Origin of the sequence: Chryseobacterium shigense, assembly GCF_900156575.1 — a bacterium.
GTDB lineage: Bacteria > Bacteroidota > Bacteroidia > Flavobacteriales > Weeksellaceae > Chryseobacterium > Chryseobacterium shigense.
In genome coordinates this window covers 57,672-115,342 of record NZ_FTNY01000005.1, presented here as the reverse complement: position 1 = coordinate 115,342, position 57,671 = coordinate 57,672, and the positions used below count along the sequence as shown (strand labels likewise).

Annotated in this window: 53 protein-coding genes and 2 tRNA genes (2 of these 55 cut by a window edge); 26 read left to right on the top strand and 29 right to left on the bottom strand. The window is 38.0% G+C overall.

The genetic code is table 11. The features are described from left to right. The 14 genes from BW964_RS17625 to BW964_RS17560 all read right to left on the bottom strand — a co-directional run. A protein-coding gene (locus tag BW964_RS17625; RefSeq protein ID WP_076509154.1) for a hypothetical protein crosses the window boundary here: on the bottom strand, positions 1 to 1,838 show its 5' portion. Its footprint begins 376 nt before the window's first position; the window shows 1,838 of its 2,214 coding nt (coding positions 1-1,838); the start codon lies at positions 1,836 to 1,838; its stop codon lies beyond the left edge, outside the window. A 1-nt stretch (position 1,839) separates the two neighbouring features. Then, a complete protein-coding gene (gene lptE, locus BW964_RS17620; RefSeq protein WP_076509152.1) occupies positions 1,840 to 2,361 on the bottom strand; it encodes an LPS assembly lipoprotein LptE in 522 nt (173 codons plus the stop codon). Beyond that, positions 2,358 to 3,059, bottom strand: coding sequence for a DUF4013 domain-containing protein (locus tag BW964_RS17615; protein ID WP_076509151.1), 702 nt, complete (start codon positions 3,057 to 3,059; stop codon positions 2,358 to 2,360). The genes lptE and BW964_RS17615 overlap by 4 nt, the downstream gene beginning before the upstream one ends. Before the next feature lie 8 nt (positions 3,060 to 3,067). Next, positions 3,068 to 4,354: a sigma-54 interaction domain-containing protein gene (locus tag BW964_RS17610; RefSeq protein WP_076509149.1), complete on the bottom strand. Its 1,287-nt coding sequence runs from the start codon at positions 4,352 to 4,354 to the stop codon at positions 3,068 to 3,070. A 33-nt stretch (positions 4,355 to 4,387) separates the two neighbouring features. Beyond that, positions 4,388 to 5,185 carry a tetratricopeptide repeat protein gene (locus BW964_RS17605; protein ID WP_076509148.1) on the bottom strand — a complete coding sequence of 266 codons (798 nt, stop codon included), beginning with the start codon at positions 5,183 to 5,185 and terminating at the stop codon, positions 4,388 to 4,390. Continuing rightward, entirely contained in the window at positions 5,157 to 5,669 is a 513-nt protein-coding gene (locus BW964_RS17600) for a hypothetical protein (RefSeq protein WP_076509146.1), read from the bottom strand. Before BW964_RS17600 ends, BW964_RS17605 begins: the two co-directional genes overlap by 29 nt. Positions 5,670 to 5,678: 9 nt before the next feature. Beyond that, positions 5,679 to 7,115 carry a tRNA (N6-isopentenyl adenosine(37)-C2)-methylthiotransferase MiaB gene (gene miaB, locus BW964_RS17595; RefSeq protein WP_076509473.1) on the bottom strand — a complete coding sequence of 479 codons (1,437 nt, stop codon included), beginning with the start codon at positions 7,113 to 7,115 and terminating at the stop codon, positions 5,679 to 5,681. A 189-nt stretch (positions 7,116 to 7,304) separates the two neighbouring features. After that, positions 7,305 to 7,715, bottom strand: a complete 411-nt coding sequence (locus BW964_RS17590) for an energy transducer TonB (protein WP_076509144.1) — start codon at positions 7,713 to 7,715, stop codon at positions 7,305 to 7,307. Between the two features lie 9 nt (positions 7,716 to 7,724). Beyond that, on the bottom strand, positions 7,725 to 8,210 hold the full coding sequence (locus BW964_RS17585) for an energy transducer TonB (RefSeq protein ID WP_076509143.1): 486 nt from the start codon (positions 8,208 to 8,210) through the stop codon (positions 7,725 to 7,727). Positions 8,211 to 8,328: 118 nt separating this feature from the next. Continuing rightward, positions 8,329 to 9,573, bottom strand: a complete 1,245-nt coding sequence (locus BW964_RS17580) for an MFS transporter (RefSeq protein WP_076509141.1) — start codon at positions 9,571 to 9,573, stop codon at positions 8,329 to 8,331. After that, positions 9,573 to 11,306, bottom strand: coding sequence for a thiamine pyrophosphate-dependent enzyme (locus BW964_RS17575; protein ID WP_076509140.1), 1,734 nt, complete (start codon positions 11,304 to 11,306; stop codon positions 9,573 to 9,575). Before BW964_RS17575 ends, BW964_RS17580 begins: the two co-directional genes overlap by 1 nt. Positions 11,307 to 11,702: 396 nt before the next feature. Further along, positions 11,703 to 12,902, bottom strand: coding sequence for a diaminopimelate decarboxylase (gene lysA / locus BW964_RS17570; RefSeq protein WP_185117123.1), 1,200 nt, complete (start codon positions 12,900 to 12,902; stop codon positions 11,703 to 11,705). A 259-nt stretch (positions 12,903 to 13,161) separates the two neighbouring features. Beyond that, on the bottom strand, positions 13,162 to 14,385 hold the full coding sequence (locus BW964_RS17565; protein ID WP_076509137.1) for a 3'-5' exonuclease: 1,224 nt from the start codon (positions 14,383 to 14,385) through the stop codon (positions 13,162 to 13,164). A 391-nt stretch (positions 14,386 to 14,776) separates the two neighbouring features. Continuing rightward, positions 14,777 to 16,303 carry a helicase HerA-like domain-containing protein gene (locus BW964_RS17560; RefSeq protein ID WP_076509135.1) on the bottom strand — a complete coding sequence of 509 codons (1,527 nt, stop codon included), beginning with the start codon at positions 16,301 to 16,303 and terminating at the stop codon, positions 14,777 to 14,779. A 365-nt stretch (positions 16,304 to 16,668) separates the two neighbouring features. Here BW964_RS17560 and BW964_RS17555 point away from each other — a divergent pair, with 365 nt between their 5' ends. The 3 genes from BW964_RS17555 to BW964_RS17545 all read left to right on the top strand — a co-directional run bounded on the left by BW964_RS17555 (position 16,669) and on the right by BW964_RS17545 (position 18,820). Continuing rightward, on the top strand, positions 16,669 to 18,078 hold the full coding sequence (locus BW964_RS17555) for an MBL fold metallo-hydrolase (protein ID WP_076509134.1): 1,410 nt from the start codon (positions 16,669 to 16,671) through the stop codon (positions 18,076 to 18,078). 5 nt (positions 18,079 to 18,083) lie between these two features. Continuing rightward, positions 18,084 to 18,458, top strand: coding sequence for a rhodanese-like domain-containing protein (locus BW964_RS17550; protein WP_076509132.1), 375 nt, complete (start codon positions 18,084 to 18,086; stop codon positions 18,456 to 18,458). 62 nt (positions 18,459 to 18,520) lie between these two features. Next, positions 18,521 to 18,820, top strand: a complete 300-nt coding sequence (locus BW964_RS17545) for a thioredoxin family protein (protein ID WP_034701246.1) — start codon at positions 18,521 to 18,523, stop codon at positions 18,818 to 18,820. A gap of 66 nt (positions 18,821 to 18,886) precedes the next feature. Here the strand turns inward: BW964_RS17545 and BW964_RS17540 are convergent, their stop codons facing one another. Then, positions 18,887 to 19,639, bottom strand: a complete 753-nt coding sequence (locus tag BW964_RS17540) for a nitrilase-related carbon-nitrogen hydrolase (protein WP_076509131.1) — start codon at positions 19,637 to 19,639, stop codon at positions 18,887 to 18,889. 214 nt (positions 19,640 to 19,853) lie between these two features. On the opposite strand from BW964_RS17540, the gene BW964_RS17535 reads away from it, so the two are divergent. From BW964_RS17535 to BW964_RS17505, 7 genes are all read left to right on the top strand, one after another. Then, the gene (locus BW964_RS17535; RefSeq protein ID WP_165789186.1) at positions 19,854 to 20,681 is read left to right on the top strand and encodes a sialate O-acetylesterase; all 828 of its coding nucleotides are present in this window, start codon (positions 19,854 to 19,856) and stop codon (positions 20,679 to 20,681) included. A gap of 102 nt (positions 20,682 to 20,783) precedes the next feature. Further along, positions 20,784 to 21,224, top strand: a complete 441-nt coding sequence (locus tag BW964_RS17530) for a DUF6646 family protein (RefSeq protein ID WP_076509128.1) — start codon at positions 20,784 to 20,786, stop codon at positions 21,222 to 21,224. Between the two features lie 103 nt (positions 21,225 to 21,327). Beyond that, complete coding sequence (rseP, locus tag BW964_RS17525) at positions 21,328 to 22,809, top strand: RIP metalloprotease RseP (RefSeq protein ID WP_076509126.1); 1,482 nt, start codon at positions 21,328 to 21,330, stop codon at positions 22,807 to 22,809. An 81-nt stretch (positions 22,810 to 22,890) separates the two neighbouring features. Next, positions 22,891 to 22,967 (top strand) — tRNA-Asn (locus BW964_RS17520). A gap of 85 nt (positions 22,968 to 23,052) precedes the next feature. Continuing rightward, entirely contained in the window at positions 23,053 to 23,772 is a 720-nt protein-coding gene (locus BW964_RS17515; protein ID WP_076509124.1) for an AAA family ATPase, read from the top strand. Positions 23,773 to 23,909: 137 nt separating this feature from the next. Next, positions 23,910 to 23,986 (top strand) — tRNA-Asn (locus BW964_RS17510). A 646-nt stretch (positions 23,987 to 24,632) separates the two neighbouring features. Next, complete coding sequence (locus tag BW964_RS17505) at positions 24,633 to 27,161, top strand: DUF5686 family protein (RefSeq protein WP_228432040.1); 2,529 nt, start codon at positions 24,633 to 24,635, stop codon at positions 27,159 to 27,161. Between the two features lie 273 nt (positions 27,162 to 27,434). Here BW964_RS17505 and BW964_RS22930 read toward each other — a convergent pair whose 3' ends face one another. From BW964_RS22930 to rplU, 4 genes are all read right to left on the bottom strand, one after another. Then, positions 27,435 to 27,602 (bottom strand): bacteriocin-like protein, encoded by a 168-nt coding sequence (locus BW964_RS22930; protein ID WP_449384815.1) that lies wholly within the window; start codon positions 27,600 to 27,602, stop codon positions 27,435 to 27,437. Between the two features lie 136 nt (positions 27,603 to 27,738). Then, complete coding sequence (locus BW964_RS22590) at positions 27,739 to 27,906, bottom strand: bacteriocin-like protein (RefSeq protein ID WP_165789187.1); 168 nt, start codon at positions 27,904 to 27,906, stop codon at positions 27,739 to 27,741. A gap of 163 nt (positions 27,907 to 28,069) precedes the next feature. Next, positions 28,070 to 28,327: a 50S ribosomal protein L27 gene (gene rpmA, locus BW964_RS17500; RefSeq protein ID WP_034726841.1), complete on the bottom strand. Its 258-nt coding sequence runs from the start codon at positions 28,325 to 28,327 to the stop codon at positions 28,070 to 28,072. 12 nt (positions 28,328 to 28,339) lie between these two features. Then, the gene (gene rplU / locus BW964_RS17495; protein WP_073328790.1) at positions 28,340 to 28,915 is read right to left on the bottom strand and encodes a 50S ribosomal protein L21; all 576 of its coding nucleotides are present in this window, start codon (positions 28,913 to 28,915) and stop codon (positions 28,340 to 28,342) included. A gap of 401 nt (positions 28,916 to 29,316) precedes the next feature. Here rplU and BW964_RS17490 point away from each other — a divergent pair, with 401 nt between their 5' ends. From BW964_RS17490 to BW964_RS17455, 8 genes are all read left to right on the top strand, one after another. Beyond that, a complete protein-coding gene (locus tag BW964_RS17490; RefSeq protein WP_073328787.1) occupies positions 29,317 to 30,204 on the top strand; it encodes a neutral zinc metallopeptidase in 888 nt (295 codons plus the stop codon). Between the two features lie 114 nt (positions 30,205 to 30,318). Continuing rightward, positions 30,319 to 31,407 (top strand): acyltransferase family protein, encoded by a 1,089-nt coding sequence (locus tag BW964_RS17485; RefSeq protein ID WP_076509123.1) that lies wholly within the window; start codon positions 30,319 to 30,321, stop codon positions 31,405 to 31,407. 75 nt (positions 31,408 to 31,482) lie between these two features. Then, entirely contained in the window at positions 31,483 to 32,061 is a 579-nt protein-coding gene (miaE, locus tag BW964_RS17480; RefSeq protein WP_076509121.1) for a MiaE family protein, read from the top strand. Between the two features lie 23 nt (positions 32,062 to 32,084). Next, the gene (locus tag BW964_RS17475) at positions 32,085 to 32,702 is read left to right on the top strand and encodes a DUF502 domain-containing protein (RefSeq protein WP_076509120.1); all 618 of its coding nucleotides are present in this window, start codon (positions 32,085 to 32,087) and stop codon (positions 32,700 to 32,702) included. A 93-nt stretch (positions 32,703 to 32,795) separates the two neighbouring features. Beyond that, complete coding sequence (locus BW964_RS17470; RefSeq protein WP_076509118.1) at positions 32,796 to 34,172, top strand: tryptophanase; 1,377 nt, start codon at positions 32,796 to 32,798, stop codon at positions 34,170 to 34,172. 241 nt (positions 34,173 to 34,413) lie between these two features. Beyond that, positions 34,414 to 35,493, top strand: a complete 1,080-nt coding sequence (locus tag BW964_RS17465) for an FAD-dependent oxidoreductase (protein WP_076509117.1) — start codon at positions 34,414 to 34,416, stop codon at positions 35,491 to 35,493. A gap of 5 nt (positions 35,494 to 35,498) precedes the next feature. Further along, positions 35,499 to 36,656 carry a pyridoxal phosphate-dependent aminotransferase gene (locus BW964_RS17460; protein ID WP_076509115.1) on the top strand — a complete coding sequence of 386 codons (1,158 nt, stop codon included), beginning with the start codon at positions 35,499 to 35,501 and terminating at the stop codon, positions 36,654 to 36,656. Between the two features lie 162 nt (positions 36,657 to 36,818). Continuing rightward, positions 36,819 to 39,254: a TonB-dependent receptor plug domain-containing protein gene (locus BW964_RS17455; RefSeq protein WP_076509114.1), complete on the top strand. Its 2,436-nt coding sequence runs from the start codon at positions 36,819 to 36,821 to the stop codon at positions 39,252 to 39,254. Positions 39,255 to 39,313: 59 nt separating this feature from the next. On the opposite strand, the gene BW964_RS17450 is transcribed toward BW964_RS17455, so the two are convergent. Beyond that, positions 39,314 to 40,531, bottom strand: a complete 1,218-nt coding sequence (locus BW964_RS17450; protein WP_076509112.1) for a PQQ-dependent sugar dehydrogenase — start codon at positions 40,529 to 40,531, stop codon at positions 39,314 to 39,316. 107 nt (positions 40,532 to 40,638) lie between these two features. On the opposite strand from BW964_RS17450, the gene BW964_RS17445 reads away from it, so the two are divergent. From BW964_RS17445 to uvrB, 3 genes are all read left to right on the top strand, one after another. Further along, positions 40,639 to 41,010, top strand: a complete 372-nt coding sequence (locus BW964_RS17445) for a BlaI/MecI/CopY family transcriptional regulator (RefSeq protein ID WP_076509110.1) — start codon at positions 40,639 to 40,641, stop codon at positions 41,008 to 41,010. Position 41,011: 1 nt separating this feature from the next. Continuing rightward, positions 41,012 to 42,445, top strand: a complete 1,434-nt coding sequence (locus BW964_RS17440) for a M56 family metallopeptidase (RefSeq protein WP_076509108.1) — start codon at positions 41,012 to 41,014, stop codon at positions 42,443 to 42,445. Positions 42,446 to 42,600: 155 nt separating this feature from the next. After that, the gene (gene uvrB / locus BW964_RS17435; protein WP_076509107.1) at positions 42,601 to 44,592 is read left to right on the top strand and encodes an excinuclease ABC subunit UvrB; all 1,992 of its coding nucleotides are present in this window, start codon (positions 42,601 to 42,603) and stop codon (positions 44,590 to 44,592) included. A gap of 76 nt (positions 44,593 to 44,668) precedes the next feature. On the opposite strand, the gene BW964_RS17430 is transcribed toward uvrB, so the two are convergent. The 4 genes from BW964_RS17430 to BW964_RS17415 form a co-directional block, all read right to left on the bottom strand. Next, entirely contained in the window at positions 44,669 to 44,896 is a 228-nt protein-coding gene (locus tag BW964_RS17430; RefSeq protein WP_076509105.1) for a DUF3820 family protein, read from the bottom strand. A 2-nt stretch (positions 44,897 to 44,898) separates the two neighbouring features. Beyond that, the gene (locus tag BW964_RS17425) at positions 44,899 to 45,990 is read right to left on the bottom strand and encodes an AI-2E family transporter (RefSeq protein ID WP_076509103.1); all 1,092 of its coding nucleotides are present in this window, start codon (positions 45,988 to 45,990) and stop codon (positions 44,899 to 44,901) included. A 9-nt stretch (positions 45,991 to 45,999) separates the two neighbouring features. Continuing rightward, positions 46,000 to 46,737: a beta-carotene 15,15'-monooxygenase gene (locus tag BW964_RS17420; protein ID WP_076509102.1), complete on the bottom strand. Its 738-nt coding sequence runs from the start codon at positions 46,735 to 46,737 to the stop codon at positions 46,000 to 46,002. Positions 46,738 to 46,809: 72 nt separating this feature from the next. Beyond that, the gene (locus BW964_RS17415) at positions 46,810 to 47,529 is read right to left on the bottom strand and encodes a hypothetical protein (protein WP_076509100.1); all 720 of its coding nucleotides are present in this window, start codon (positions 47,527 to 47,529) and stop codon (positions 46,810 to 46,812) included. Positions 47,530 to 47,576: 47 nt separating this feature from the next. Here BW964_RS17415 and BW964_RS17410 point away from each other — a divergent pair, with 47 nt between their 5' ends. Both BW964_RS17410 and BW964_RS17405 read left to right on the top strand, forming a co-directional pair. After that, a complete protein-coding gene (locus tag BW964_RS17410) occupies positions 47,577 to 48,554 on the top strand; it encodes an aminodeoxychorismate synthase component I (protein WP_076509098.1) in 978 nt (325 codons plus the stop codon). Next, positions 48,538 to 49,164, top strand: coding sequence for an aminotransferase class IV (locus BW964_RS17405; RefSeq protein ID WP_076509096.1), 627 nt, complete (start codon positions 48,538 to 48,540; stop codon positions 49,162 to 49,164). The genes BW964_RS17410 and BW964_RS17405 overlap by 17 nt, the downstream gene beginning before the upstream one ends. Here BW964_RS17405 and menD read toward each other — a convergent pair. Further along, the gene (gene menD / locus BW964_RS17400; RefSeq protein WP_076509095.1) at positions 49,161 to 50,837 is read right to left on the bottom strand and encodes a 2-succinyl-5-enolpyruvyl-6-hydroxy-3-cyclohexene-1-carboxylic-acid synthase; all 1,677 of its coding nucleotides are present in this window, start codon (positions 50,835 to 50,837) and stop codon (positions 49,161 to 49,163) included. The two genes, BW964_RS17405 and menD, sit on opposite strands and share 4 nt — an antisense overlap. 86 nt (positions 50,838 to 50,923) lie before the next feature. Here menD and BW964_RS17395 point away from each other — a divergent pair, with 86 nt between their 5' ends. Next, entirely contained in the window at positions 50,924 to 51,874 is a 951-nt protein-coding gene (locus BW964_RS17395; protein WP_076509093.1) for an isopenicillin N synthase family dioxygenase, read from the top strand. Between the two features lie 268 nt (positions 51,875 to 52,142). On the opposite strand, the gene BW964_RS17390 is transcribed toward BW964_RS17395, so the two are convergent. After that, entirely contained in the window at positions 52,143 to 52,415 is a 273-nt protein-coding gene (locus BW964_RS17390) for a bacteriocin-like protein (RefSeq protein ID WP_076509092.1), read from the bottom strand. Between the two features lie 656 nt (positions 52,416 to 53,071). Between BW964_RS17390 and BW964_RS22585 the strand changes: the two genes are divergently transcribed. Then, positions 53,072 to 53,230, top strand: coding sequence for a bacteriocin-like protein (locus tag BW964_RS22585; protein WP_165789224.1), 159 nt, complete (start codon positions 53,072 to 53,074; stop codon positions 53,228 to 53,230). A gap of 151 nt (positions 53,231 to 53,381) precedes the next feature. On the opposite strand, the gene BW964_RS17385 is transcribed toward BW964_RS22585, so the two are convergent. Both BW964_RS17385 and BW964_RS17380 read right to left on the bottom strand, forming a co-directional pair. Further along, on the bottom strand, positions 53,382 to 54,437 hold the full coding sequence (locus tag BW964_RS17385) for a PA0069 family radical SAM protein (protein ID WP_076509090.1): 1,056 nt from the start codon (positions 54,435 to 54,437) through the stop codon (positions 53,382 to 53,384). 125 nt (positions 54,438 to 54,562) lie between these two features. Next, on the bottom strand, positions 54,563 to 54,757 hold the full coding sequence (locus tag BW964_RS17380) for a hypothetical protein (protein WP_034724644.1): 195 nt from the start codon (positions 54,755 to 54,757) through the stop codon (positions 54,563 to 54,565). 173 nt (positions 54,758 to 54,930) lie between these two features. Here BW964_RS17380 and BW964_RS17375 point away from each other — a divergent pair, with 173 nt between their 5' ends. Beyond that, positions 54,931 to 55,281, top strand: coding sequence for a hypothetical protein (locus BW964_RS17375; protein ID WP_076509089.1), 351 nt, complete (start codon positions 54,931 to 54,933; stop codon positions 55,279 to 55,281). A gap of 37 nt (positions 55,282 to 55,318) precedes the next feature. Here BW964_RS17375 and BW964_RS17370 read toward each other — a convergent pair whose 3' ends face one another. Continuing rightward, positions 55,319 to 57,671, bottom strand: the 3' portion of a protein-coding gene (locus tag BW964_RS17370; RefSeq protein ID WP_076509087.1) for a hypothetical protein. It continues 302 nt past the right edge of the window; only the last 2,353 of its 2,655 coding nucleotides appear in the window; its start codon lies off the right edge, out of view; the stop codon is at positions 55,319 to 55,321.

Here is a 57,671-nt window from a genome sequence, read left to right as displayed (position 1 = left end):
TCATCTGCTGTTTTTGCCGTATTTGGAGCTTTTACTTCCTGAACAGGGTCTTCTATAGTTTTTTCTTTTTCTGCTTTTTGTACTGATAAACTTGAAATATCTGTTCCAAAGAAAGAAACATTCATAACGGGAGCCTCTTCTCCTCTATGCGTTTTTGTTTCTGTACTTTCTTCAGAGCTTTTAACTTCTTCAGCTTCTTCTATTGTAAGTTGTTCAGGCATTTCTTCTACAACTAACTGGCTGCTGTCTCCTAAGGCTGTTTGGATGTCTTTTTGAGGAGCTTCGGGAGCTTGTGCTGCTGTTTCCTCATGATCGTCCTTTGCCGCCGGAACTGCCTGCTGTTTTGGAGTTTCCGTGTTAGATAAATTTTCTTTAGTCTCTTTACTGATCATGGAATCGGGCAGATTAGACTCCAGACTCATGGGTTTCCATGCAGAAACTTCTTGTGAAATGCTTTCCTTTTCGTCAGCCTTTTGCTCTGCTTGTAATGGTTCTTCAAGGGATTCTGACTGAATGGCACTATCTTCTATGGGTTCAGGTACAGATTCTTCAGCTTTAGATTCTTCTTTTTCAGTGGACCAGAAATGGAAATTCTGTGTTTCTGCAAAACTGATCTCGTGATCGGCGGTTTCAGGCTCTTGGCCTTCATCCTTCGGAGTTGAGTGCGCCTCTTTCATCTTCTTCTCCACTTCTTCGATCAGGCGTCTCATTTCTTCCTCATGCTTATTCACATTCGGTTTGGAAACTTCAGAAGCAACTGCTTTGTCATCACTGTTTCCCTGAATTTTAACATCGGGCAGAAACTGATCCAGTCCGTGGAAACTTATTTCAGCATCGGGCTCAGCGGTACTTTCATCTTTAGCAACAATGGCAAGATCCTGATCATTTTCGGCAACTCCGGATTCTTCAACTTTTTCCTGTTGCTTCTCACCTTCTTTAACTTCCGGATCCGGAGTGATGGTTTCAACTTCATGAAAACTTACGTCTTCATCTTTATCGATCTTCTGCTCTTCCGGCTGGCTATCAATATTATTTTCATCAACAATCAGTTCCGGAGTAAATTCTGCTCCAGTTTCACTATTGTTCTTATCATTATTTTCTGTTTCTACTCCATGGAAGCTTACATCTTCATCTTTATTGATTTCCTGCTCTTCCGGCTGGCTATCAATACTATTTTCATCAACAATCAGTTCCGGAGTAAATTCTGCTCCCACTTCTGACTCTTCCTCCTGCTTACTTTTTTTTGTTTCTTCTACCTGAACACCTTCTTCTTGTAGATCTTTTGCAGCAGTTTCCGTTTTTTGAGTTACGATGACCCCTGATTCCAGTGTAGATTCAAGGTCAATGATTTCAGAGTTGGTTTCCTCCAGGAAGTTTTCTTCTCCTTCAAAGAGTATCCGGTTTCTTTCTCCGTTGACATGGATGTGCCTGATTTCCTGAACAGGCGGCATCATGCTGGCAGCCTCTTCATATTTGGTCTGCTCCTTTTCAGAAGGCTGGTCTCTTTTGATCGGGAAAGCTTTGTCTTTATAGGAATATTTTGCCTCTTTTTCAATCGTTTTAGACGTTTTTTTATCTTCTATGACTTCAGGCTTTGGTTCCCGCTGAATCTTTCCGTTGATCAACTGATAAAGAAGCTTCTTGTCCGTGGTATAAGCCGCCGTTGTAGAAAGCTCTTTCTGATAGTTTTCTTTATCATAAAGGTGTACCCCAAACAAGTGAAGTGCCCTGATGTTTTGAACATAAGGAAATGCATGAATTTCTTCTTTCAAAAGACCGAGATCTTCTGACTGAATATTTTTGGGGTTCTTTAATAATTCTAAAACTCTGGGATTCATCTTACCAATTGGCTACAATATCGTTAAATATCTTGTTAATAATTCTGTCTGTCACTAGCTTCACCTGAGAAGCTTCGATCTCACTTTGGGTCAGATTACTGTTAAAAACGGCTTCATCCGTATAGGTTCTGTCAAAGCTGACATCCGGATGTACTTTATTTTCATAGTGTACTTTTACAGAAATAGTCAGCTTACTTTGTGCCTGCTGTACTACTCCACCCGAAGGGTTGGTCGTTGTATTGGAGCTGATCGTAGTTGGTGAATAGCCGTAGTCGGAGATTTCACCTTCTATCAAAATATCAGGATTTGATTTTGTTCCCTTTAAAGTCGTTCTCTGGAGAAATCTGTTTTGGATATCTGTAGAAAACTGTTGGGAAAGAGTGGGATTCACTAATGCTGCATTATTTGGAAATTCATTAATTTGAACAGTCTTTTCGTCCGTTAATGAAGATCCTGTAAATGAGTAACACTGGTGAAACAGCGAAAGCACTACAAACCCAATTATTATTTTTAATTTACTCATACTGTTTTTTGATTTAACGACTCCAACACATCTTTATAAGCGGCATACTTCATGCAGATTCCAAGAGGGATAGTCAAAAGAATTCCTATACCGCATACGATCATTCCAAGCTGGGAGACAATGCCTACCACAATAGAAAATAAAAAGATCTTAAAAAAGTTTTTTCGGGCAATTTTCCATGAAAGCCTGTAAGCTTCTCTTACACTTGTTACTCTGTAAAGCGAGATCAAAGGCTGTACAAAATACATTGATATGGAAAGAGCGATGAACAATATTACGGTTAACATGACCCACAATCCCATTCCGCCTGCAAATAAAGCAGCACTGGCATCTGACACATTTTCTCCATCATGTCCCGCTACTGCCAGAAATGGAAGCAAGGTCAGCTGTATCGGAATCATCACAACGATACATACTGCGAAAATAAGCAGAAACAATTTCAGATACACTACGAAATCCGTAAAGTCGAAAATATCCCCTGCTGAAACCTGCTGTCCTTCATCTACTTTTTTACAGATCTTATAGAAGTTTCCTAATCCAAGAATACCACAAAAAGGGATAAAACTGATGACAAAAAGAAGCAGCGTAGCGACGATAAAGCCACCAATATCTTTTTTGAACAGTTCTGTTCCCTGGGACAGATATTTCCCAATATTAAAATCATATTCTTTTATATTCAGTACTTCTAAATTTTTCATTCCTGTTATTAGTCTTCTAGGTTGTATTGTTTTATTTTTCTGTATAAAGTTCTTTGTGAAATTCCCAACTCGTCTGCGGCTCTGTTCCTGCGTCCTTTATGCTTCTCCAAAGCCTTGATGATCAAGTCCTTTTCATTATTCTGAAGCGATAAAGATTCCGGTCGGTTTTCTTCTACTTCTATATCTTCAATATCTTCGTAGCTGTCATCCGTATTTGAAATAATGGTGGGCGAAGATTGTACTACAGGAGATTTGTCTTCGAAATACAGCAGTGAATTCTGGGCTACGGGCTGAGTTTGTTCCGCTGAATAGATTCTGTTGATCAGATTTTTTTCCTGGTTGCTCAAATCGGCTGTTCCTCTGTTTTTGATCAGTTCTGAAGTTAGTGATTTTAAGTCATTAATATCACTTCTCATATCAAAGAGAATTTTGTACATGATTTCTCTTTCACTTCCGAAATCACTCTGTTTCTGAGTACTCTGATTGTTAACCACCATTGGAAGATGGGTTTCCATAGGAATGTATTCAGCGAGTTTCTCGACGGTTATTTCGCGGTTTCTTTCCACGACCGTCATCTGTTCTACAAGGTTTCTTAATTGTCGGATATTTCCCGGAAAGGAATAATTTTCAATATAATGAACAGCACCTGGCTCCAGCTGCAATTCCGGCATTCTGTATTTCTCTGCGAAGTCTATCGAAAACTTCCTGAATAACAAATGAATATCTCCTTTTCTTTCTCTTAAAGGAGGCATATCAATCTGCACGGTATTTAAACGGTAATATAAATCTTCCCGGAATCTTCCGTCGTGAATAGCCTTCATCATATTGACGTTGGTAGCGGCTACAATTCTTACATTGGTTTTCTGAACCTGCGAGGAACCTACTTTCATAAATTCACCGCTTTCCAGCACTCTCAAAAGACGGACCTGAGTCTGCAAAGGCAGCTCTCCCACCTCATCCAGGAAGATAGTCCCACCATCTGCTACTTCAAAGTATCCTTTTCTGGTAGCGGTAGCTCCTGTAAATGCTCCTTTCTCGTGTCCGAATAATTCTGAGTCTATGGTTCCTTCCGGAATAGCTCCACAATTGACCACGATATAAGGCTGATGTTTTCTTTTGGATTCTGAATGGATGATTTTCGGGATAAATTCTTTCCCAACACCACTTTCCCCGATAACCAGAACGGAAATATCTGTGGGCGCCACCTGGATTGCCTTTTCCAAAGCCCTGTTCAGGACAGGAAAGTTTCCAATGATGCCAAAGCGGTTTTTTATGTTTTGTAACTCGTTACTCATAAGTAAATTTTTGATTATTGATTTAATAATAATCTACAGTTCTTCGATCTGTTTCCTGTAGACTTTGTTAAAATGATGAGTGTAGACATCTTTCATGGTCTTTCCTTCATCATAAGTCATTAATGCTAACTTCTTTAAATCTAAATAATCTTTGTTTCTGACTTTAGAAACTTTACTTTTAAAATATATATTTTCTGCAAAGTTATTTTCCTTGCTCTGTTTTTCAAAATTTTCTAAAGCTTTGTCATATCGGCCAAGTTCAAAGTAGGTGACCCCCAATTGGTAATGGTCATACATTCCTTTGAAATAGCCCTTTGAAGCCAAAAGCCTTTCAATAATCGCGGCAGCTTTTTCTTTTTGTCCTAACGCACTGTAAGACATAGCTTTCACGATATCTAAATGATAATCCCCGTTTAAGGATCTCCCAAGATCGTTGGGGTAGTATCTTTTTAATTCTTCTAAATCCTGAATCGCCCCTTTGTAATCGCGCAGAAACTGGAATTTGCACCAGCCTCTGTAGCCTAAATGCATTTTAGGATCTGCTGCAACGGCTTTGTCTATAAGAATCTTCCAGGTTACAAAGTCTCCGTTTTTAAGATATGGAACTGCTTTCTCCATATAGGAATTGGAGAAATCCGGACAAAATCCGATAGCTTTATCAAAAGCTTCCTGAGATTCCCGGCTGCCTTGTCTCTCTGAAGCCCAGTTGTATAACTCACAAGCTTTTTTGCAGTTCTCCCCCTCTACTGCATTACAGTTAACCTGTGCAATAGTATTGGTATAAACGATAAGCAGCAAAAAGCTAAGGTAATACCTCTGAAACTTTTCCATTCTCAATTTTATAGGTTAAATACTGATAATAGCCTATTTTAAAACCTTTTATCTCTTTGGGAATCCAGCCGTCCAGCGATTGTGTAAACCGCAGCAACCTTTCTCCCAGTTCTTTATTTACAATTGTTTCCTTAAGATCTGCATCCATTTGCCGAACTCTGAACAATCCTGTTTTTCCTTCACAATTTACTAAAAATCTTACGGTAATATAACCGTTTGTTTTACTTTCGGAAGATATTTTTTCTTTTTCGAGTTTTTCTGTAATGGCTATTTTCTCTCCTTTATAGTCGAACTCTTTTAAACCCTGGTAATACTGAAGGGTAAACAGTTTTTCAGAATTACATTTTTTAAATGCAGGATTATCCAACTTTTCATCAAATTCTATATCTCCCACGGTTGCAGGATATTTACTGATGTTCTTTTCTGTCTGACATGATATCAGAATACAGAAAAATAAAGCAAAAAGATAAACTGCTTTAATCAAAATCTTACGTTATTCTGCTGTTCTCCCTAAAAGCGTGCCCTGTGTATTGTCATACACAAATACACTCACAATGTCACCAATTTTCTGGCCTTCCAGTACATCAAATACACAAACCGCATTCTGGGAATTTCTTCCCTTCCACTGATTTTTATTCTTTCTAGAGGTTCCTTCGATCAAAATCTGGTGCGTTCTTCCGACGTAAGTTTCCATCCTTTTTCTGGATAGCTCGCGCTGAAGTTCAATAACCTCATTCAGACGTTTCTGCTTTACTTCAAACGGAATATTATCCTCCATTTTCTTATGCGCCGGTGTTCCGGGTCTTTCCGAATAAGCAAACATATAACCGTAGTCGTATTCCACTTCTTTCATCAGACTTAAGGTATCCTGATGATCTTCTTCCGTTTCATTACAGAAACCGATGATCATATCCTGAGAAAAAGCAATATCAGGAACAATCTCCTTTGCTTTTTTAATTAAATCTAAATATTCTTCACGGGTATGCTGTCTGTTCATCGCCAAAAGCATATTGTTGCTTCCGCTTTGTACAGGCAGGTGAACGTAATTGCAGATGTTGTCATGTTTTGCAATCATTCTGAATACGTCCAGACTCATATCCTGAGGGTTGGACGTTGAGAATCTGATTCTCATTTCCGGAACAGCTTTAGCCACCAAATCAAGCAGGTGAGCAAAATCAACGGCTGTTGCTTTCTGCATTTCAGAAGCTTTGACAAAGTCTTTTTTAGGACCTCCTCCGTACCATAAGTAAGAGTCTACATTTTGTCCTAAAAGGGTAATTTCTTTATATCCGTTATCTAAAAGGTTTTGGCATTCCTGAATGATGGAATGCGGATCGCGGCTTCTTTCGCGGCCTCTGGTAAACGGCACTACACAGAATGTACACATATTATCACAGCCTCTGGTAATGGTTACAAATGCTGTAACGCCATTTCCGCCTAAACGGACCGGGTTGATATCTGCGTAAGTTTCTTCTTTTGAAAGAATGACATTGATGGCATCTCTTCCGTCTTCCGTTTCCTTCAAAAGGTTGGGAAGATCCCTGTAAGCATCGGGGCCTACCACAAGATCTACCAATTGTTCTTCTTCTAAGAATTTGGTCTTTAAACGTTCAGCCATACATCCCAGAACACCAACCGTCATGTTTGGTTTCTGTTTCTTCAGATTTTTGAACTGGGCAAGACGCATTCTTACGGTCTGCTCCGCTTTTTCACGGATCGAACAGGTATTCAAAAGGATAAGATCTGCTTCTTCTACTTTCAGCGTGGTATTGTACCCTTGCTCATTAAGAATAGATGCAACAATTTCAGAATCAGAGAAGTTCATCTGACACCCATAGCTTTCTAAAAAAAGTTTTTTAGAATTCTCGGGTCTTTCAGCGATGGCAAAAGCTTCTCCCTGTTTTGTTTCGTCTATATATTTTTCCTGCACTGTAATCAATTTGATGTTTAGGATTCAAGTTCCAAAAGTTCAATTCATGAATTTTTCACCCCTAAACAGATTAGTCTGCAAAGATACAAAATATTGAGACAGAATGGCAGGGGATTATTCTGGAAGATTCTATGCAACTTCCTGTCCAGATAAACTCATCAGGAATATATCCGATAATAAGAAAAAATACTAATCTTCATCATATCCATGGGTACTGAAATTAACCTTAACAATCATTTTAGAATCTACCGGAGTCGTATCCTTCATAGCAGGTTTCCATTTTCCTTTGATCTTTTTCATTGCATACTTTACGTCATCTACAAACATTTCGCTGTTTCCGATCTTGGGAAGAATATCAAGACGGTTCATTTTCCCATCCAGCGATATATTGATCACAAAAGTTACTTTGCCATTGATCGCATAACTCTGGGTATCCACATAAGCGTAAAGCATCTCCATGAATTGCTTTCTGAAAGCCTGGTCTCCACCGGGAAATTCTGCTTTTTCAGTGTACGTTGTTACTTCAGTCTGTGTGGTTTGTTGGGAAAATCCTTTCATTCCAATGAACAATAAAGGCAGTAATAAAAGGTATTTTTTCATCTGATCAGGTTATAGATCTGTTGTTATTGAAGAGAATTTCATTTTAAGTTTGATCTGTGAAGTCACAGGCTGGCCGTTGCATGAAGCTGGGGTCCAGTTCTTTTTAATCCGTCTTACTACATATTTCATATCGTCAAAAAAGTAAGCGCTGTTAGAAACTTTCGGACTTCCTTCGATATTGGTTACTTTTCCGGTCTTATCTACGGTAAGGGTAAAGGTGAAATCTCCGTTCAGAACATAAAAATCTGAATTCAGATAATCATACATAAATTTCTGCAGAGTATCCTTATAAACAGCTACGCCCCCGTCAAATGCTGCTGGCTTGAAATCATTGCAGTTCTTCACCGCAATCTGCAGAAGAGGTTCTTGGATGTCTATTTTCAGGAGGTTTTTGTTATTCTCCGTGATTGGATTGTCGTCTCTGTCTTCAACATCCTGCTGGGCCAATGCAAAATTCGCCATAAGGAGTGCTATAAATAATGTAAAAGCTTTCATAGAACCGTATTCATTAGTTATTAAAATTACTTTAACAAAGTTAATTATTTAAATTTTGTGTCAAAAAGAAAAACTTCAGGCTTTCACCTGAAGTTGTATGACTTTATTGAAATTTATTTTACGCAGTTAAAGCCTGAGCGTTTGCTTTACTTCCCGTTTCTTTTAATAGCAGTGAAATCAAAACAGCGAGAACAATGCCTGCGATCCAGAATATGATGGAATGTTGAAAATGCATCTCTCCGGAAGAAGCATCCAGGCTTTTCCCGAACCATCTGCTAAACAACGGACTCACCAATGTGGTTACTCCGAAGGTGATAAAATTGATAGCCCCCGTTGCGCTTCCTTTTACATAATCAGGATTGGCTTCTTTAATGATAGAATATGGGATCATGGCAGCTCCGGAGCCTAGCCCGAAAATAAACATACTGATCTTGGCAGGATACAGTTCGGGAAGATAAACCAGTTGGAGAAAACTCAGGATCATTAAGATCGCACCGCCCACCAGAACAGGTTTTCGTCTTCCGATTTTATCGGTAATAAAGCCCAGAACAGGACATCCGAATACCCATCCGAAAGCGACCATTGCACTTGTGATGGCAGCATCGTGAAACAAAAACCCTTTATCTTTCTGAAAAAAAGCAACTCCCCAAGTCATGGCAAATATAGTGGTAGGAGCAAAAAGAAGTCCTGAAATAAGACCACACAACCAGGATTGAGGGTTTTTAAAAACGATTTTATAAGGCTCTAAATATCCTACTTTTTTAATCGTTTCACCAGGTTTTACTTCAGCCAGTTTTTCACCGGGAATTACCAGAAACAGACAGAATGCTGTAATGACCGTAATGATACCTGACCAAAGCCAGAAAGTATCAATATTAATCCCCTGCTCCACCCAGGGTCCTACGACAAACTGTCCCGCAGTTCCTCCCAACATCCCGATACATTGTGTAAATCCAACGGCTGTAGCCAGCGATTTTGAAGAAAATCCTTTACTTGCCAGATACACACAGCCCGGAAATGCAAAAGCACAACCGGCGCCCTGAAGCAGTCTCCCTGCTACACCACCAGAATAGGCTGACGCAAGAAACAGTAAACATCCGATTCCCAGAATTAACGCTCCTGCGAAAAGAGATCTTTTCCCACCGAATTTATCCAAAGCAATTCCGGCAATCAAACTGCATGTAGAATAGGTATAATAGTAGGTTCCAATGAGGCTGACAAGCTTTAATTCTGTTGTACTGAAATTATTGACAAGTTCCGGAATCATTACTGCCGGCGCCGATCGTACTACATAATCCAGAAAATAAAACACTAACCCCAATAACCAGGCAATGACGTAGAATCTTTTTAAGGAAGCATTCATTACAGCAGCCCTTTTATATGTTTATAATTGGTTTTTACCGTGTCCAGCACTTCTTCCATTTTACCGCCCAGCATCAGTTGCGCCATAGATTTAGTCATTCCTAATACCTGATCCAAGTCTACCTTAGGAGGAAGAGCCAGTGCGTTTGGATTGGTAAATATATTAAGAAGATAAGGCCCGTCATAAGCCAGACATTCTTTTATTGCGTTTTCTACGTCTTCGGGTTTGTGAACATTTTTCCCCGGATATCCCATAGCCTGAGCGATCATTGCAAAGTCAGGATTGATCATATCGGTTTCATTATCCGGCATTCCGCCTACTTCCATTTCCAGCTTTACCATTCCAAGGGTTCTGTTATTGAAAACAATCAATTTTACCGGAAGTTTATACTGAAAGATGGTGGCCATATCTCCCAAAAGCATCGACAGTCCTCCGTCTCCACACATGGCAATGACTTCTTTGCCCGGATGAGCCAGTGATGCACCTATAGCCATAGGCATGGCATTGGCCATGGATCCGTGATTGAAAGAGCCCAGCATTTTTCTTTCTCCGGTTCCTGTAATAAACCGGGCACCCCAAACACAGCACATCCCGGTATCTACAGTAAAAATAGCATCTTTTTTAGCGAGCCTATCCAAGGTATGCGCTACATATTCGGGCTGAATAGCATCTTCCTTTCCAAAGTCTTTGACATATTCGAGCTGATTTTCTTTTACTTTTTCATAAAACGCCAGCTGCTCCTGAAGGAAATGAATATCCGTTTTTTCTTCAAGCAGTGGCAGTAATGCTTTAATGGTTTCTTTTACATCTCCTGCAAGTCCGAGCTCCAGTTTCGCTCTTCTTCCCAATCTTTCGGGGCTTTCATCGATCTGGACAATTTTATTTTTTACCGGCATGAATTTTTGATAAGGGAAATCGGTTCCCAGAAGGATTACCAGATCTGCTTCGTGCATTGCATGATAGGCTGATGGAAAACCAAGAAGACCCGTAAGTCCTACTTCATTGGGGTTATTAGGCTGAATAGCCATTTTTCCACGGAAAGAATAACCGACCGGTGCTTTTAAAAACTTTGATAATTCTATGACCTCAGCATTTGCTTCTGCCGCTCCAATTCCACAATAAAGCGTCACTTTTTTACTCTCATTGATGAGATTCGCAAGACTTTTCAATTCCTCATCGGAAGGCCTGATAACAGGGTTGGTCCTGAAAATTTGGGTAGAAGTAGATCCCTCTTCGGCATTCAGTTCCGAAACATCTCCGGGAAGTCCGATGACCGCGACTCCTTTTTTGGAAATAGCATGCTGAATGGCTGTCTGTAGTGTTCTCTGCACCTGCTCCGGCCGCGTAATCATCTGATTGTAATGGCTGCAATCATCAAAGAGTTTTATGGTATTGGTTTCCTGGAAATAATCCATTCCCATTTCATCGCTTGGAATGGTAGAGGCGATAACCAGCATTGGAACGTGAGATTTGTGAGCTTCGTAGACTCCATTGATCAAATGAACGTGTCCCGGGCCGCAGCTTCCTGCGCACACCGCAAACCCGTCAAGTTCAGCTTCGGCCGCTGCTGCATAGGCTCCTACTTCTTCATGTCTCACATGAATCCATTCGATGCTGCTTTTTTTCACGGCAATATTCAGATGGTTGAGACTGTCACCGGTTACTGCATAAATCCTTTTCACATTGGCATCTTCGAGCATTTCAACAATCTGCTCTGCTATGTTTTTAGCCATAATATTATTTTTTGATGTTTATTTTTGTTATAGAATACTGAAAAAAAAAGTGATCGGGGCCTGTATTTAGTATTAAAAAAATCCTTGCCTCTCTCAAATTTAGCTAATAAATAATAATTATTGTGCCAACAGACTATTAAAATTTCAACATATTGAAATAGTAATTATCGAAGAAGAAAGTTTTTAAATCATTAAGATTTTTTAAGTGGTTAAGTTTTATTAAGATAGATAACTCCGGTTATTGGGGGCTTTATGATTGTAAAGCAAAGCTGAATTTCATCCTCTTAAAAACTCAAGAGAAATTCCACTGAAGGTATAATTGATCCCGGTTTCGCCTTTCTGTTAAACAAAACACTCCGCAGATTACTGCGGAGTGTGTATCATTTATATTAGTTCTTAAATTACTTCAATCTGATTTCTTAGCAAGTCTTCAAACTCGTCTCTTTTACGGATTAAGTGTGCTTTTCCCTCCAAGAATAGTACTTCAGCCGGTTTTAATCTTGAGTTAAAATTTGAACTCATTTCAAAACCGTATGCTCCTGCATTATGGAAGACAAGGATATCTCCTTCTCTTACTTCGTTTAATTTTCTATCCCAGGCAAAAGTATCTGTTTCACAGATATTCCCTACCACCGTATAGATTCTTTCCGCTCCTTTAGGATTAGAAAGATTTTCGATCTTATGATAAGAGTCGTAGAACATCGGACGGATCAAGTGGTTGAAGCCTGAATTTACGCCTACAAAAACGGTAGCAGTGGTCTGCTTGATTACATTAGCTTTCACCAAAAGATAACCGCTTTTCCCTACTAAGAATTTCCCTGGTTCAAACCATAATTCGAAATTACGTCCTGTAGATTTTGTGAACTCAGACAATACTTTTTCTACTTTTTTGCCCAGCGTTTTCACATCTGTTTCTTCTTCGCTGTCCTGGTAAGGAATTTTGAAACCACTTCCCATATCCAGATATTTAAGGCTCGGGAAATGCTCGGAAAGCTCCAGCATGATATCCAGCGCCTGCAGGAACACATCAGGATCTTTGATCTCGCTTCCGGTATGCATATGAAGCCCCTCCACATTAAGATTCGTACTTTTCATCACTCTTTCGATATGACGAACCTGATGAATGGAAATCCCGAATTTACTGTCGATATGTCCTGTTGAAATTTTATAGTTTCCTCCTGCAAAAATATGTGGATTAATTCTTACCAGGATCGGATAGGTACTTCCGTATTTATTCCCGAATTGCTCAAGAATAGAAATGTTGTCTATGTTAATATGAACTCCGAAAGTCATTGCTTCCTCTATTTCAGCAAGGTCAACACAATTGGGCGTAAACAATATTTTTTCCTTAGGAAATCCTACTTTTAGCCCTAGTTTAACTTCATTAATAGATACACAATCCAAAGAAGCACCCAAGTTCTTGACATACTTCAGAATGTTGATGTTTGTCAACGCCTTTGCCGCATAGAAAAACTTTGTGTGTTTTAAAAAAGAAGATGTAAGTTTCTCGTATTGAACTTTGATGGATTCAGCATCATAAACATACACCGGGGTGCCAAACTCATTGGCAATCTTTAATAATTCTTTTGAATTCATAATTTCATTTTAACATAAAAAAAGGCAGATTCTTGGATAAAGAGCCTGCCACATTAATTATTTTTATGCAAGACAAGTCTTTTAAATATTCCAAACCTTGGAAAACTTTACAGTTCCCTTTTTTCCGGTTTTAATTTGTTTAAAATTTTGCATTGCTTCTATTTATTTTTTACAAAAATACTATTTATTTTTTATTTTAAGAAAATTCATTTGAAAGCATCTTCTTTTGATAAAAACTTCTAAAGTCTGATTTTCTTGATTATTTCGGTAAGGGTAAGGTCTCAAAATCACCCCGAAGTAATGCCAGCTGCAGATCATTGTGTAAGTCTGTAGACGGCAAAGGGAGATCAATCTTCAGTTTTGAGATCTTGCTCATGGTCTGAATCTGGGTAAACAGGTCATAAAAACCATAAGACATGATCTTTCCATTTTCAATGATCATGAACATTTTTTCACCCAACTTTCGCCCCTGACCAAGCCAGAGTTCATTTCTTTTTCTGAAATCTATTTTTTTAATGAACACATTGATGTCATTAAACTCTTCCTGAAGTCCAATGAACTGAACGGCTTTTGTTCCCTGGGTAAATGATCTGAATTTAAGGATGGGTTTTTCAGTTTTATTCAGTTTATTCTTTTCAACAATATATTTATTGTTTCTAAAATAAAGCCCGAACGGAAATACTTCCTTCTTTTTGATATTTTTAGAATTCAGAATCAGCTTGGCAATAATATCGGTTCCTGTAAGTTCATAATTGATCTGTTCCACTTCCTGCTGAACCTGTTCCCATTTTTTAGACTTGGAATTAAAAACCTTTTTTGAGAATTTATTGATATCCGGAACGTAATCAGATAAAATAATTTTTCCTGCTTCATTCTGAAAGTAAACAAACCCTTTTTCATTCGGTAAATCCTGAGTCAGGATCTTGATTTTATTGATATAGGTTTTCGAATTGGTTTCGTCATGTTGCTTTTGGATGATCTCATTTTCGGTATCTTTTGAAATCAAAAGTTTGAACAATTCCAGCGTGGCTCTTGCATCTCCATCGGCTCTGTGATGATTGGTCAAAGGAATTCCTAAAGATTTCACCAATTTTCCGAGTGAATAACTTACTTCATCCGGAATCATCTTTTTCGCTAAAGGAATGGTATCTAAAGTACTGGTCTGGAACTCGTACCCCAATCTTTTAAAAGACTGGCGAAGCATTCTGTAATCAAAGTCAATATTGTGACCCACCAGTGTGGTATTCTGAGTGATTTCAATGACTCTTTTTGCAATTTCATGAAATTTTGGTGCGGTTTTAACCATTTTGGGCGTTATATTGGTAAGTTTCTGCACAAAAGGGGTAATATCGCTTTCAGGATTGACAAGAGAAATAAACTGGTCAGTAATTTTCTGACCATCATACCTGTAGATGGCTATATCTATAATGCATTCCTTTCTATAACCTGCACCATTACTTTCTATATCTATAATCGAATACATTGAATTTTTAATTATACTGCAATTTTTAAATTAATTTTTATCATTCCCGTCATGATAAGACTGGGACTTAAGATAAGGAAGCTAGTACATAACCCATGCCATAGGTCCATAACAGCTGCCATTTTGCTTGCTGTACGTCTTAACTAATGACCATAGACACATTAAAAAACACGTACCAACTTATAAAAGAAATATTCCGGCAAATGACCGATACAGCCATTTTTATTTACCAATAAAGGCAATGCGGCTAAAATAACAAAAAATATTTCAAAAAAAGTAAAACCCGCATTGATACTGTCCATGACCAGCTTCAAAACAGCCTGCCTTATTTAATAAAAAGCTGATACTCTTTTCATAGCAGTTTATTTTTTCGAGGAATTAATTTTAAAATCTATCTCTTTCTTCCTCCCAGTCCAAACATTCCAAGAAGCGCTTTTGCTCCTTCCCGCATCAAGGTGCTGGTAAAAGTTCGTCCTGCTTTGCTTTGAAGTACCTGTTCAAACATTCCGGGTTCTTCTTTAACCGGTCTTGTTTTTTGGGTGGGTGCAGAGTTTTGAGCGGCCTGTTCCATTCTGCTTGTTAATATTTCATAAGCGGATTCTTTATCTACAGGCTGTTCGTATTTTGCTACAAGTGCTGATTTCCCTGTGAGTTCTGATATTTCAGCGTCACTTAAAATGTCCATTCTGGATTCAGGAGAAATCAGATAGGTATGAACAAGTGGTGTAGGAATTCCTTTTTCATCCAAAGCAGTAATAAATGCTTCTCCAATTCCAAGATTCTGGATCAGGCTGGGTGCATTATAAAACTCTGTGGTCGGGTAGTTTTCAACAGCTTTGTTAATTTCTTTTTTATCTTTTGCGGTAAAACCTCTCAATGCATGCTGAATCTTCAGTCCTAACTGTGAGAGTACATTCTCAGGAACATCACCGGGAATCTGTGTAATAAAATAGATCCCGACACCTTTGGAACGGATCAGTTTAACCATTGTTTCAATCTGCGAAAGCAGTGATTTGGAAGCTTCATCAAAAATTAGGTGAGCTTCATCTATAAACAGGACCAGTTTTGGTTTCCCACTGTCTCCCTCTTCAGGAAAAGTCATATAGATTTCTGCAAAAAGAGAAAGCATAAAAGTGGAGAAGAGTTGTGGTTTGCTTTGTATTTCAGCTACTCTTAAGATATTGACCACTCCTTTTCCATCTCTGGTTTCCAAAAGATCATGCACGTCAAAACTTAATTCTCCAAAGAAGTCAGAGGCTCCTTGTTGTTCAAGAGCCACAATAGATCTAAGTATTGCTCCTAATGAAGCCGAAGCAATAGAACCATAGTTAGCGGCCAGTTCAGCTTTCCCCTGAGCATTGTCTGTCACATACTGCAGAACTTTTTTCAAGTCATTGAGATCGATTAACGGAAGACCTTTATCATCACAGTATTTAAAAACAATAGACATAATGCTCTGCTGGGTATCATTCAGTTCCAGGATCTTGCTTAACAAAACCGGACCGAATTCTGTCACAGTCGCTCTTAACTTCACTCCCTTTCCACCGGAAATGCTCATGAGCTCTACAGGAAATGCCTGCGGATGATAGGGAAGTTGTGTTTTAGCATATCTTTCTTCAATAACCGGATTCATCTGACCAGCTTCGGCAATTCCTGAAAAGTCTCCTTTAATATCCAAAACCAAAGAAGGAATTCCTGCATGAGAAAGCTGCTCTGCAAAGACCTGAAGTGTTTTTGTTTTCCCCGTTCCTGTGGCACCTGCAATAAGACCATGACGGTTGATTGTTTTCAGAGGAATCGTCACGTTGACTTCCGGTACTACTTCACCGTCCAGCATTCCTTTTCCCAGTATAATGTGCTCTCCTTTGGGAGTATATCTTGTGTTCAGTTCTTCAATAAATTGTGTTTTGTCTGCCATCTGATCTTTTTAAACCTATAAATATAAAAGTTTTTGTAAAATATCTGACCATTAAAATCATATTCAAGAATAATCTTAGTGAATACACTTTAAAAATCACCGAAAGCTCTTGCCTTCAAATTCTAAACAATGAGAGAAGGTAACCATGCAATGAATGACCCTACATAATTATTTTCATTTTTAGCACATGATAAAAAACATTGTATTCAATCACTTTTTCACGACCTCCCCTTTCCATTTGAAAACAAAGGATTTTAAGGCTTTCACCCCGCGAATATTGAAAGAAACTATCATCTGAATTTAACATTTCATTTACATTTCATCTAATACTTTGTATCTTTATCTAAAATTTAAAAAAGACCCCAATGAAAATTGAACAAATATATACGGGCTGTCTGGCTCAGGGTGCCTATTATATTGTATCAGAGAATGAAGCAGTCATTATTGATCCTCTTAGAGAAGTAAAACCTTACCAGGATCGTCTTGAAAAAGACAATGTTACTTTAAAATATATTTTTGAGACCCACTTCCATGCTGATTTTGTTTCAGGACATTTGGATCTAAGTCATAAAACAGGAGCTCCTATCGTTTACGGACCTACAGCTCAGCCGGCATTTGAGGCGATCATTGCCGAAGATCACCAGATTTTTGAAATCGGAAACATAAAAATAAAAGTATTGCATACTCCGGGACACACGATGGAGAGCACAACCTATCTGCTCATCGACGAAAATGGTGTTGAAACAGCTATTTTTACAGGAGACACTCTTTTTCTGGGAGACGTTGGAAGACCAGACCTTGCACAAAAAGCCACCAATCTTACTCAGGAAGATCTTGCAGGAATTCTGTATGAAAGTCTTCAGACCAAAATTATGCCCTTAGACGACAGCGTTACAGTTTATCCTGCCCATGGTGCAGGATCAGCGTGTGGAAAAAATATGCAGAAGGAGACCGTAGATACCTTAGGAAATCAAAAGAGAACCAATTACGCGCTGAACCAGCCGGATAAAGAGTCATTTATCAGAGAGGTTCTGGACGGCCTTACTGCTCCACCAAAATATTTCGGAATGAATGTCGCCATGAACAAAGGGGGATACGAAAGCCTGGATGTGGTAATGAACAAAGGCTTAAGTCCGATTGCTGCTGAAGATTTTGAAGCGTTCGCAGAAGACACAGGCGCTTTAATTTTAGATACAAGAAGCCCTGCAGAGTTCCACAAAGGATTTATTCCTAATTCTGTCAATATAGGCTTAAAAGGAGATTTCGCGCCATGGGTAGGAAATATGATCGTAGATGTAAAGCATCCTCTTTTACTGGTCGTTGATGAGGGAACTGAAGAAGAGGTCATTACCAGATTAAGCAGAGTAGGTTTCGACAATGTTTTAGGATATCTTGACGGCAGTTTCAGTGCCTGGAAAGATGCAGGAAAAGAAACTGACGACATCAAAAGAATATCTCCTGCTGAATTCGCTGAACAGTTTACAGAAAGTGCTAAAGTAATCGATGTCAGAAAACTGAGCGAATATTCTGCAGAACACGTTGACAATGCCTTCAACAAGCCATTGGATACCATCAGTGACTGGGTAAAAACCATTGATGACTCTGAACATTTCTTTCTTCATTGTGCAGGTGGATACAGAAGTATGATCGCAGCAAGCATCCTTAATGCACACGGAATCAGAAACTTCACCGAAATAGAAGGCGGATTCAATGGAATTAAGAAGACAGAAAAATTACCAACTACAGATTTTGTATGTCAGTCAAAGACCCTATAATTTTCATGAAAATAAAGATTTTCTGGTTTATTATCGCTACAGCATTGACATTAACTGCCTGTAAAACAACAGATATGGCAACGATGCCACGAGCAGACATCAGAGAAATGGTTAACAGTTCGGATGTCACCCTGGTAGATGTGAGAATTCCCGAGCAGTATGAAGCAGGGACCGCAAAAAATGCTCTTAATATTCCTTTAGCCGAACTACAGAATAATATAAATCTGCTGAAAGGCAAAAAAGTAGTGGTTTTCTGTAACAAAGGAATACAGGCTGATCAGGCAATGGAAATCCTAAAGAAAAACGGCGTAGAGGCTTATGACGGGACCAGCTGGAAAAATGTAAAAGCAATACAGGATGAGAAATCATCCGGAAAGTAAAAATAATTAAGCCATTAAGATTGATTATGGTGAATCTTAATGGTTCTGATAAAACTAAAACTATGTCACAGAAATTTCAGGAAATCATCAATTCGGAGAGACCGGTACTTATTGACTTTTTTGCTACGTGGTGTCAGCCATGCAAAGTACAATCCTCTGTTTTAAACACGGTAAAGGAAAATATAGGTGAAGGAGCCAGAATTATCAAAGTAGATGTAGACCAATATCCGGCATTGGCCGCACAATATGGTGTACGAGGTGTTCCAACATTGGCCGTTTTCAAAAACGGGGAACTTTTATGGAAAGAAAGCGGTGTTCATGATGTGAATACACTCACGGAATTGCTTAAACAGTATTCTTAAAATTAAGGCTGAGGCTAAGATTGAAGCAGAATATCTTCTGGTTTCATTCTTAGCCTCAGCCTTTTCCTATAAATCCATTGTAAACCTATCTCTGTCGTTGAGAAACTGAAAGTGTTTTCTGAAGTCTTTCAATTCATCCATATTCAGTTCCGCAGAGATGATATTTCCTTCTTTTTTAGAAATTTCCGTTCCGTCTGCAAAAAAGCAATGCGAACTCTCCTGATAAAAAAGATTATTTCCGTCTGTCCCAATTCTGTTTAACCCAAAAACGAAAGACAGATTTTCGATCGCTCTGGCTTTTAAAAGATGTTCCCACGCTCCTACTCTCTTCTCAGGCCAGTTGGCGATATACAAAACAGCATCATAATCATCATTATTTCTTGCGAATACCGGAAACCGAAGATCGTAGCATACCTGAAGTAAAATCCGGATTCCTTTATAATTCACAATGACCCTTTTATGTCCCGGACTATACACCTGATCTTCTCCTGAAAAAGAAAACAGATGCCTTTTGTCGTAGAAAAAACTTTCGGAGTCAGGCTGCACAAAATACATTCTGTTATAAAAACGTTCCCCCATTTCTACCGGAGCACTTCCGCAAAAGGCTGCCTTTTTTTCTTTTGACATCTTTTTCAGAAATTCCAGAGATTCTTCATGTCTGTCCGAAACTTCAGCCGCATCCATACAGAATCCTGTAGAAAACATTTCGGGAAGCAGAAAAATATCCGCTTCCAGATCTTTCAACTGATCCTCGATTATTTGAAAATTTTTCTTCTTGTCTTTCCAGACAATATCTAAATTTAATCCTATAATTTTCATATTATTTACATTTCAAATGGCATAAAAATTGATATATATATCACAAATAAGAGATTAATAACCCCTTGTTCCGACCCAAAAAAACATTCAGAACAGGGGATAAAATTCATCTACCAATTAGTTGAATAATCCAAAAGCAAATTACTAAAGAATTTTTACAAATTTATCAGTAAACAAATATATTACACAACAAATGATGATTAAACATAAACCTATGAAAAAATTTATTCCAGTACTTCTGGCATTCTTTTTTGTCCACTGTACAAACACAACAGACAGCATTGAAGAAGAAGTTCATTTATTACATTCAAAAACAGCCGCACCACAGTATGATATTTTTTTAATCGCTGGACAATCCAATACCCATTATGGAATAGGTTACGATCCAATGATAGATACCGTTGACCCTGATATTTTCCAAGTAGGGAGGCGTGGTGCACTCAATAATAAAATTGTTGTCGCCAGTGAAACTTTACACCATTGGACCTCCAATAACAACAAGATAGGTTTCGGATTAACTTTCGCAAAAAAATATAAACAATATTTGCTAAAACCCGATCGTAAAATATTGCTCGTTCCTTGCGGATATGGAGGTACCACCATACAGCAATGGTCTAAGAATACCACCCTGTATAATGATGCAGTAAAGAGAACTTTAACAGCTCTTAATAATAATCCCGGAAGTTCTATAAAAGGTATATTATGGCATCAGGGAGAACATAATGTAAATACCACAAATTATACTACATTACTGGACAAATTTATTGGAGATATACGAAGGGATTTAAATGACCCTAACCTTCCAATTGTATTGGGGGGAATGGTTCCATTCTGGGTGAACAGACATCCTTCAAGAATTGCACAGCAGGAAAAGATCAAAACGACCCCAAACAGAGTTAACAATTCAGCATATGCAGACCCTACATTTCCTTTTGAAATCACTAAGCTGAATAATTCCTATGATCATATACACTTTGATGCAAAAGGCCAAAGAGAGCTGGGATTAAGATATTTTGAAAAATATAATACGCTGGTCCACTAGAAAAATACCATTGATATTCTGTGAATTTTATATTTTCTGAAATATTCGGTTTCATTTTTGATAATAATACCTCTTATTGTTATCATTAAAAATTTAAAGTTTATGAAGAAGTTAATTTTTACATTCATGATTATTTTTTGTGGAGCTACCGCCAATGCGCAGGCTTATACGGGAAAAGGTGATCAGAAAATTCAGCTCGGGCTGAGTGCCTGGGGATATGGAACGGGAGTTACAGGAACTTATGACTATGGACTGAACAAGCTTGTATCTGTTGGAGCAGGGCTTAACGCTTACTTTAGTGATTATAAAGATAACGATAAAGACAACCGCGTTTTTGTATTCGGAAGGGTGAATTTCCACCTTCAGGAAGCACTTGACCTACCTGCTAAATGGGATATTTATCCTGGAGTTGACGTAGGAGTACTGGGCAGAGATTTTGGGATTGGAGCCCACATTGGAGCTCGTTACTTTTTCACAGAGAAAGTGGGGGTTTTTGCAGAAGTAGGCAACAACGGCAGTATAGGCGTTTCATTTAATCTGTAAGATCGGCTTAATATATGACAAAGCTTCTCATTTAGAGGGGCTTTTTTATTTGGCATAGTTTTGATAATTCTTACCTTTGCAAATTAAAATCTAAAAATTATTAATGGAATTAGCAATCAAGATTTTCCAGTTCATACTAAGTATTTCTATTTTAGTAGTTCTTCATGAGCTTGGACACTTTTTACCGGCAAAATGGTTTAAGACCAGAGCTGAGAAATTCTTCCTGTTTTTCGATCCATGGTTTTCGATCTTTTCAATGAAGAAGATCAACGGAAAATGGCAGTATAAATTTATTTCGAAAAACCTTCCGGACACAGAAACTATCGTAGTAGACGGAAAAGAGAAAGAAGTTCCTATCGATATATCAAAACTTCCCGACAATGACTGGAGAAAGCATCCCGAGCAGACAAAATACGGAATCGGATGGCTTCCTTTTGGCGGTTATGTGAAAATTGCAGGAATGATCGACGAAAGCATGGATACCGAGCAGATGAAAAAACCTGCAGAACCATGGGAGTTCAGGTCTAAACCAGCATGGCAGAGACTGATCATTATGCTTGGAGGAGTTACGGTTAACTTTTTCCTTGCCTGGATCATTTTCGGAAGTCTTTCTTACTTCAACGGAGAAACTTCTTTTGATACAACGAAAGTAGAGACCCCGATGCATTATACCAATATTGCAAAAGCAATGGGCTTTGAGGACGGTGATAAAATCTTAAAAGTAGACGGAAAGGTCCAGAACAATCTGGATAAACTGTCTTTGGATATTTTATTAAGTGATCAGGTAACTGTCCTAAGAAATGGTAAGGAGGTCACTTTCAACACGAATGACGACGGAAAAGCACTGGCTTTCAAAGATGAAAATCCAAGAGCATTCCTTACGCCAAGGTCTTTACCTATTATTGATTCCATCGTGAATCCTAAAGCAGCTGAAGCAGGTTTAAAAATAGGAGACCAGGTAGTATCTGTAAATGGTCAGAAAATCAGTTATTATGACGAACTGCAAGGTGTTGTTGTAAAGAATTCAGGAAAAGCAATTAATACGGAAGTATTAAGAGCCGGGACAGTACATCCTTTAACTCTTCAGGTTTCCAAAGAAGGTACACTAGGCATTATGTCTTATAAGCAAATGCAAAAGTTCGCCAGCACACAACATTTCACGTTTGTAGAATCTATCGGAAGAGGATTTACCAGAAGTATTGAAAGTTTGACCTACCAGGTGAAGCAGTTTAAACTGGTATTCAACAAGAAAGTTCAGGGATATAAAAAAGTAGGGGGTCCTTTGGCGATCATCAAAAATATGCCTGTAGAGAAGTCGAAAGACGGATCAGTATCGGTTAACTGGAGTATGTTCTGGAGTTTTACAGCCATGTTCTCTGTATGGTTGGCATTCCTGAACCTTATTCCGATCCCGGGACTTGATGGTGGACACGTTTTATTTACGCTGTGGGAAGTAATTACGGGAAAACCGGTTCCTCAGAAAGTATTGGAAAATGCACAGATGATCGGGGTTATCTTCCTGTTAGGATTGATGTTACTGATCTTCGGAAGCGATATCTTTAAAGCAGTCACCGGCAGTTTATAATTTTTTTGAAATTTTTTCCAAAAAATATTTGTAAGGTATAAATATTCGTCCTATATTTGCACCACTTAAAACAAAGGACATTCCTCCTTAGCTCAGTTGGTTAGAGCATCTGACTGTTAATCAGAGGGTCGCTGGTTCGAGCCCAGCAGGAGGAGCCAAAAAAGACTTACAGAAATGTAGGTCTTTTTTTATTTGCATCCCTTTTGCTGATGAGAATTGACAATCTTTAATCAAATAAGCACAATGCCCTACCTATCCCGGATTTATTTAAAAAATGACCATCCTAAAGATCATCCTTTCAATCTTCCGTTTTTAAGCAAAGGTTTAGACCTGAGATTTAAAAGCAATGTTACTTTTTTCGTTGGTGAAAACGGAATTGGGAAATCTACCTTACTGGAAGCTATTGCTGAAAAGTGTGATTTCAATGTATCGGGAGGCAGCCGGAATCACAACTACAATTTTCACAAGACAGAATCTGAACTCTCCGAATACCTTACCTTATCCTGGAAAACCAAAACAGGTCAGGGATTTTTCATGAGAGCTGAAAGCTTTTTCAACTTTGCCACTTATATTGACGAAGTCGCCAAAGAAGACCGAAGGGTTCTTGATGCATATGGGGGCAAATCCCTGCACCAACAGTCGCATGGCGAAGCTTTCCTTTCCTTATTCCATAATCACTTCCAGAACGGCCTTTATATCCTTGATGAGCCGGAATCAGCCCTTTCACCACAAAGACAACTTTCGCTCTTATCCATCATTCATAAATTAGAAAAAGCAGGAAAGGCTCAATTTATTATTTCGAGCCATTCTCCCATTCTGATGAGCTATCCCGGTGCTGAAATTTATTTATTAGACGACCAGATTCAGAGAACACATTACAAAGAAACGGAGCATTATCAACTAACAAAGAATTTTTTAGATTCCCCGGAACTCTATTTCCGTCATTTATTTGAAGATTATTAGACTAAACCCAAAAAGATATTAAAATATTTCTTCCTGAAATTCAACATTTTTGCTCAAAAAATACCGTTAATTGAGGATAAAATTTGCCTGATATTAATATTCCTTTTATATTTGCAGCACCTTAAACAAAGGAAAATTCCTCCTTAGCTCAGTTGGTTAGAGCATCTGACTGTTAATCAGAGGGTCGCTGGTTCGAGCCCAGCAGGAGGAGCCAAAAAGACTTACAGAAATGTAGGTCTTTTTTTGTATCCGGACCTCAGCTAATGGGAGATATTTGAAACATCAATATCAGCAAGTCTCCATTATCCAATTAATCTATTCTACTTAAATTCCGATCGGCTTACTTTTCCACATTGCATAATTTTCCACAAAACAGCGAAAGACGTCAACTTTCTCTTCTTTTTAGCTATCATTTCAGATATCCACAAATAACTATTATTCACTGTGGAAAAAGCTCATGAAACCAAATAATCAATTGAAAATAAATAAATTAACATTGTTAATAACCTGTGGAAAAATTATTAAGAAGGTATTAAGATATCATGGAAAACACCATATTAACCTGTTAAAATCATGTGAATAACCTGACGAAAACACGTTAAAAGGGTATTGATAACCCAATTTTCCTATACTGATAAATTGTGGAAAAGATGTGAATATTGAAAAAACACATTCATAAATTATACACCGAATGATAATGGTAAAATTTCCCTTAATCAAGCCAGTTATTACCACAATCTTTTGCTGTTATTTTCGTTACATTTGTAGTTTTGTGATTTTTCACAGAAAACGTTAAAAAAATATAATCTTTTTTAAATAAACAGCACGCTTTTTGTTTTGCTAATTGCCTGAAGAACCAAATGATGTTAAATAACAACTCCAAATATTACAACCTTTTTTTTCTGCTCTTTATATCCTGTCTCACCTATGCCCAAAACACAGCGAATGGCAAGATTACCGATGCCAAAACCAATAAAGAAATTTCAGGTGTAGATATCTTTATTAATGATAACAGTACTCCTTTTTTGAAAACTTCGGCCAGCAGTTTCATCATTCAGTCGGATAGTATTATTTATAAACTAAAATTTTCGAAAAAGAACTACTCTACTGAAACCGTTACCATTACTCCTGAAACAGCAGAAAATATTTTTGTGAAACTTTCACAGGAAAAGGAAAATACCATTGCTGAAATTGTCATCCACAACGAAAAACCTAAGTATAAAAACAAAAAGGAAAATCCGGCGTATGCCATTATGCAGGAAGTATGGAAAAGAAAACGAAATAATGGTTTAGAAAAATTCGACACCTATACTTATAAAGAATATGAAAAAATCCAGTTTGACGCCAACAATCTGGACAGTGCTTTTATGAGTAAAAAAATCTTCAATAAGCTTGATTTTATTTTTGACTATGCAGATTCTACAGCCAGCGGAAAGATAGGACTTCCTATATTCCTGAATGAGTCCATGTATGAAAATTTTGGAGAAAACAAACCGGGGAAAAAGACTAAAAGGCTACTGGTAGCTCAAAAAACATCGGGATTCCAGGACAATCAGGTCATCACCATTACGGCAAAGAACCTTTACAGAGATATTAATATTTATGACAATACGTTAAATTATTTTGACATAGGATTTCCGAGCCCCGTTGGAACCAATGGATTCAGCACCTATGATTATAATTTAACCGATACAATCTCCATCCACGGAGAGAATGCTTACAAGATCAGATACCAGCCCAAAAGAAAAGATGTTTTGGCTTTTCAGGGATATCTTTATATAGACACAGACAGTTATGCTGTTCTGGGGGCCACCTTAAAATCAACCCAGAAAATCAATGTTAACTTTATCAACAGTATTTCCACAGAGCTGGAGTACGATAATCCTGACGACAATACATTCCTTCCCAAAAAATTCATTACAGAAATAGAGCTCACCCCTTTTGCGAAAAAAAGGACTTCAAAAAGTATTATTGCAAAACGGTCCGTCGATTATTCACAGTATGAATTCAACAAACCTCTTGACGATAAAGTATTCACCCGCAGAGAAGAAGAGTACGACGATAAATTTGTTGATAAAGACGATGCTTATTGGGTAAAAGCGAGACCAGATTCATTATCAAAATCAGAGCAGGGCGTTTATGAGATGCTTGACAGACTTCAGCAGACCCCAAAATTCAACCGGATTGTTAAAATCTACGAAACACTCGCATCAGGATATTACAATGCTTTTAAAGGGATCGATATCGGTCCAATTTTTTCAATCTATGGTAAAAATGAAGTTGAAGGAGACAGAATAAGACTGGGAGCCAGAACCTATTTCGGGCAAAATGATCCCTGGAGAGTTCAGTTTTATACCGCATACGGATTCAAAGACCAACAGGTTAAATACGGAGCGGAAGCACGCTACATGTTCAACAGGGTCAACAGATTTATGATTGGCGCAGGAACTAAGCGAGACATAGAACAGCTTGGAGTGCAACTTACGACTGATGACGGAATTATGGCCAGGACTTTTGCATCCTCTACCCTTTTTGCAAGAGGAGAGAATGCTTCCCTGAGCTCTATAAACAAGACTAATATTTTCGCAGCTATTGAACCTTGGAAAAATTTCCAGGTACGAGTAGACGGGACCCTACAGAGCATCAAATCTGCCAATCCCGAGAAGTTCAGCCTGATGTATTACCGCAACGGTGATCTGCGCAAAACCCTTAATGATTCTCACGTTACCCTTAGCTTAATTGCAAGGCCGGGAGCTAAATTCTCCCAGACCGGAGTAGACCGCTACGAACATGGAACGCTGGCTCCAACCATTATATTAAAATATACGAGAGGAATTGAAGGCCTTTTCAACGGAGACTTCAATTACAACAGACTTCAGTTTATGTTTTACAAACCTGTACTGATCGGAAGCTGGGGCAAGACCATGATCAGCTTCGAAGCTGGAAAAACTTTCGACAACGTTCCTTTGGGACTTCAGAATGTAATCCCCGGAAACCAGTCTTACAGTCTGGCACAAAACACATTCGCACAGCTTAATTATTATGAATTTGTAGCAGACACGTATTCAACGCTCCACCTTGAACATCACTTCAATGGAAAAATACTATCGTTCATTCCATTGATCAAAAAACTGAAACTTAGAGAAATTGCATTTATCAGAAGTGCCTACGGAACTTTGAGTGATGCCTCTAAAGCCATCAATGTAGATGGATTTAAATATTCCGCCCCTAGTGAGCAGATTTATTTTGAATATGGATTCGGAATTGAAAATATAGGAATAGGAAACCTAAGGATCTTTAGAGTAGATTTTAACTGGAGAGGAAATTATCTCGACAGACCGGATATTTCTACATTTGGAATCAAAGCAGGATTCCAGGTAGGATTCTAATCAGACAACAATATAAAAATGGGCTGTATCTTCGAAGATGCAGCCCATTTTTTATTCGTAAAGTTCTTAAACAATGAACGATCCGCTATCCCACATCTGCTATTCACAACCTTCAGCAATATATAGCAAACAGCGCATTTTCTGCAAAGGGGTCATTCCACACCAGATATCACATCAAGTAACTGGATTGGGTGGACATCATCTTTATCCGTTAATTTGTTTTAGATTCTTCTTTGTTAGATTCTTTAAATTTTTCAGCATTATTTAGTTTTATTAAATACAATCGCAAGGCTCGTCAAAATCCCGCAGACAATGTATTTTTTGCCAAGGCGTTAATCTACACCAAGTATCACATGATTTGCTGGGAGTAGAAGGGCACTGTCCTGCACCCCCCTTAATATCTTTTAAGTTTTTCTTCGTTAATTTTTTCAAATTTTTCATAGCTATTATTTTATTTGTTGTTGAACAAATATATAAATATTTCACAAAAGTTGGAATATTAGCGAATTTGTGTATTTAAAATACCCATCAAAAAAGCCTCAGCTTATGCTGAGGCCTTTTTCAATAACAATTTATATTAACACGGACATGGGTCCGCGTCTATAATCATATTTTTACATCTTAGTCTTTGCTGCGCTGTCCAGCTGCACCATTGTACACAAGTAGTAGCAGGAGGTGGACAAGCCAAAGCCCCACCTTCAATGGTTCTAAGTTCTTTCTTAGGTAGTTTTCTGAGATTTTTCATAATAATTAGTTTTGATTGGTTAGTTGATGATTTGATGGTTCGCAAATATATAAATATTTCACCATAATTAGAATATTGGCCCAATATTTTTGCCTTTGACAGCTATAGACATAAAAAAACCTCAGCAAATGCCGAGGTTTAGATTTTATAAAACGCTTAAAAATTATGCGTTTGCTTCTACAGATACGAAAGATCTGTTATTTGCTTTCTTTCTGAAAACTACTTTACCGTCTACTAATGCAAACAAAGTATGGTCTTTACCCATTCCCACGTTTTCACCTGGGTGGTGCTGAGTACCTCTTTGTCTGATAATAATATTTCCGGCAATAGCTTCTTGTCCACCGAAAATCTTCACACCTAATCTCTTAGAGTGAGACTCTCTACCGTTCTTGGAACTACCGACTCCTTTCTTGTGTGCCATTTTATTACTGGATTATTTGTTAAGTGCTTTAAATTGATCAATATTCTTAACGATAGCAGCATCTACTTCTTCGTGAGTAAGAATAGTTTTTTCTAATTCCACTTTAACTGCTTTACCTAAAGTAATTAAAGTTTCTCTGTTTTCTTTAGACTGAGACAAGTTGTTTTTCTTCAAGTGATAGTTCAGTTCGTGATCTTCACCAAAGTTAACAGTTGCGTTGTCAGAAAGAATTTCAGTTTTTGCTGTTTCTTTTTTAGTCACTTTCTTTGCTCCAGCTTCAAAACCGGTAATACCAGTGATTCGAATCTGAGTTAAAGATTGTCTGTGACCATTTTTTACTTGGTAACCTTTTCTTCTTTTCTTTTTGAAAACGATTACTTTATCAGCTTTTACATGGTCTAGGATCTCTGCATCTACAGTGATACCGCTTACAGCTGGGGCGCCAACAGTGATTGAACCGTTTACAGTAAGAAGAATTTTATCAAAAGAAACCTTGTCTCCTTTTTCTCCTTTTAAACGGTTTACAAACAACTTCTGGTCTTGCTCAACTTTATATTGAAGCCCTGCTATTTCTACAATTGCAAACATTGTTTATAAATTTTTAGTTATTTCGAGGTGCAAATATATGAATAATTTTCTAAATAGCTTGCAATCAGATCTGTATTTTTTTAAGAAAAACAATCGACAGTCATGTAAAAGAATTCCTCGCTGTAAAATATTCAATCGCAACACATTTTGAAAAGAAATACTTTCTTACCAACAGTTTAAAATCAGTACTCAACGGTATATCCTATTTATTTCTTAGCTATATCAAAGCGCAAACGAAAATAACATGTATAAATTTCTATTAATATTTACAATCGGGTTTATTTTTTTCACAAAAAGTAATGTAAAATATGAATTCACTATGTTTTGAATAATTTCTTATATTAAAGTACTCATACTTAAGAGATAATTTTATACCTTCGTTATCACCAAAAATATTTTATATGAAAAGAAACTTCAAATTCTGCTTATTAGCAGGAGCCATGGCTGCTTTCTCACTGTCAGCATGCCGTGATGACAAAATGGAAGAATCTGTTCTTCCTGAATCTCAATCTGCAAGCGCCAAGATCGAACAGCCGGGAGATCTTCAAAAAAGCTGCTCTTATGTAGATCAGAACTGGAGCTCATCCTCTTTATTGTACACCACTCTTCAGAATTCTACCGACACCAACTTCATGAATTCTCAGATGACTAAAATTGCAAGCTTATGGGGAAGAAGCAATCCTACCCTTCGATTTGTGAATGATCCTTCCAACTTTAATTCCACGTACAACGCCATTTCTTACTCCACAGGAAAGATTTACTATGGCTACGCTATTTATTATGATGCCAAAAGCAAAGGCGGAGATATTGTCAATGCCATGATCCTTGCTCATGAATACGGTCATCAGCTACAATACATTTTTGGACTGCCTACAGTTAATGAATCCACTGCAAGACCCAACGAACTGGAAGCAGATGGTTTTGCGGGATATTATTTAAGAAGACCCAACGGATACAACAAAACCAACTTTACAGAAATTGCTGCAGCCTATGAATTTGCGCAAAGCATCGGAGATTATCAAACGAACAGTGCCAACCACCATGGTACACCTCCACAAAGAAGATCCGCCGTACGTTTAGGATTCCTTCTCGGACAGTACGATCTTAATGCCGCAAATTTTGACTATAATTTCTTCTATTATTATCAAGGGGTATTAAACGGAACTTATAAAATGGGCAAAAACTCTGCAAATCCGGAGATCGATGCCTATATGAGTCAATACATGGATGAACTTAGAAAAATTCAGACGGGAGAAATTTCTGCAGAAGAATTCAAACAACTTCAATAAACATTCATTTTTAGCATATTTAACAAAGGAGGCAGGCAGCAATGTCCTGTCTCTTTTCATTTTTATCAATAAATATCCTAAAGTTTATTTACTTTTGAACCATATCGTACAACAATGAACAGAGACCTCTACATTGATTTTGCCAAGGGAATGGCAACACTCTCCATTATATTCATCCATACCGCTTTCTGGTCGGGACAGTTTTACATTCCTGCAGAAATCAGAGTATTTTCTCTGGTATTTGATGTTGCGCTTTTTTATGCACTCAGTGGAATCACTTCCGGATCGAACGTAGAAAAAACATTTTACAGGTTATTAAAACTTCAGATCACCTATATGATCTTTGTCACCTTCCTTTTCTTTTTAGATTACTTTTTCAAAGTATTCGGATTGACCTTTTTTTCTATGGAATGGCTTCAGAGCTTTTATTCAACTTTCGGATCAAAATATGCTACGACCGGTGTTTCCAATATTCCGCAATGGCAGAATCTCGGAAACTGGTACCTGCACCAATATACCAATGCAGATACTTTCCCCGTGGTGATGGGAAGCTTCTGGTACCTCAAAGTTTATTTTATTTTAGCTGTTTTTGGAGTATTAATTTTAAGATTTTTCCCTAAACATGTCAACTGGTTCATCGGACTTTGTCTTGTTTTAACCTTAGTATTCAATATTTTCCCGGAAATCTATCCTACAGGTCAAGTTGGTTATGTAGCTTTTTATCTGGCTATCTTTTTAATTGCTAATAGAATGCGTGGAAAAAAAATTCCGACCAAAGCAATCCCTGTCGTTTACGCAGTAGTTGCCGCAGCCTTGATCTGGATGTTCTGGTATTATGGAAGTGAGATCTTTTATAAAATCAATAAAAACAAATTCCCTCCCAAAATCCCTTATATTATCTGGTCATTATTCTCCCTCACCACCTTGTTTGTCCTTTACAACAGATTAAAAATTACAAAAGAAAATTTTGTTACCCATATCGGAAAAAATGCTATTTTCTTTTATTTCGCTCAGGGAATAAGCTCTTCGCTTGTCTATTTTATAGTTGTTGCTTTAAAAGAAAATATGCCCTGGTGGATCCTGATGCTCCTTATTTATATCATTAATATTATCCTTGCTTTTATTATTGCAGCAGGATTAAAAAAGGGAGACGATTTCGGGTGGAAAATTCTGGAATTTTTGAGGAGAAAAACTGCTTCTTAATACTTTAGCATCCTATTTGAAATAAAATAATTTTTAGTCTCGCAATTTATTTTAATTTTACAAAAAATTCAAAACATGTTTAAGTTGAAACTTCCTACCGATCCAAGGTGGGCAAATATTGCAGAAGGAAACATAGGAGAAATTTTAACAGATCATGCGTGGTGCGAGCAGAAAGCCACAACCAATGCCATCAGTTTAATCAATATGCTCCCAGAATACCCGGAAATTGTAACGGAACTTATTGCCATTGCGCAGGAAGAGCTCGACCATTTCAGCCAGGTTCACGAAATTATCAAGAAAAGAGGATATGTTTTCGGAAAGGCAAGAAAAGATGATTACGTCAATGAATTGGCTAAATTTGTTGTTCAGGGACGAAGAGAAGATTTAATTGTTGACAAATTACTTTTCGCTGCCATGATCGAAGCAAGAAGCTGTGAAAGATTTAAAGTTCTTACAGAAAATATCAAAGATGAAGAGCTTAAAACCTTTTATAAAGAATTAATGATCTCAGAAGCCAATCATTATACGACTTTTATTGGTTTTGCAAGACAGCTGGGCGATATCGAAAAGGTAAACCAACGCTGGGAAGAATGGCTGGAATACGAAGCCAGTATCATCAAATCTTACGGAAACAAAGAAACCATTCATGGTTAAAATAAAAAAGTAAAACATCTACGTTGAAAAAACCGACTTTTGAAAATATTGCCAATTTTTTCCTGAAAAATTTCTTTCAGGGACTGGTAATTATTGGCCCGATCGGGCTGACTATCTTTGTGATATGGTATATTGTCAGTGCCATTGACAACCTCATCCCATCCGTCGCAAAAGAAATTCCGGGTCTGGTTTTCATTTCAACAATCCTCATGACTGCGATCCTTGGTTATCTTGGAAATAAATTCGTAGTGGGAAGGTTTTTTTTCGACACCATGGATAGCCTTCTGGAGAAAACCCCGGGAGTAAAACATATCTATACCCCTACAAAAGATGTCATGTCTTCATTTGTAGGAGACAAAAAGAAATTCAACGATCCTGTCTGGGTAAAAACAAACGAAAATCCGGAAATCTGGAGAATCGGTTTTCTGACTCAAAAAGAAATGTCGGACGTTGACAAGCACAATTACGTTGCGGTATATCTGCCCCACTCCTATGCTATTTCAGGATGGGTAATTGTTACTGAAGAAAAAAACATCAAACCTGTTGTGGGAATGACTGCGGCTTCTGCGATGAAGTTTGCCGTAAGCGGCGGTGTAGCCGGGTTCCATTCTGACGACAATATATTTAAAGCTCCGGAGTAATCGCTTCTGCTCCTTTTTAAATATACATTGATGAATTTGAAATTTTTTTCAAACAAATTTTCTTTACAAACAATCTAAAAAATATTTTAACGCATGAAATTACCGTACGCGGAACCATTCCGTATCAAAATGGTGGAGGAAATCCGCCAGTCTACCCGAGAAGAGAGAGAACAGTGGCTGAAAGAAGCTAATTATAACCTTTTTAACCTGAAATCTTCGCAAGTATTCATCGATCTTCTTACCGATTCCGGAACAGGAGCGATGTCCGACAGACAGTGGGGTGCATTGATGACCGGAGATGAAAGCTATGCCGGATCAAGATCTTTCGAACAGCTTCAGAATGCCGTTGAAAAAATCACCGGTTTTAAATATTTACTGCCCACTCACCAGGGAAGAGCTGCTGAAAACGTTCTTTTCTCAGTTCTGGTAAAAGAAGGCAATGTAGTTCCGGGAAACTCTCATTTTGACACTACAAAAGGACACATCGAGTTCAGAAAAGCACATGCTGTAGACTGTACCATCGATGAAGCTTTTGATATCAATGATCTGCATCCGTTTAAAGGAAACATCAATCTTGAAAAACTGGAAGAGATTTATAAAAGCCATCCTAAAGAAAACATTCCTTTCTGTTTGATTACCATCACCTGCAACTCTTCAGGAGGACAGCCTGTTTCTCTGGAGAATATGAAAGCCGTAAGAGAACTTTCCAATCAATATGGAATTCCTGTTTTCTTTGACTCAGCGCGATTCGCCGAGAATGCTTATTTCATCAAAAAAAGAGAAAAAGGTCAGGAAAACAGAAGCATCAAAGACATCTGTAAAGAAATCTTCTCCTATGGAGACGGAATGACAATGAGTTCCAAGAAAGACGGTCTTGTCAATATTGGAGGATTCATCGCTTTAAACAGTGAAGAGATCTTTAGAAAAGCCTCCAACTTTACGATCATTTATGAAGGTTTCATCACCTATGGAGGAATGGCAGGAAGAGATATGGCTGCTTTAGCCGTTGGTCTGGATGAAGCGACAGAATTCGCTTACCTTGAAAGCAGAATTTCACAGGTAGAATATCTTGGAAACAAACTGATTGAATACGGAATCCCTGTTCAAAAGCCTATCGGAGGACATGCTGTTTTCATTGATTCTCTAAATTTTCTTCCGAATGTATCCCGTGCAGAATATCCTGCGCAGACTTTAGGACTGGAGATCTACAAGGAGGCGGGAATCAGAACGGTAGAGATCGGTACATTATTAGCCGACAGAGATCCCGAAACCAGAGAAAACCGTTATCCAAAGCTGGAATTGGTCCGTCTTGCAATTCCCAGAAGAACGTATACCAATAATCATATGGACTATATCGCTGCAGGAATCAAAAATGTCTATGAAAGACGCGAGGAGATTTCCAAAGGATATAAAATCACCTGGGAGCCAGATTTGCTAAGACACTTTACAGTACAGCTTGAAGAAGCTTAAAAATAAAACCGGGATGTAGTTCCCGGTTTTTTTTACATGGTACCCATAAAAGCAATGTCAGCTCTATCATAAAAAATGCATCAAATTGTATATTTTTTATGTTATGTATAAATTATTCTAAATTAAAATCATTTACTTTTTTCAAATGATGATCGTTTTTAATTTACATTTGCACTAATCAAAAAAAACAGTTTACAGAACGTAAACGTAAACACTAACTGAAAAAATCCATCATTCCGAAATGAACAAAATTGCTGTCGTGGGCGCCGGCATCTCCGGCTTAAGCATAGCGAGTTACTTAGAAAAACATCAATTAGATTACCACATTTATGAAAGAAGAAAAAAAGATGATCTTACGGGCCATGGTTTTCTGCTTCCGAAAGAAGGGATAGAATATCTCTCCCAGATCGTTGATCCTTCTGTGCTTTTTAAACAGGGTAATTTTTTAAATAAATATATCCGGTATTCACACCAAGGAAAGGTACTTGCCGAAAAAGATCTCCATGATGTTTTTGTCATTTCCAGGAGCGCTCTCATCAATATCCTTGCCCGCAATATTCCTGCTGATAAAATCTCATATGAAGAAACGGTTACCCCCTGTACCCTCCGGAAAGGGAAATTAAAAAAGCATGACGGAACGTATTTAGATTCTGATCTCACCATTGTTTCCGACGGTTCCAAAAGCCGTATCAGAAGAGAAATATTCAAAGAAGAGATCATGAAAACGGTGCAGGAATATGAGATTGTCAATATTATCAAATGTAAAGAGATCGCTGCATGTTTAGAGGATAATTTTATGAAATACCATCACGAAGATGGTGGACTCACATTCGGAATTCTGAAGCTTTCTGAAGACACCGTCTTATGGTACGCCCAGTTTGACCATGAAAAATACAAAATCAGTGAAGCTCCTACCGCTGAAAGTCTTAAAAGCTATATGCACGAAATCTTTGATGATTGGGATCCTATGGTATCTTCTATTGTGAAAGGATCAAATTATGCAAATGTTCATTTATGGCGGGTATATGAGCTTGAGAAACTGAATCCTTTTTACAAGGATAATATTGTTTTCATAGGTGATGCAGCCCATCCACTCATCCCTTTTACCAGCCAGGGCGTAACTTCTGCACTGAAGGATTCTTTTACCCTGACACAACATCTGATAACAGAAAAAAACAGGGTCGATGCTTTCAGAAAGTATGAAGCCGAAAGAAAGCCGGAAATAGAAATACATATCCGGAACGGAAGAACCCTCCTGAACGAGTTTCTGAAACCCATTCACGAACAGACCGAAAATATTTTACCCATATCCTATAAATAAAGCCAATGTTCAGTAATAACGATATCAATTTTGAAGCCTTAAAAAGAAAAGCCTACAATGGCAGGTGGGCAACGATAGAAGAGGGAATTATCCCTCTGACTGCTGCAGATCCTGATTTCAGAACCGCTCCGGAAATCGAGCAGGGAATCATAGAATACATCAAAGATGGCTATTTAAGCTACGGGCCTTTTTCAGGGCTTCCTGAGTTTAAAAAAAACGTGGCAGAACATTTTAACACCGATAAACATGGTCGTTTTACATCTGAAAACGTTCTTGCTGTGAATAGCGCTGCACAGGGAATGTTTCTGATTGCCTCCTATGTTTTAAAGCCCGGAGACGAGGCCATTATTTTAGATCCGGTAGATTTTCTCTTCAAAAGGTCTGTAGAAGCTTCCGGAGGAACGGTCAAATTATGTCCGGTGAATCACACAACTGGAGACATTGATTTTGAAAAAATGACAGAATTGATCAATCCGAAAACCAAACTCATCAGTATATGCAATCCTCATAATCCACTGGGAAAAGTATATTCCAAGGAAGTTCTGAAAAAAGTCTCCGAAGTTGCTTCCGCCCATAACCTTTGGGTGATGAGTGATGAAATATGGAGCGACATCATCTATGATCATAAAGACTTTCACACTTACTCATCTGTTTCAGAGGAGGCGAAGAAAAAAAGCTTTACGGTTTATGGTTTTTCAAAATCATTTGGAATCGCAGGACTTCGGATTGGAGCTGTTTTATGTCATGATCAGGATATCTTTGATGACTTTGTAGAGAAATCAAATTTTAATTCTACGATAGAAGGAGTTTCTACACTTTCACAAATTGCGGGCAGTGTAGCCTTGGAGCGTGCAAAACCGTGGTATCGAGAATTTCTAAGCCATTTACAGAGCAACAGAAACCTTGCTTATGATATCCTAAGTGGGTCGGAGATTTTAAGCCCTAACTTACCTGAAGCCACTTTTGTATTATTTCCAAAGATCAAAAACAATCTGACCAGTGATGAATTTACACAGCACGTACTTCAGCACGGAAAAGTAGCCGTGGTTCCGGGCTCTGAACGTTGGTTTGGAAAAGGAGCTGAAGGCCATATCAGAATCTGCTTCTCTACTTCGAAGGAAATCCTGGAGGAAGGACTTGATCGGATCATCAAAAGCTTTTAAGATTAAAAAAATTCATAAATTTTATTTATATAATTAATATTTTACTGAAATTAACGAAAAACACCCTCTATTTAAAAAATTCATACACAATAGCAATATTTCACATTGATTTGAAGATAAAATTCAATATTTTTGAATCAATCACGAAATCCAATATGAAATATGAAAATAATATACACGAGTGTCCTTTTTTTAGGGACTGTATCAATGTTTTATTCACAAAACACGAATGATACCATTTCCAAGGAATCAAAAATAGAGGAAGTATCCATCACCGGAAGCCGGAATAAAAAAAGAACGGTGACCAATACCCCTGTCCCTGTAGATGTTATAGATATCAAACAAGTTAGTCAGTCTACTGGGCAGATAGAGGTCAATCAGCTTTTGCAGTTTGCTGCGCCCTCTTTTAATTCTAATAAGCAGTCAGGATCAGATGGGGCAGACTCTGTAGATCCGGCAACCCTTCGGGGCCTTGGTCCAGACCAGACCCTTCTTTTGTTGAACGGAAAAAGATACCATCAGTCATCACTGATTAACCTTTTCGGAACCAAGGGAAGAGGAAATACGGGATCCGATATGAATACCATTCCCATCGGAGCGATCAAAAGGATTGAAGTCCTTCGTGACGGAGCTTCTGCACAATATGGCTCCGATGCAATCGCGGGAGTTATTAATGTTATTCTTAATGACCGTAACCATGGTTTTGAAGGCAATGCTTTTTACGGTATGAATCTTTTTAAAAGCCCCGGAGATAAAGATGTAATATCAGATCATAAAATAGATGGTACCACCTTCAACTTCAACGGGAATCTGGGAACAAAAATAGGTAATAAAGGAGGTTTCGGTAATTTTACCGTTGAATTTATCAATAAAGACCGTACGATAAGAAATGCAAACCCGGAAAAGGGGTATTCGTCTCCAAGAGAAAAGTTTGGAGATGCAAAATCCCAGAATATGTACTTTTTTGGAAATGTAGAAGTTCCCTTATCGGATGGGTTGAACTTTTATTCGCGTCAGGGATTTTCCTATCGTAAAACAAATGCTTATGCCTGGACAAGGTCCGCCGATGCCGACGGAAACATCCCTGAAGTCTATCCCAATGGCTTTAATCCTATAGAGAATACGACGATTACAGATTTTACGTTTGACAACGGACTCAAGTTTAAAGTTGCAAACTGGGATGTCGATTTTTACAATGCCTTCGGAAGTAACAGGTTTACTTATCAGATAGACAACACAATCAATGCTACGTTAGGAATACAATCACCGACAAGTTTTAATGCCGGAGGACATTCTCTTTTACAGAATACAACAGGCTTTAACGCGTCCAAACAATTTAAGGTACTGGAAGGATTAAACGTAGCTTTCGGATCTGAATTCAGGTATGAACAGTTTGAAATCATTAAAGGGGAAGAAGCATCTTATGCGATGTATGATATCAATGGAAACATTGTTACATCCAATACCCCCGGAAACTTACTGGTGACCAATCCTCTTTCCGGAGATGTCCGTCCCGGCGGTTCGCAAGGCTTTCCAGGCTATTCACAGGAGGTCAATAAAAACAGGAATAATTTTGCGGCTTATATAGACACTGAACTGGATATTACCAAAAAATGGATGATCAGTGCCGCAGGAAGGTTTGAAAACTACAATGATTTCGGAAGTACTTTGAATGGTAAATTCGCTACCCGATATGCCTTTACGCCTCAATTTGCATTCAGAGGATCGGTTTCTACAGGATTCAGAGCACCTTCTCTCGCGCAAAAATATTACAGCCTGCAGTTTACCAATTTCCAGGGAGGAAATCTGGTGACCATCCAGCTTGCTTCCAATGATAGTGATCTTGCAAAAACTGTTGGAATTCCACAATTAAAACAAGAGACCTCTTTAAACGGAAGTGCCGGATTTACCTTTAATACAGGAAAATTCACCGCAACTATTGACGGATATTATATTAAAGTAAAAGACAGAATTGTATTAACCGGTAATTTCTCACAAGATGATGATGCTATTGGTCAGATTTTAATTGATAATCATATTGACCAGGCTCAGTTTTTCACGAATGCAATCGACACCAGAACAAAGGGGGTTGACATTATTTTAAACTATACTGAAAATCTTGGTTCAGGGAAACTTTCTGCGACTCTGGCAGGAAATTATAATGAAATGGAGATTACAAAGGTCAATACCTCAGAAAAACTTCAGGGAAAAGAAGATACTTATTTAAGCCCCAGAGAAAGAGCTTTCATCCTGGCTTCTGCTCCTAAAACAAAGATTAACCTGAATTTAAATTATAAAATCAGTAAGTTTAATGCCAATGTTCAGCTGGTAAGATTTGACAAAGTAAAACTGATAGGCTATAACGGTGCAGATGATTACCAACTTTACGGAGCAAAAGTAACCACCGACATTTCTTTTGGTTATGAGTTCTCGAAAAATTTTAATCTTACAATCGGAAGCAAAAACCTATTCAACCGCTACCCTACTCTTCAAACCGCTGCTGTAGACGGCAATACGGAATCCGGAGGAATCTTTGATCCTGTACAAATGGGTTTTGCAGGAAGACAGGCTTTTGCAAGACTTAATTTTAAGTTTTAGAATGGACACAAAAGAGGCTGTAACAGAGATGAATTTATTCATGTCACAGCCTCTTTTCATTATTTTTTAGAAATCTTGTAGAGTTTTCCGCTGTCGGTGACTGCATACAGATTACCATCCATTCCATCCAGAACATCCCTGAAGCGTTCTTTCTGATCAGCGAGGAGACGTTCTTCGCCCACTACTTTATTATTCTTCATCACAATTCTGTTAATATGCTCTCCACTCAAACATCCGATGATCAGGTTTCCTTTCCATTCTTCAATATTTCCCGTATAAAAAGTGACTCCACTTGGGGAAATTACAGGATCCCAATAATAAACAGGTTGTTCCGTACCTTCTTTTTGGGTAATCCCTTTTCCTACTTTTGATCCCATATACTCTATTCCATAAGTCACATCTCCCCAGCCGTAATTTTTTCCAGGCTGTATGAGATTGATTTCATCTCCGCCTCTTGGTCCCATTTCAACATCCCAAAGGGTTCCGTTCGGATCGATGGCCATTCCCTGTGGATTTCTTACCCCGTAGGCATAAATTTCAGGTTTATATCCCTGTTTCCCAATGAACGGATTTCCCGGAGCCGGCTTTCCTTCCTTGGTGATTTTTAAAATTTTACCCAGATAATTATCCGTTTTCTGAGCATACACCCGGGTTTCTTTATCTGATCTCTCTCCGGTACTTACAAACAAATTTCCATCTTTATCAAACGCCAGCCTGCTTCCGTAATGCTTGTCACCGTCATAAGAAGGTTCTGCACGGAAAATAACTTTTACTTCCGAAATGTTTTTAAGGTCTGCGGAAAGTTTACCCTTCGCAACGGAAGTCAGATTTCCCTCTCCAAATGGTTCTGAAAAGCTAAAATAAATGATATTATTGGTTTTAAAATCCGGGTCAAGGGCTACATCCAGCATTCCTCCCTGTCCTTTGGAATCTACTTTTGGAAATCCTTCAATTGTAGATACCTTTTGACCGTCCTGAGAAACCACGTTCATATGCCCCTTTTTATCGGTAATAAGAAATCGACCATCCGGAAGATTGATCATTCCCCAGGGCCTTCCAAGGTCTTTGTTCAGGATTTCCACCTTATAGGCGGTTGCCGTTTTAACGGCTTTAATTCTTGTCTGACCTTTAAAAGCAGGCTGATAATCCGTATTGGGTTTTTCGGTTTCTACACTGCCATCTTTTCCTGTCTGCTGGGCATTGGCATTATTCTTACTGCACGAGGACAAGAGTAAAAAAATACTGATTGCCGGTACATAAATGGGATTGAATTTCATAATGATGTGATTAAGCGGTAAAAAGATAGATAGAAAAATAATGCCATAAAAATTTGCAGGTATTAATTTTTATTCTACATTTGTAGAACAAATTACAACATTGTAGAATGAAAGAAATTAAATTAACCGGTTCAGAAAAAAATCTGATGGAAATCCTTTGGGAAAAGAAACGTATTTTCATGAAGGACATTCTGGATTCTTATCCGGACCCGAAACCTGCAGCGACTACCATTGCTACTTTGCTCAAAAGGATGCAGAATAAAGACCTGGTAGGCTATACACAGTATGGAAATTCCCGTGAATACTACCCAAAAGTAGAAAAAGAGGAATATTTCAATGAGGAAATGACCTCCATGATTGACCGTTTTTTCAACAGCTCGGTGACTCAGTTTGCCTCTTTTTTTACATCGAATGCTCAGTTCAGCCAAAAGCAGTTGAAAGAACTCCGTGATATTATCGACCAGCAAATAAAAGAATAAAATGTTAGTTATTATTTTTAAAATAATTTTGTGCTCTTCTATTTTCATCGCGGTTTATTATCTGTTTCTGGAAAGGGAGAAAATGTATCGCTTCAACAGGTTCTACTTACTCAGTTCACTGATTCTCTCTTATACGATTCCATTTATTTCGATCACAGTACAGCTTCCAGAGCATGAGCAGAAATCTAAGATCCTATTCGAAGATACGGTACAGCACATCACTTTTGTTCCACATGAGCAAAGCTTCAATTGGATGAACCTGATATGGCTATTTTATGCAGCAGTCACTATATTCTTATTGATCAAAAGCATTCTTTCTTTCAGAGCCATAAAAAAAATACAGGGTGAAAAGAGGATTTATCAGGATCACAAAATCGTGATCATAAAAGAAAACATTCCTCCTTTCAGCTTTTGGAACACCATCTATTTAAGTGAAACCTATATAAAGGACTACGGGATAGACACAAGAATTTTCCTTCACGAAAAGGGACATATTGACCAAAAACATAGCCTTGATCTTATTTTGCTGCACAGTATTAAAGTATTTACATGGTTCAATCCTGTTCTTTTTCTGTACAAGAAAGCCATCCTGACGAATCATGAATTTCTTGCAGACGAAGCTGTTTTAAATAACAGATATAATATTAAGGAGTATCAGAATTTAATCCTTAAAGAGATGAGCAACAGTCAAAATCTGCCACTCACCCATACATTTAATTTTAACAACACCAAAAAACGATTTATTATGATGACCGTAAAAAAATCCAAGTTCACGGTACTGAAAAAAGCAGTCGGAATCACCGCAATGATTGCTGCTACCGCTTTATTCGCCGAAAGAACCTACGCAAACAGTCCCGGACTTCCAGCAGACGCTCAAAAAGAGAACAACGCAGGAAAAGAGAACCCATTCATTCAGGATGCCTCTGAGCGTGCTATAAGAGCAATAAATGCGCAGCCGAATCAGAGCCATTTAACCTCCCCCTATTATTTCGAAAAATCAGTGGAAGAGAAACCGCAAACCACAGCAGGAATCAAAAATGAAATGGTAAAAGCAGTTTCAGATACTGTTTCTCCTAAAAAAACAGCTGGCAATGAAGGTATTAGCACAAATGAAAGTGCACCACAGGATAAAAATTTTGTGGAGGCAGAATTTCCGGAAGGAATAAAATCACTTCGGTCAAAAGTGGGATCAATGTTTGATACCAGCATCTTCGACGGAAAAGAGAGATTGATAAAATCAACCGCGTTTATACACATTGATGAAACAGGAAAAGTAGTCAATATAACTGCTTCCGGCGATAATGAAAGATTCAACAAAGAAATCATTAAAACCGTCACTGCTGTAAATAACGGAGTCGCCTGGAAACCAGCGACAAAAAATGGAAAAGCTATTGCCAGCATTTACAAGATGCCTGCGACGATGAGTTTCCCATAAAATCAGTTAAGACAAAAAGCGCTACACAGGTAGCGTTTTTTTTATTTTATATTCAGCATAGACAGGTGAAAAATTTACTATAAAAATATTCATCCCCAAATACTTTATGAAGGCTAAAAATTTCTTTCGTATTTTTGTTGTATACATCATTTCAAATGAACTTCAATCTTCAATCAGAATATAAACCTACGGGCGACCAGCCACAAGCCATTGAAAAACTTACCAAAGGAATAGAAATTGGCGAAAAATATCAGACTCTGCTGGGAGTAACGGGATCGGGGAAAACTTTCACCGTTGCCAATGTTGTACAAAACGTACAAAGGCCAACAATTGTTATGGCCCACAATAAAACATTAGCAGCACAGCTTTTCATGGAATTTAAAGAGTTTTTTCCTGACAATGCTGTAGAATATTTTGTAAGTTATTACGACTATTATCAGCCGGAAGCCTACATTGCAACAACGGGAACCTATATTGAAAAAGACCTGAGTATCAATGAGGAAGTTGAGAAACTTCGTCTTTCTGCTATTGCAAGTTTACTTTCCGGAAGGAGGGACGTTTTAATCGTTGCGTCAGTATCCTGTATCTATGGTGTGGGAAATCCTGCGGAGTTTCACAAGTCATTGATATCTATTGCCATTGGGGAGAAAGTAACAAGAACAGCCTTTCTTCATTCATTAGTTAATGCATTGTATTCAAGGACGCTAAGTGATTTTCAGCGAGGTACATTCAGAGTAAAGGGAGACGTGATAGATGTATTCCCTGCCTATGCAGATAATGCCGTCAGAATTCAGTTTTATGGTGATGAGATTGAAAAAATTCAGAGTTTTGATCCCGTTTCGGGAAATGTTACTGCCAGTTTTGATCAGATTCAGATTTATCCTGCCAATCTTTTTGTGACATCAAAAGAAACGTTGAACGGAGCTATTAAAAATATTCAGGATGACATGGTAAAGCAGGTCGACTTTTTCAGTGAAATAGGAAAACCATTGGAGGCCAAAAGACTACAGGAAAGAACTGAGCTCGATCTGGAAATGATCAAAGAACTTGGATATTGTTCCGGGATTGAAAATTATTCCCGTTATTTAGATGGCAGGTTACCGGGATCAAGACCTTTCTGTTTACTGGATTATTTCCCGAAGGATTATCTGATGGTTATTGATGAAAGCCACGTTACAGTACCTCAGGTCCATGCAATGTATGGTGGCGACAGAAGCAGGAAAGAAGCTTTGGTAGAATATGGATTCCGTCTTCCTGCAGCGATGGACAACCGACCCTTGAAATTTGAAGAATATGAATCTATTCAGAATCAGGTTATTTATGTTTCTGCAACGCCAGCTGATTATGAACTGGAAAAAACGGGTGGTGATTATATAGAACAGATTATCCGTCCGACCGGACTTTTGGATCCTGTCATTGAGATAAGACCGAGTTTAAATCAGATCGATGACTTAATGGAAGAGATCCAGAAAAGATCGGATGTTGATGAAAGGGTTCTTGTGACCACTCTAACCAAAAAAATGGCAGAAGAGCTGACTAAATATTTTGTGAAATTCGGAATCAGGACAAGATACATTCACTCGGATGTAGAAACACTGGAACGTATTCAGATTATGCATGACTTACGTGTGGGGCTGTTTGACGTATTGATTGGGGTCAATTTATTGAGAGAAGGTCTGGATCTACCGGAAGTTTCCCTGGTTGCGATCCTGGATGCTGACAAAGAAGGAATGCTAAGAAGCAGAAGATCTATGATTCAGACGGTTGGACGTGCGGCAAGAAACCTTAATGGTAAAGCTATTTTGTATGCCGATAAAATGACAAAATCTATGCAGGCAACGATAGACGAAACAAGCTATCGACGTGAAAAGCAGATTCAATACAACAAAGATAACAACAGGGTTCCAACAGCTTTAAATAAAAAGATCTCCGAAAATCTGGTTGGAAGAAGCAAAGATTTCCCTGATCCAAAATATACACAAAAAGAGATTCTTCAGAAAGCAGCAGAAACAAAAGCGAGCTACGGAGGTGAAGACATCGAAAAAATTATCGGGCAGAAACAAAAAGAGATGGAAGCGGCAGCTAAAAATCTTGACTTTATAAAAGCGGCTAAACTCAGGGATGAAATTGCAGCGCTGAAAGAATAATTAATTGATATAAAATAATTTAGGGGCGGCATCTTCGATGCCGCCCCTAAATTTATATTTTTCGAAAAACGAAGTTCTACCTTAAAGAAGCCCTGATCGGGATCAGCAATTCCATCAAGCCATTCAGCTTAATTTCATAAACGGTTGCCAGCTTCATCCCCAGCTTTCCCGGAGGCATTCCCTTTCGGTTAAACCATTCCAGATAACTTATCGGAAGGTCGGCAAGTACCGTTCCCTGATATTTTCCAAAAGGCATCTTGACGATGCAAATCTCTTTTAATATGTTTGAATTTACTCCTTCCACTTTTATACAATTAAATCTACTCTATTTTCCTGATCATTATCTCTATTGGGTAACTCAAGCTCAGGCGGTGTATCTTCATCAGAAAATTCATTTCTGTAGATCTGGACAAGCAGTAAGGTAAATGAGATCAGAATAGGTCCGAAAATAAGCCCCATAAAACCAAATAAATTCATCCCCATGATAATTCCGAATACGGTATTTAGCGGATGGATATTTTCCAGCTTTTTTAGAAGCGTAAAACGGAGCAGGTTATCGGTAAGACCTACCACAATTAAACAATAGGCAGCAAGACCAAGTCCCTGACCGGTATTACCCTCTGCAATCATAAAGACACAGACCGGAACATAAATAATAGCCGCCCCAACAACGGGAATCATGGACGCTGCAGCGGTTAAGGCAAAAAGAAGAATCGGACTGGGTGCTCCAAAAATGAAATACCCTATAAGCCCTACAATTCCCTGTCCTAATGCTACAACCGGAATTCCGATAGCGTTGGCCATAATCAGTTTTCTAAGCTTCTCGCCAATCAAAGAGATGTTTGCTCTCTTCAATGGTGCAGAAGAACTCAGAATTCTCTCAAACAGTCTTGGACTGGCCAGCATAAAATATAAAATAAAATACATGGACATCACCACCGTAAGGGTATTGAAAGTTCCGCTAACGGCAGAGGTTGAGACCTTTCCGGCAGAACTTTTTACTTTATCCATATTTTCTTTACTGAGGATATCAAAATTGGTTTTCGAGTAAATATATGAATGTATTTTATCCAGAAACACATTAAATTTAGTCATATAAACCTGGGCATTCCCAAGTTTCTCAATCAAAAGATCCGCAATAAAATAAACGGGAAGGATAAGAATGATAAGACTTGCCAGCATGAGGACCAGTGCTGCGAGCCAAGGTTTCCACTTTTTCTCTTCCTGCAGATAGAAATTATACCTTCTGCAGACTACGTAAATAGTGATTGCCCCAAGGACCGATGGTATAAACAACGCAAGGTTAAAGCAGATCAATCCGGTTAAAACCAGAATGATAGCTATCAGCGCGACCTGTTTTATCGCAACATTACTTATCTGCTTATCCTTATTTATCATTTATTTTATTTATTTTTTAAATTCAATCTGTCTTGGCTTTCCTAAAAATGCACAGTACACAGAATACATAACGATCATCATGAATGGTGCTGTTGCAATAATACCGATACCGCATAAAACAACTCCGGCAATAGAAATCAGCCCTCCTACCACTGTTGCTCCAAGAAACGTTCCATAATTTTCTTTAGCAATGTTGAAAGACTTTCCTAATGCTTCGGTAGCTGATGCATTTTCGAATAATAAGATAGGATAACCCAACAATAAGAAAGGGTAAACAAAAATGAACGGGAAGAAACACAGAGTCATGGCAACACTGGAAATAATCCCTGAAATAATACTGTAGATCAGAATATTTACAAAATTCTGCTTATATCCAATAAACAGATCCGCAAAATCAATCTGGCTTTTGGTATTATACTTATTAACAATGTAGATCAACCCTACATAGAGTGGAGCAACCAAGACCCCTAAAAGACCTGACAATGAAAGGTACAGCGAAAATCCAGGTACATTCCAGTAACTAAAGGAAGAATAATCCCCTCCTGCATCTTTCATTTCCTCCATCATGGAAGCAGAATTGAACCCGGTCACAAACTGAATCGCAAAACCTGCTATCATGTAAATGACCATTGCTACAATACCGTATAAGAAGACTCCTTTATACATTTCAAAAGAATGCGAAATGATAGATCCCGTATCTTTGTTTGGAACAGACCCCTGCTGGTCGAATTCGTTAAATTCTGACATAGTTTAATATTTAATGATTTTCCTCAAAATTAACTTTTTTTGGCAGAAAAACATATTAAACTTTTTTAAAATTTAACTTTTTTCCGAGAAAATGGTTTTATAAAGAGAGTAAACCATGGCATTCCAAAAAGGAAACGTAAACAGCCCCCCTACAAAGAACAACATAAAACCAATGTATTTAAAGAAAACAGCCACTATAACGCAGACCAGTATTTCAAGAAAGTACCTTCTGAGGGCCTGAAAGTTTAAAGGAATGGCTTCAAAAATCCTTTTGTTTGTGAAAAACATCAGCGGTGCCACAAAAATGGTAATAAAAACCCACACGACACCTAATATAATCGTCTGAGACGTATAGATATAGACAAATAGCCAGAAAATATAATATCCTATGTATTTGAAAAAATTAAGTCCATTGTAGCCTACAAGCAAATCTCCCAATTCCAGTTTTTCCTTCAGGTCAATCTTCCTGTAAATATTATAAAATCCTATATTCAGTGGAAAAAGAAACACTAAAGTTCCAATAAGAGCCCAGGAAAAATAGATGATCCCGGGATTGGACTGCATCTTCAGAATCTGCTCCGAAGCATTCATCCCCTGGTTAATATTTTTAGCGGTTTCTAAATACTGGGTCAGCACTCCATATCTTCCGTCTAAGAAGAAAAGCACCGAAAAAAAGATTCCAAAATAAAAGATTGAAAATACCAATTGAAAGAAAAGCGTCTTATTCCAATAGAAAAAAGCCTGCTTCAATATAAAATCTATTCCCGGTTTCTGAGGATATTTAGTCTGCATCAAAAAAATTTTACACAAAAGTAGTCATCATTAATTATTTTTGCAGGATGTTTTCAATGAATCATCAAAAATTTCTGGAAATGGACGAACTTTCCCTTCAGAAGGTTCCCTACTTTTTCATGATCGATTTCCTTTCGGAAAATGTAAACGTCTACCGAGAAGATGAAATTAAAAAATCAGGCTTATTAATTGATTTTCAAAACTTTTCAAACACGACACAGAAACACGGTCTCCATAAAAAAATTGAATGGACGGCATTTCCTGAAACCCTGGAAAGCTTTAAAAAAGGCTTTGACAAAGTTCAGAAAAATATCCGTCTGGGAAATTCTTATCTGGTCAATTATACCAGAAAGACGGAGGTTCGGACGAATTTAAGCCTCGAAGAAATTTTTTATCACTCAATTGCAAAGTACAAAGTGTTTTGTGAAGATTTTTTTGTATTTTTTTCTCCTGAAACTTTTGTAAAGATTATTGATGGCAAAATTTTGACATATCCAATGAAAGGCACCATCGATGCTTCGTTGGAAAATGCGGCTGAAGTTTTGAAAAACGACAGAAAAGAAAAGGCAGAGCATTACACCGTAGTAGATCTTCTGAGAAATGATCTCAGCATGGTCGCAGACGATGTGAAAGTTGACCAGTTCCAGCATATAGAACTCATCAGAACACAACAAAAGGATTTGTATGCTATGAGTTCTGAAATTTCAGGAAGCATCAAACCTGAGTTTGAAGGAAAGATCGGAAGCATGATGAAAAAACTGCTTCCTGCTGGATCGATTCTCGGAGCCCCAAAGTCTAAAACGCTGGAAATAATCTTAGAAGCAGAAGGATACGACCGAGGATATTATACTGGAATAAGTGGCTGGTTTGATGGTAAAAACCTGGACAGCTGCGTTATCATACGCTATATTGAGAAAGAAGGAGATCGCCTTTATTTCAAGAGTGGTGGCGGTATAACACACATGAGCAAGTTAGAAGACGAATATCAGGAAATGAAAAACAAAATCTATGTCCCAATTCATTGAAAGCATCAAGGTAGAAGATCAGGATATTTTCCTTTTGGAACTACATCAAAAACGTGTTAACCAAACGTTTGCCCATTTTGGAAAAGAGGGTTCTATCGATCTGGGTAAGATCTTCAAAAATCTTGAACATGACGAAGACGGTTTGTTCAAACTGAGACTTTCGTATGATCTTGATAAAAGAATCCGCACCCAGATGATTCCCTATGCTATCCCAGAGATACAAAGCTTTCAACTGGTTGAAAACAACAGCTTCGATTATTCTTTCAAGTTTGAGGACCGTAAAGAACTGGAGAAAATGAAAATGAAATCCAAAGCTGAGGAAATCATTATTATCAAAAACAATCATATCACAGATACCTCTTTCTCTAATATTCTATTCCTGAAAGGTAAGGATTGGTTTACGCCAACTACCTATCTTCTGAATGGAGTACAGAGACAGAACCTCCTGAAGCACAAGAAAATAAAAGAAACTGAAGTCACGCTTCAGAACATTAAACAGTTCTCTCATTTTCAACTGATTAATGCCCTGAATGACTTTGACGATATGTTTATTTATCCTATCGACAAGATTAACAATCTGCCGGGAAATGAAGAATATCTGGAATATTAGTTCCCTTTCAGAAATTCAAAGTAGGCTTTCTGAACATCTGCGCTGTTTTTACCGTAGGTGTTCACTTCCAGGATCTTTGGCTGCAGATCAGGCTTGAAGAAGTTCTCTAATACCCTGTCCAGCGTAGGCTCGTCTTCCACTTTGATATAGGAGAAGCCAAAATGTTTCGCCAGATGCTCTGCGTGTTTGCGATGCTTTGTGGCTATAAACTCATCTAACGTATTTGGGTTGGCATTTCCTGGTCCCGGAATAATCTTAAAGATATTTCCCTCCCCATTATTGAAAATGATGATTCTTACAAACGGTGGAATATATTGATTCCAAAGTCCGTTGATATCATAGAAAAATCCTAAATCTCCAGTAATAAGCAGTGTTGGGTTGGCATTTTTGATGGCAAAACCCATCGCTGTAGAAGTAGAACCGTCTATACCACTCGTTCCCCGGTTACAGTACATCTTCCTTTTTCCGAAATCAAAAAGCTGCGCATATCTGATTGCTGAGGAATTGCTGAAATGGATATTATAATTTTGAGGAATCGTTTGAGAAGCTTTATTGAAGAAATAAAAATCTGAAAATTCTGCTTTGTTGAGGAAAAGCTCGTGTTTGGCATCTTTTTTATCCCTCAAAACATCCCAAAGGTTAAAATAAGGCCTTGGTTCAAGATTGATAAATTTTAAAAGTTTAGAAAAGAAAACCTCAGGTCTCACCTCTATTTTTTCCGTCAGGGAGAAATACGTGTCCGGCTGCCATACTTCATCCAGATGCCAGTGCTGCTTCGGGCGGGCATTTCTCAGAAACTGTTTCACTTTCTTGGAAACAACATTCTGGCCTACTGTAATCAGAAGGTCCGGAGCATACGTTTTATAGTCTTCTTCTGTAAAATTAAAGATATAGCGGTCAATATGCCTGAAGAACTTTTCGTGATACAGATTGGAGTTTGCTTCACTCAATACAACAACAGAGTGATTTTTTACCAGCTGGGTCAATTGGTTTTCCAACTCCGGGCTGTAATCTCTGGTTCCCACCAAGATCATGATTCTTTGAGAGGTATGCCAGTCTGCAATTAAGTTGGAAGGAACCTCATATTCCTTATGCCTGATGGTTTTTTCAACGGTAGGGAAAGAAGGAAGTTCTGAAACCAGATCATATAAAGGCTCTTCCAAAGGAATATTGATGTGTACAGGTCCCTGTTTTTCAAAACAGAGCTCGATTGCTTTCTTAATAATGTCAAAATTAATATCTTCTGCATGTTCTTTACTGTCTTCCACAAGCTGGAAGTCACCGTAAGAATGCTGGTGAAAAATATCCTTCTGCCTGATCGTTTGCCCATCGAAAATATCTACAAAATCTGTAGGACGGTCGGCAGTCAGGATCAAAAGCGGAACATTCTGGTAAAAAGCTTCTGTGACTGCAGGGTAGTAATTGGCCACCGCAGAACCGCTGGTACACGTTACTGCTACCGGTTTTTTCTCACTCTTGGCCATACCTATTCCTACAAAAGCAGCACTTCTCTCATCTACAATACTGTAACAGTTGAACGCATCAATTTCTGAAAAATGAATGGCCAAAGGGGCATTTCTGGATCCCGGGGAAATGATGACATCTGAAATTCCGTACTGCTGAAGGAGATGGGCAAGTATCTGAATACTTCTCTTTGAAGAATATTTTTTCATACAGCAAATTTAACTTATAAATACTTAATTGTAAAAACATTTAATTCAAAAAAGATGTAATTTTGCACCACGTTAAATTTCTAAAAATGGATAAAATACCTAGTGTAGACCTGCGTGATTTCCTTTCGGACAACCCGGAACGCAAACAGAAATTTGTAAATGAAATCGGAAAAGCTTACGAAGAAATTGGTTTTGTTGCCTTAAAAGGCCATTTTCTTGACGACCAATTAGTAGAAGGCTTGTATGGAGAGGTGAAAAACTTTTTTGAACTTCCAACGGAAACGAAACAAAAGTATGAGATTCCCGGAATTGGAGGCCAGAGAGGGTATGTAGGATTCGGTAAAGAAACTGCAAAAGGTTTCAAAAAAGGAGACCTGAAAGAATTTTGGCATTTCGGACAGTATGTGTCTGATGATTCCAAATACAAACAGGAATATCCCGATAACGTAATCGTTGACGAACTTCCAAAATTCAATGAGGTAGGTAAAGAAACTTACCAGATGCTTGAAAAAACAGGAAAATATGTTTTAAGAGCTTTGGCATTGTATCTTGGTTTGGACGAATTTTATTTTGATGATAAAATCGCAGAAGGAAACTCTATTTTAAGACCTATCCACTATCCGCCCATCACTCAGGAGCCGGATGATGCGGTAAGAGCGGCAGCTCATGGAGACATCAATCTGATCACTCTTTTGATGGGATCTCAGGGAAAAGGACTACAGGTTCAAAACCATAAAGGGGAATGGATCGATGCTATTGCAGAACAGGATGAACTAATGATCAATGTGGGCGATATGTTATCGAGACATACGAATAACAAACTGAAATCTACGATTCACAGGGTGGTTAATCCGCCAAGAGAATTGTGGGGAACGTCAAGATATTCAATCCCTTTCTTTATGCACCCGGTAAGCAGCATGTCACTTAATGCTCTTGAAAACTGTATCGACGAAAACAGTCCGAAGCTGTATGAAGATACTACTGCAGGAGAATTTTTACATGAAAGACTTATTGAATTAGGTCTTATCAAAAAGTAATATAAAAAAGTCAATAATTGATCTGTATCTTGGTTATCAACCTCGTGGTTGTTCCTTTCAGATTAATTATTGACTTTTGTCTTTATATCCGCAGATGATTAGAAGCCAAACCCACAGAGTATCAGCTCACAGGGTAAACCATAGCTGCTAAACCTGAGCATCCATATTCATACTATCCAATCTTCGCAAGAGTCTTCAAAGATATCTTTTATTTCAAAACAATTTCTTGATCCTCTCAGACCTTTCCGTTCTGTCCTTTTCATTGGTTTTATCCTGTAATACAATAAAATTCAGGACATGGAGTTGTCTGTGTAAAAGTACCCCAGGGGCAAATACACGTATAGGTATCGCCACCGCCGGTTCCACCACCTCCACCGGTTCCGGGACCTGCATAAGGTACACATTTGCCTCCTGAACAGATCTCTCCTGCCGGGCAGCCTCCTGTACCCGGCCCTTCACCTTCAAAACAGAAATAAGGGGTAAGATCTCCTGCAGAAATGTTCTTTTGGTCTTTTCTGGAAAGTCTTTTTAGATTTTTCATGGTTTTTTGTTTTTGGGTTTCCTACTCTGCCAGCTTTTCGGATGGCGCTTTGTTTGATTTAAAATTAATTATTTTTCATTAACAATCAAAGCTTTAACCCATTTTATGTCCTATTAAAAAACATTTATAATAGACCATTCATCTGTGAGAAAATATTTAATATAAAAAATTATCCTATTTCATTTCGGATAAGTATATTTTAATTATATTTACCATACTATCAAATTTTTAATTAAAACAATATGAAAAATCTAAAAAAAACTAGACAAAGGCCAGTTAAAAAGCATTTCAGGAGCAGGAGGAATTAAACTTCCGGAACCAGAATTCTGCATGTATTACTGTAACGGCACCGTAGTTTGTGCTACCTGCAGTGACGATTTCAAATGCCCGGACAACACTATGTAAGATTGAAAATCAGACCGAATAAGAAAACCGTTCCCTCCCGGAGCGGTTTTTTGAGTTTATAAACAAAAGAGTGCTGCATCTTCATTTTGCAAATCTTTCTCAACCATAGCCCATTAGTTTATTCTTTTTGATTGTCCCTCAACAGCCTCTTCGTAAAATTTGTCAAATCATTACTGTTAAAAAATAATTCTACGATGATTGACTTACTGCTATTTTAACTACCTTTATCGAATACCAAATTTCAAAATAACATGAAAAATTCGAAAAAACTAGACAGAGACCAGTTGAAAATGATCTCCGGAGGAGAGAGTCACCCGTTCCCGGGCTATTGTTTTTACCTATGCAGCAATGGACTTACGTATCGGGAACTATGCCTGTATGAATTCATCTGTCCTGAAGATCCTATTTAAAAATGACTTCAAAACCGCTTCAAAAGAAACGGTTTTTTGTTTTTAATCAGATTTAAGTTAAAGCCTTTGAATTTTTTGACAGACTAGATAGCCTTAAAGCCCATTCCTCTAGAAATTACGTTGCGGTTGAAAAAAAAGGCTGCAATCTTTTTCATTCCAGTTCATCAAACAGTCTCAGCTGCTGATCTTTTGCTCCTGTAAAATTGGCTGTTGATAATTTGGGAAACGTTTTACCTTCGAAAAATTTCTTTCTCCCGATCTTAAAGGTATTATGGATCATTTCTGCAATATTTCCCTCACCCTGCTGTCGCTCAAAATATCTCTTATCCCCCAGTTTTCCGCCCCGCATGGAACGGATAAGATTCAAAACCTTTTGCGCCCTGTCCGGAAAATGGGACTCAATCCATTGTACAAAAACCGGTTCTACCGTGTCGTTCAGTCGTACCAGAGTATACCCGAAACTTAAAGCCCCGGCATCTGAAACTGCTTTTAAAATATTTAAAGGTTCATCACTGTTCAATCCAGGTATGACCGGAGCAACCATGACGTGCACCGGAATTTTATTCTCCGTAAGAACTTCTATTGCTTTCAATTTATTCGGTGCCGAGCTGGTGCGCGGTTCCATTTTCCGTCTGAGTTCTTCATTAATAGTAGGAATACTTAAAGATACAGAAACAAGATTTTGCTCCGCCATTGGTTTTAAAATATCCAAATCTCTCAGCACGAGTGCATTTTTTGTAAGAATATTGACCGGATGTCTGTAATCCAGACACACCTGAAGTAACTTTCTGGTGATCTCAAACTGTCTTTCCGCAGGCTGATAGCAGTCTGTATTTCCCGAGAGCAGAATAGGCGCCGGCTTATAGCCTTTTTTCTGAAAAAATTTATCCAGTAATTCCGGAGCATTTTTTTTGACCATGATTTGTCTTTCAAAATCAATTCCGGCACTATAGCCCCAATATTCGTGGGTAGGTCTTGCAAAACAATAGGAGCATCCGTGTTCACAACCCTGGTATGGATTCATAGAATACTCCATAGGCAGATCTTCACTTTTTACCTGATTGACAATGGTTTTAGGGAAAACTTCAGTATATACAGTTTTTACCGCTTCGAAATCTTCATCATCAGGCTCATAGGTATACTTGTCGAAACGATTGATCACGTTCCGCTGCGCCCCCTGTCCTTTGATAAAATTACCGTTTTGCATGATGATGTAAAATTAGAATGGATTTTTTATAAAATCATGAGTTTTAACGTTAAAGTTATCCACAAAAAAATCCGATCCCTTTAAAAAGGAGCCGGATTTCAACATAATTAAAATATATTCTTTTACTACTTCAGTGCATAAAATTCCACGCCATGATATTCATCTTCGTGGTTTTTGTCATCAAAATGTCTGTGATAGTCCGAATAGGTATCACTATATTTTTTATCTTTTTTAGTCAGTATTTTTTTTAATCCAATAAAACCTAATACTGCCAAAAGACCAACACCTCCTGCCAGTAAAACGCCAACTTCTTTTTTCATATTTTGTCCGATTTATTAATCTCGTTACTGCAAAAAGCATACCTATTTTTCTGTTTCAAATTATAAATTTTGTTAACATTAAACTTTATTTCCATGAAATATATAATTGCTTTTTTAATTAAATTTAGCAGATTAATGGTTTAATTATTGTAGTAACTTTAAAAAATAATATTATGGACAATTCTGATTACAACGATAGAATGACCACCTTAAGTCAGGTCATGAATACCCTCGCAGACCGAGGAATACACCGGGAATTCAGAATGAATGAAAACTGCGAAATGAAATTTGAAAATTCAGAGACCGTTTATCAGCCTTCTGACCTTACCATTTTAAAAACCTACCGTTTTGAAGGCGACAGCAATCCGGACGACAATGCCGTATTGTATGTAGTGAAAGACAATGCCGGAAACCGCGGAATGATCATAGATTCTTATGGAGCGGATAGCAACTATCCGGGTGAAAAATTTGATGAATTTTTAAGAGACATTCCCGTTCAGGAGAGCGACGAATTTAATTTCTGACCCTGCTTCCATGAGAAGATCAATATACATCCCGAAACTATTCAGCTTCGGGATTTTCTTTTTTCCTGAATACATTCTTTAGAAAGCCTTTCTTTTCTTTTTTCTCTTCCTGCGGCCTGGGCTCTTCCTTCTTCGCTTTGATCTCCTGTTTCAGTTCTTTTACAGATTTCTTTACTTCTTTTACCGAAGTGACCGCTTTCTTAACCGTTTTTTCAGTTTTATCCACACTCTTTCCGATCAGGGTTTTCTTCAATCCCTGCTCAATTCCTTTCCAGAAAAGATTAAAGAATGATTTTGTAGGATCCCGTTCAACATTGTCCACCTCTACGGCTTCAGGAAATTTGCCAGAGTTCGATCTGATAAAAAGATTGGCTACAGCCGTTAAAACCCCTTTCTTTTCATGATTATTCTTATTTAAGACGGCAATTTTAAGATCTTTATGTTTCAGATTAAATGTTCCATGCAACCCGGCAGGATTCCCTTTGAAGTTAAAGAGCATTTCCTGAATCGTTCCGGAAGTAGCCGTTACATGCAAGTAGGGTCTGATAAATGGATTAATACCGCTTGCTGGGAGATTCGATGTCTTTCCGGAAATTGAAAAACGGTCATTGTGATCTGCCACATCGAAATTCCAGTTTACAGAAAGTGGCGCCAGATTCATAAAAGAGCAGTTGATCCTGATATCCACCTGGGTGGGTTTCCCTTTTGCTTTAGCAGAATTCAGGTTTTTAACGTTCATATTAAAATTAGCGAAAGTAAGCTTTCCGGGGCCGGCACTTTGTGGTGTATCTTCTTCATAGACCAGGATGGAGTTTTTCAGATCCAGATTATTCACCGTCAAAGGTATCTTTATGGAACGGAGCAACTTTGAATACAGTGGCTTTATTTTCGGATCATCATTTGGGATTTTACTTCTGAAAATATTGGCGTCCGCACCCAGAACTGTCACATGGGAAGCATTGATCGATTTCCGATCTGAAAACAGCTCCCAATGTCCGTCTGCTGCGATCTGGGAAACTTTGATATCATACAAGTCCTGCTCAACGGGTATCATTTTGATAAACTGGGCTCTCGAAACGAGAGGTTTCATGATAAAATTATTAACCTGGATCTTATTTTTGTTCAGTTTTAAAAGTCCGGCGCTCAGATTATAAAACTTAGTCCTGTACGCGAAGTTCCGAGTGGTCAGGAAATAGTCCTTTACTTTGAAAGAAAGCCCCTGGTTATTAGGCTTAGGCGCAATTTCAATGGTGTTAACTGTCGCATTCAAATCATGAAACGCTAATGGCTGCTTTTCTTTATCATAAACAATATCAGAATTTTTAAGCGATATTTTTCGAACGATGACGGAATTTATAATGCTCCGGCCGGGATTCTTTTCAGGCTTATTCCCGCCTGCCTTAATGGTTCCATTTACATTTTCAACAAGCACATCTTTAAGGTCCAGATTAAGTTTCTTATCTATAAATTCCAGCTTATTGATATTAAAGGCAATATGTCCGGTTTTCAGATCCATCGATCCTTTTCCTGCATCCGGAGATCCGGGAGACAAGATCATATTTCTGATTTCGCCGCTTTTAGGGTTTAATGCAATACTTTCAACAGAAAAATTCTGATGATTTGAATATTGTATATCCCTTCCCGAAAAATGAAAATCTTTATACCCTACAGGAACGACCTCTTCTGCGGTCACTTTATCAAACTTCAGTTGGTTGACTTTTACATTGATTGCTTTTCCGGAAAGCAGCCTGTTTCCGTCTGGTTGATTAATCAATATTGAAGCATTCGTAAGCTTTATATCTTCTAAATTAATTTCAAAATTCAGCTTTTTCTCTGCTTTTTTAGGTGGTGCACCTGTATTATAAATGCTAAGAACCGGATTTTGAAAATCAGCATTGGCCAGCGAAATTTTATTTTTAGCTAAAATCATGTCTTTAAAATCCATTTTTGGAATGGAAACCTCAAATAGTTTTGATTTTTGAGGATAAAATCTTTTAAACAGATTGAAAGACAAAAGCGGTATCAGCCGAAAATTCCCGACCGACATCTGACCATCTGAAGTCGTGATGGTGCTGATCGTGATGGCATACACCTCATTCGGACGGAAGAAAAAATTCTTTCCTTTAATATCATAACGATCAAAAACCACAGGAAGCTTATCTTCTACTGACTCCTCAGTCATTTGCAGATTTTCTACAAACAGATCCAGTTGCTGAACAGACAAAAATTTCTGCTTGGTGTATTTGAAAATATTGATTGTTCCTTTATTAATTCTGATGTTTTCAAAAAGAAAAGGACTTCGCTTTTTCCCGGTTTTCCGGTCGACAGGTTTCGCGAGACTAATATTTAGATTCGGTTTAGCCAACAGAAGATCTGATGAGCTGATTCTT

Bases quoted from the DNA above. Each gene is read 5' to 3' on its own strand.
- lptE (WP_076509152.1), bottom strand. From the start codon at position 2,361: ATGAGTAAATTAAAAATAATAATTGGGTTTGTAGTGCTTTCGCTGTTT.
- BW964_RS17615 (WP_076509151.1), bottom strand. From the start codon at position 3,059: ATGAAAAATTTAGAAGTACTGAATATAAAAGAATATGATTTTAATATT.
- BW964_RS17610 (WP_076509149.1), bottom strand. From the start codon at position 4,354: ATGAGTAACGAGTTACAAAACATAAAAAACCGCTTTGGCATCATTGGA.
- BW964_RS17605 (WP_076509148.1), bottom strand. From the start codon at position 5,185: ATGGAAAAGTTTCAGAGGTATTACCTTAGCTTTTTGCTGCTTATCGTT.
- BW964_RS17590 (WP_076509144.1), bottom strand. From the start codon at position 7,715: ATGAAAAAATACCTTTTATTACTGCCTTTATTGTTCATTGGAATGAAA.
- BW964_RS17585 (WP_076509143.1), bottom strand. From the start codon at position 8,210: ATGAAAGCTTTTACATTATTTATAGCACTCCTTATGGCGAATTTTGCA.
- BW964_RS17580 (WP_076509141.1), bottom strand. From the start codon at position 9,573: ATGAATGCTTCCTTAAAAAGATTCTACGTCATTGCCTGGTTATTGGGG.
- BW964_RS17575 (WP_076509140.1), bottom strand. From the start codon at position 11,306: ATGGCTAAAAACATAGCAGAGCAGATTGTTGAAATGCTCGAAGATGCC.
- lysA (WP_185117123.1), bottom strand. From the start codon at position 12,902: ATGAATTCAAAAGAATTATTAAAGATTGCCAATGAGTTTGGCACCCCG.
- BW964_RS17565 (WP_076509137.1), bottom strand. From the start codon at position 14,385: ATGTATTCGATTATAGATATAGAAAGTAATGGTGCAGGTTATAGAAAG.
- BW964_RS17560 (WP_076509135.1), bottom strand. From the start codon at position 16,303: ATGGCAGACAAAACACAATTTATTGAAGAACTGAACACAAGATATACT.
- BW964_RS17555 (WP_076509134.1), top strand. From the start codon at position 16,669: ATGAAAATTGAACAAATATATACGGGCTGTCTGGCTCAGGGTGCCTAT.
- BW964_RS17550 (WP_076509132.1), top strand. From the start codon at position 18,084: ATGAAAATAAAGATTTTCTGGTTTATTATCGCTACAGCATTGACATTA.
- BW964_RS17545 (WP_034701246.1), top strand. From the start codon at position 18,521: ATGTCACAGAAATTTCAGGAAATCATCAATTCGGAGAGACCGGTACTT.
- BW964_RS17540 (WP_076509131.1), bottom strand. From the start codon at position 19,639: ATGAAAATTATAGGATTAAATTTAGATATTGTCTGGAAAGACAAGAAG.
- BW964_RS17535 (WP_165789186.1), top strand. From the start codon at position 19,854: ATGAAAAAATTTATTCCAGTACTTCTGGCATTCTTTTTTGTCCACTGT.
- BW964_RS17530 (WP_076509128.1), top strand. From the start codon at position 20,784: ATGAAGAAGTTAATTTTTACATTCATGATTATTTTTTGTGGAGCTACC.
- rseP (WP_076509126.1), top strand. From the start codon at position 21,328: ATGGAATTAGCAATCAAGATTTTCCAGTTCATACTAAGTATTTCTATT.
- BW964_RS17515 (WP_076509124.1), top strand. From the start codon at position 23,053: ATGCCCTACCTATCCCGGATTTATTTAAAAAATGACCATCCTAAAGAT.
- BW964_RS17505 (WP_228432040.1), top strand. From the start codon at position 24,633: ATGATGTTAAATAACAACTCCAAATATTACAACCTTTTTTTTCTGCTC.
- BW964_RS22930 (WP_449384815.1), bottom strand. From the start codon at position 27,602: ATGAAAAATTTGAAAAAATTAACGAAGAAAAACTTAAAAGATATTAAG.
- BW964_RS22590 (WP_165789187.1), bottom strand. From the start codon at position 27,906: ATGAAAAATCTCAGAAAACTACCTAAGAAAGAACTTAGAACCATTGAA.
- rpmA (WP_034726841.1), bottom strand. From the start codon at position 28,327: ATGGCACACAAGAAAGGAGTCGGTAGTTCCAAGAACGGTAGAGAGTCT.
- rplU (WP_073328790.1), bottom strand. From the start codon at position 28,915: ATGTTTGCAATTGTAGAAATAGCAGGGCTTCAATATAAAGTTGAGCAA.
- BW964_RS17490 (WP_073328787.1), top strand. From the start codon at position 29,317: ATGAAAAGAAACTTCAAATTCTGCTTATTAGCAGGAGCCATGGCTGCT.
- BW964_RS17485 (WP_076509123.1), top strand. From the start codon at position 30,319: ATGAACAGAGACCTCTACATTGATTTTGCCAAGGGAATGGCAACACTC.
- miaE (WP_076509121.1), top strand. From the start codon at position 31,483: ATGTTTAAGTTGAAACTTCCTACCGATCCAAGGTGGGCAAATATTGCA.
- BW964_RS17470 (WP_076509118.1), top strand. From the start codon at position 32,796: ATGAAATTACCGTACGCGGAACCATTCCGTATCAAAATGGTGGAGGAA.
- BW964_RS17465 (WP_076509117.1), top strand. From the start codon at position 34,414: ATGAACAAAATTGCTGTCGTGGGCGCCGGCATCTCCGGCTTAAGCATA.
- BW964_RS17460 (WP_076509115.1), top strand. From the start codon at position 35,499: ATGTTCAGTAATAACGATATCAATTTTGAAGCCTTAAAAAGAAAAGCC.
- BW964_RS17455 (WP_076509114.1), top strand. From the start codon at position 36,819: ATGAAAATAATATACACGAGTGTCCTTTTTTTAGGGACTGTATCAATG.
- BW964_RS17450 (WP_076509112.1), bottom strand. From the start codon at position 40,531: ATGAAATTCAATCCCATTTATGTACCGGCAATCAGTATTTTTTTACTC.
- BW964_RS17445 (WP_076509110.1), top strand. From the start codon at position 40,639: ATGAAAGAAATTAAATTAACCGGTTCAGAAAAAAATCTGATGGAAATC.
- BW964_RS17440 (WP_076509108.1), top strand. From the start codon at position 41,012: ATGTTAGTTATTATTTTTAAAATAATTTTGTGCTCTTCTATTTTCATC.
- uvrB (WP_076509107.1), top strand. From the start codon at position 42,601: ATGAACTTCAATCTTCAATCAGAATATAAACCTACGGGCGACCAGCCA.
- BW964_RS17425 (WP_076509103.1), bottom strand. From the start codon at position 45,990: ATGATAAATAAGGATAAGCAGATAAGTAATGTTGCGATAAAACAGGTC.
- BW964_RS17420 (WP_076509102.1), bottom strand. From the start codon at position 46,737: ATGTCAGAATTTAACGAATTCGACCAGCAGGGGTCTGTTCCAAACAAA.
- BW964_RS17415 (WP_076509100.1), bottom strand. From the start codon at position 47,529: ATGCAGACTAAATATCCTCAGAAACCGGGAATAGATTTTATATTGAAG.
- BW964_RS17410 (WP_076509098.1), top strand. From the start codon at position 47,577: ATGTTTTCAATGAATCATCAAAAATTTCTGGAAATGGACGAACTTTCC.
- BW964_RS17405 (WP_076509096.1), top strand. From the start codon at position 48,538: ATGTCCCAATTCATTGAAAGCATCAAGGTAGAAGATCAGGATATTTTC.
- menD (WP_076509095.1), bottom strand. From the start codon at position 50,837: ATGAAAAAATATTCTTCAAAGAGAAGTATTCAGATACTTGCCCATCTC.
- BW964_RS17395 (WP_076509093.1), top strand. From the start codon at position 50,924: ATGGATAAAATACCTAGTGTAGACCTGCGTGATTTCCTTTCGGACAAC.
- BW964_RS17390 (WP_076509092.1), bottom strand. From the start codon at position 52,415: ATGAAAAATCTAAAAAGACTTTCCAGAAAAGACCAAAAGAACATTTCT.
- BW964_RS22585 (WP_165789224.1), top strand. From the start codon at position 53,072: ATGAAAAATTCGAAAAAACTAGACAGAGACCAGTTGAAAATGATCTCC.
- BW964_RS17385 (WP_076509090.1), bottom strand. From the start codon at position 54,437: ATGCAAAACGGTAATTTTATCAAAGGACAGGGGGCGCAGCGGAACGTG.
- BW964_RS17380 (WP_034724644.1), bottom strand. From the start codon at position 54,757: ATGAAAAAAGAAGTTGGCGTTTTACTGGCAGGAGGTGTTGGTCTTTTG.
- BW964_RS17375 (WP_076509089.1), top strand. From the start codon at position 54,931: ATGGACAATTCTGATTACAACGATAGAATGACCACCTTAAGTCAGGTC.